Source organism: Clostridium estertheticum, assembly GCF_018861295.1.
In the GTDB taxonomy this organism is placed as follows: domain Bacteria; phylum Bacillota; class Clostridia; order Clostridiales; family Clostridiaceae; genus Clostridium_AD; species Clostridium_AD estertheticum_D.
On record NZ_JAHLDM010000037.1, the window covers coordinates 1 to 41,398 of the forward strand.

At 29.8% G+C, this 41,398-nt stretch carries 40 protein-coding genes and 1 pseudogene; 14 read left to right on the forward strand and 27 right to left on the reverse strand.

Annotation, left to right across the window (positions count from 1 at the left end):
- The 7 genes from KPL54_RS23525 to KPL54_RS23555 form a co-directional block, all read right to left on the reverse strand.
- A partial coding sequence (locus tag KPL54_RS23525; RefSeq protein ID WP_216108933.1) for a DUF11 domain-containing protein occupies window positions 1–2,133 on the reverse strand: 2,133 nt, incomplete at its 3' end.
- A 151-nt stretch (window positions 2,134–2,284) separates the two neighbouring features.
- Window positions 2,285–3,025 carry a PD-(D/E)XK nuclease family protein gene (locus tag KPL54_RS23530; RefSeq protein ID WP_216108934.1) on the reverse strand — a complete coding sequence of 247 codons (741 nt, stop codon included), beginning with the start codon at window positions 3,023–3,025 and terminating at the stop codon, window positions 2,285–2,287.
- Window positions 3,026–5,281 carry an ATP-dependent helicase gene (locus KPL54_RS23535; protein WP_216108935.1) on the reverse strand — a complete coding sequence of 752 codons (2,256 nt, stop codon included), beginning with the start codon at window positions 5,279–5,281 and terminating at the stop codon, window positions 3,026–3,028.
- Between the two features lie 25 nt (window positions 5,282–5,306).
- Window positions 5,307–7,343, reverse strand: coding sequence for a hypothetical protein (locus KPL54_RS23540; protein ID WP_216108936.1), 2,037 nt, complete (start codon window positions 7,341–7,343; stop codon window positions 5,307–5,309).
- A gap of 339 nt (window positions 7,344–7,682) precedes the next feature.
- On the reverse strand, window positions 7,683–9,386 hold the full coding sequence (locus KPL54_RS23545; protein ID WP_216108937.1) for an N-acetylmuramoyl-L-alanine amidase: 1,704 nt from the start codon (window positions 9,384–9,386) through the stop codon (window positions 7,683–7,685).
- A 402-nt stretch (window positions 9,387–9,788) separates the two neighbouring features.
- Window positions 9,789–11,741 (reverse strand): oxidoreductase, encoded by a 1,953-nt coding sequence (locus KPL54_RS23550; protein ID WP_216108938.1) that lies wholly within the window; start codon window positions 11,739–11,741, stop codon window positions 9,789–9,791.
- 61 nt (window positions 11,742–11,802) lie between these two features.
- Window positions 11,803–13,074 (reverse strand): L-lactate MFS transporter, encoded by a 1,272-nt coding sequence (locus tag KPL54_RS23555; protein WP_216108939.1) that lies wholly within the window; start codon window positions 13,072–13,074, stop codon window positions 11,803–11,805.
- Window positions 13,075–13,259: 185 nt separating this feature from the next.
- Between KPL54_RS23555 and KPL54_RS23560 the strand changes: the two genes are divergently transcribed.
- Window positions 13,260–13,808 carry a PadR family transcriptional regulator gene (locus tag KPL54_RS23560; protein WP_216108940.1) on the forward strand — a complete coding sequence of 183 codons (549 nt, stop codon included), beginning with the start codon at window positions 13,260–13,262 and terminating at the stop codon, window positions 13,806–13,808.
- A 154-nt stretch (window positions 13,809–13,962) separates the two neighbouring features.
- Here the strand turns inward: KPL54_RS23560 and KPL54_RS23565 are convergent, their stop codons facing one another.
- The 3 genes from KPL54_RS23565 to KPL54_RS23575 all read right to left on the reverse strand — a co-directional run bounded on the left by KPL54_RS23565 (window position 13,963) and on the right by KPL54_RS23575 (window position 16,230).
- Window positions 13,963–15,285 carry a S41 family peptidase gene (locus KPL54_RS23565; RefSeq protein ID WP_216108941.1) on the reverse strand — a complete coding sequence of 441 codons (1,323 nt, stop codon included), beginning with the start codon at window positions 15,283–15,285 and terminating at the stop codon, window positions 13,963–13,965.
- Between the two features lie 50 nt (window positions 15,286–15,335).
- Window positions 15,336–15,473 carry a hypothetical protein gene (locus KPL54_RS23570; protein WP_216108942.1) on the reverse strand — a complete coding sequence of 46 codons (138 nt, stop codon included), beginning with the start codon at window positions 15,471–15,473 and terminating at the stop codon, window positions 15,336–15,338.
- Between the two features lie 430 nt (window positions 15,474–15,903).
- A complete protein-coding gene (locus KPL54_RS23575) occupies window positions 15,904–16,230 on the reverse strand; it encodes a hypothetical protein (RefSeq protein ID WP_216108943.1) in 327 nt (108 codons plus the stop codon).
- Between the two features lie 354 nt (window positions 16,231–16,584).
- Here KPL54_RS23575 and KPL54_RS23580 point away from each other — a divergent pair, with 354 nt between their 5' ends.
- The 4 genes from KPL54_RS23580 (at window position 16,585) to KPL54_RS23595 (ending at window position 19,969) form a co-directional block, all read left to right on the forward strand.
- On the forward strand, window positions 16,585–17,286 hold the full coding sequence (locus tag KPL54_RS23580) for a response regulator transcription factor (RefSeq protein WP_290444465.1): 702 nt from the start codon (window positions 16,585–16,587) through the stop codon (window positions 17,284–17,286).
- The gene (locus tag KPL54_RS23585) at window positions 17,283–18,218 is read left to right on the forward strand and encodes a sensor histidine kinase (RefSeq protein ID WP_216108944.1); all 936 of its coding nucleotides are present in this window, start codon (window positions 17,283–17,285) and stop codon (window positions 18,216–18,218) included. The genes KPL54_RS23580 and KPL54_RS23585 overlap by 4 nt, the downstream gene beginning before the upstream one ends.
- A 133-nt stretch (window positions 18,219–18,351) precedes the next feature.
- Window positions 18,352–19,275 (forward strand): ABC transporter ATP-binding protein, encoded by a 924-nt coding sequence (locus tag KPL54_RS23590; protein ID WP_216108945.1) that lies wholly within the window; start codon window positions 18,352–18,354, stop codon window positions 19,273–19,275.
- The gene (locus tag KPL54_RS23595; RefSeq protein ID WP_216108946.1) at window positions 19,268–19,969 is read left to right on the forward strand and encodes an ABC transporter permease; all 702 of its coding nucleotides are present in this window, start codon (window positions 19,268–19,270) and stop codon (window positions 19,967–19,969) included. The genes KPL54_RS23590 and KPL54_RS23595 overlap by 8 nt, the downstream gene beginning before the upstream one ends.
- A 165-nt stretch (window positions 19,970–20,134) precedes the next feature.
- Here the strand turns inward: KPL54_RS23595 and KPL54_RS23600 are convergent, their stop codons facing one another.
- Window positions 20,135–20,722 carry a sugar O-acetyltransferase gene (locus KPL54_RS23600; RefSeq protein WP_216108947.1) on the reverse strand — a complete coding sequence of 196 codons (588 nt, stop codon included), beginning with the start codon at window positions 20,720–20,722 and terminating at the stop codon, window positions 20,135–20,137.
- Window positions 20,723–20,983: 261 nt separating this feature from the next.
- Between KPL54_RS23600 and KPL54_RS23605 the strand changes: the two genes are divergently transcribed.
- Window positions 20,984–21,280, forward strand: coding sequence for a hypothetical protein (locus tag KPL54_RS23605; protein WP_216108948.1), 297 nt, complete (start codon window positions 20,984–20,986; stop codon window positions 21,278–21,280).
- A 347-nt stretch (window positions 21,281–21,627) separates the two neighbouring features.
- Here KPL54_RS23605 and KPL54_RS23610 read toward each other — a convergent pair whose 3' ends face one another.
- Entirely contained in the window at window positions 21,628–22,224 is a 597-nt protein-coding gene (locus KPL54_RS23610; RefSeq protein WP_216108949.1) for a hypothetical protein, read from the reverse strand.
- 325 nt (window positions 22,225–22,549) lie between these two features.
- Here KPL54_RS23610 and KPL54_RS23615 point away from each other — a divergent pair, with 325 nt between their 5' ends.
- The 3 genes and pseudogenes from KPL54_RS23615 to KPL54_RS23625 all read left to right on the forward strand — a co-directional run.
- Window positions 22,550–23,131, forward strand: a complete 582-nt coding sequence (locus tag KPL54_RS23615; RefSeq protein WP_162523123.1) for a TetR/AcrR family transcriptional regulator — start codon at window positions 22,550–22,552, stop codon at window positions 23,129–23,131.
- 26 nt (window positions 23,132–23,157) lie between these two features.
- On the forward strand, window positions 23,158–23,919 hold the full coding sequence (locus KPL54_RS23620) for an alpha/beta fold hydrolase (RefSeq protein WP_216108950.1): 762 nt from the start codon (window positions 23,158–23,160) through the stop codon (window positions 23,917–23,919).
- Between the two features lie 117 nt (window positions 23,920–24,036).
- A pseudogene (locus tag KPL54_RS23625) lies at window positions 24,037–24,183 on the forward strand (SH3 domain-containing protein); the annotation flags it as partial.
- Window positions 24,184–24,710: 527 nt separating this feature from the next.
- Here KPL54_RS23625 and KPL54_RS23630 read toward each other — a convergent pair.
- The 6 genes from KPL54_RS23630 to KPL54_RS23655 all read right to left on the reverse strand — a co-directional run bounded on the left by KPL54_RS23630 (window position 24,711) and on the right by KPL54_RS23655 (window position 31,435).
- Window positions 24,711–26,102, reverse strand: a complete 1,392-nt coding sequence (locus tag KPL54_RS23630; protein ID WP_216108952.1) for a L,D-transpeptidase family protein — start codon at window positions 26,100–26,102, stop codon at window positions 24,711–24,713.
- A 493-nt stretch (window positions 26,103–26,595) separates the two neighbouring features.
- Entirely contained in the window at window positions 26,596–27,216 is a 621-nt protein-coding gene (locus tag KPL54_RS23635; protein ID WP_216108953.1) for a hypothetical protein, read from the reverse strand.
- A 272-nt stretch (window positions 27,217–27,488) separates the two neighbouring features.
- Complete coding sequence (locus KPL54_RS26770) at window positions 27,489–28,874, reverse strand: HAMP domain-containing sensor histidine kinase (RefSeq protein ID WP_216108954.1); 1,386 nt, start codon at window positions 28,872–28,874, stop codon at window positions 27,489–27,491.
- Window positions 28,875–28,884: 10 nt separating this feature from the next.
- The gene (locus tag KPL54_RS23645) at window positions 28,885–29,568 is read right to left on the reverse strand and encodes a response regulator transcription factor (RefSeq protein WP_216108955.1); all 684 of its coding nucleotides are present in this window, start codon (window positions 29,566–29,568) and stop codon (window positions 28,885–28,887) included.
- Window positions 29,569–29,592: 24 nt separating this feature from the next.
- A complete protein-coding gene (locus KPL54_RS23650) occupies window positions 29,593–30,777 on the reverse strand; it encodes a tetratricopeptide repeat protein (protein WP_216108956.1) in 1,185 nt (394 codons plus the stop codon).
- A gap of 424 nt (window positions 30,778–31,201) precedes the next feature.
- Window positions 31,202–31,435, reverse strand: coding sequence for a hypothetical protein (locus tag KPL54_RS23655; protein WP_216108957.1), 234 nt, complete (start codon window positions 31,433–31,435; stop codon window positions 31,202–31,204).
- A 265-nt stretch (window positions 31,436–31,700) separates the two neighbouring features.
- Here KPL54_RS23655 and KPL54_RS23660 point away from each other — a divergent pair, with 265 nt between their 5' ends.
- Entirely contained in the window at window positions 31,701–32,039 is a 339-nt protein-coding gene (locus KPL54_RS23660; RefSeq protein ID WP_216108958.1) for a hypothetical protein, read from the forward strand.
- A gap of 34 nt (window positions 32,040–32,073) precedes the next feature.
- Here the strand turns inward: KPL54_RS23660 and KPL54_RS23665 are convergent, their stop codons facing one another.
- Complete coding sequence (locus tag KPL54_RS23665; RefSeq protein ID WP_216108972.1) at window positions 32,074–32,532, reverse strand: hypothetical protein; 459 nt, start codon at window positions 32,530–32,532, stop codon at window positions 32,074–32,076.
- A gap of 374 nt (window positions 32,533–32,906) precedes the next feature.
- Between KPL54_RS23665 and KPL54_RS23670 the strand changes: the two genes are divergently transcribed.
- The 4 genes from KPL54_RS23670 to KPL54_RS23685 all read left to right on the forward strand — a co-directional run bounded on the left by KPL54_RS23670 (window position 32,907) and on the right by KPL54_RS23685 (window position 35,974).
- Window positions 32,907–33,431, forward strand: coding sequence for a PadR family transcriptional regulator (locus KPL54_RS23670; protein ID WP_216108959.1), 525 nt, complete (start codon window positions 32,907–32,909; stop codon window positions 33,429–33,431).
- 191 nt (window positions 33,432–33,622) lie between these two features.
- Window positions 33,623–34,414, forward strand: a complete 792-nt coding sequence (locus tag KPL54_RS23675; protein ID WP_216108960.1) for an EFR1 family ferrodoxin — start codon at window positions 33,623–33,625, stop codon at window positions 34,412–34,414.
- Window positions 34,415–34,747: 333 nt separating this feature from the next.
- On the forward strand, window positions 34,748–35,284 hold the full coding sequence (locus KPL54_RS23680) for a flavodoxin family protein (RefSeq protein WP_216108961.1): 537 nt from the start codon (window positions 34,748–34,750) through the stop codon (window positions 35,282–35,284).
- An 18-nt stretch (window positions 35,285–35,302) separates the two neighbouring features.
- Window positions 35,303–35,974 (forward strand): NAD(P)H-dependent oxidoreductase, encoded by a 672-nt coding sequence (locus KPL54_RS23685; protein WP_216108962.1) that lies wholly within the window; start codon window positions 35,303–35,305, stop codon window positions 35,972–35,974.
- A 167-nt stretch (window positions 35,975–36,141) separates the two neighbouring features.
- On the opposite strand, the gene KPL54_RS23690 is transcribed toward KPL54_RS23685, so the two are convergent.
- The 8 genes from KPL54_RS23690 to KPL54_RS23725 all read right to left on the reverse strand — a co-directional run bounded on the left by KPL54_RS23690 (window position 36,142) and on the right by KPL54_RS23725 (window position 41,245).
- Entirely contained in the window at window positions 36,142–36,912 is a 771-nt protein-coding gene (locus KPL54_RS23690) for a GNAT family N-acetyltransferase (protein WP_216108963.1), read from the reverse strand.
- 11 nt (window positions 36,913–36,923) lie between these two features.
- Window positions 36,924–37,445, reverse strand: coding sequence for a cysteine hydrolase family protein (locus tag KPL54_RS23695; protein ID WP_216108964.1), 522 nt, complete (start codon window positions 37,443–37,445; stop codon window positions 36,924–36,926).
- A gap of 159 nt (window positions 37,446–37,604) precedes the next feature.
- The gene (locus KPL54_RS23700) at window positions 37,605–38,369 is read right to left on the reverse strand and encodes an MBL fold metallo-hydrolase (RefSeq protein WP_216108965.1); all 765 of its coding nucleotides are present in this window, start codon (window positions 38,367–38,369) and stop codon (window positions 37,605–37,607) included.
- Between the two features lie 65 nt (window positions 38,370–38,434).
- Window positions 38,435–38,653 carry a hypothetical protein gene (locus tag KPL54_RS23705; protein WP_216108966.1) on the reverse strand — a complete coding sequence of 73 codons (219 nt, stop codon included), beginning with the start codon at window positions 38,651–38,653 and terminating at the stop codon, window positions 38,435–38,437.
- Window positions 38,654–38,773: 120 nt separating this feature from the next.
- The gene (locus KPL54_RS23710) at window positions 38,774–39,322 is read right to left on the reverse strand and encodes a GNAT family N-acetyltransferase (RefSeq protein WP_216108967.1); all 549 of its coding nucleotides are present in this window, start codon (window positions 39,320–39,322) and stop codon (window positions 38,774–38,776) included.
- A 407-nt stretch (window positions 39,323–39,729) separates the two neighbouring features.
- Window positions 39,730–39,981 (reverse strand): HAD family hydrolase, encoded by a 252-nt coding sequence (locus KPL54_RS23715; protein WP_216108968.1) that lies wholly within the window; start codon window positions 39,979–39,981, stop codon window positions 39,730–39,732.
- Between the two features lie 623 nt (window positions 39,982–40,604).
- Window positions 40,605–40,946, reverse strand: coding sequence for an ASCH domain-containing protein (locus KPL54_RS23720; protein WP_216108969.1), 342 nt, complete (start codon window positions 40,944–40,946; stop codon window positions 40,605–40,607).
- A 131-nt stretch (window positions 40,947–41,077) separates the two neighbouring features.
- Window positions 41,078–41,245 (reverse strand): hypothetical protein, encoded by a 168-nt coding sequence (locus tag KPL54_RS23725; RefSeq protein ID WP_216108970.1) that lies wholly within the window; start codon window positions 41,243–41,245, stop codon window positions 41,078–41,080.
- Window positions 41,246–41,398: the final 153 nt, after the last annotated feature.

The following is a 41,398-nucleotide window of genomic DNA, read 5'->3' on the forward strand; positions in this document are numbered from 1 at the left end:
GGTTATTACCTCCCCTATCTGACTGTAGGTTGATGGACCCGCAGTCTTAACAAGTGTAAGCTTTGGTTGCTGAGTTGATGTTACCGTTGAGGTAGCTTCATTAGATAAAATAGTGCCATTGTCTGCTGTAGCTGTAGCTGTATTGGTAACATTACCAGCATCCAAATCCAATTGTGTGATTGTATAGGTAGCAGTTGCTGTTGTAGATTCACCAGGTGTTAAATTACTATTTAGTGGCGGAGTTACAATTGCCTTGTTGTCAATTACATTGAATGGTCCATTAATTGTAACGTTGCCGGTGTTGGTTATTGTGTAAGTGTAGGTTATTACCTCCCCTATCTGACTGTAGGTTGATGAGCCTGCAATCTTCGTAAGTGTGAGTTGTGGCTGCTGAACGGATGTTACCGTTGAAGTAGCTTGGTTAGAGAAAATGGTGCCATTGTTCGCTGTAGCAGTATTAGTTACATAACCTCTGTCTATATCTGATTGGATGATTGTGTAGGTAGTAGTTCCCGTTGTAGACTGACCAGGTGTTAAAATGTTGCCAGGTGGCTGAGTAACAGTTACTGTTGCATTGCTATCTGTTACATGGAAGGGCCCAGAAAGTGTAACATTACCGGTATTGGTAATTTGATAAGTATAAGTTATTACCTCCCCTATCTGACTGTAGGTTGATGGACCTGCAATCTTTGCAAGTGATAATGCTGGCACAGCCGGAATTACACCAGTATACTCGATAGCAGTATTGTTGCTTGTATTGGGATCAGGATTCAGGGCAGTAATTGTGGCTGTATTTATGCGGTCGTGTGCGTTGGGAAGACCTGTCATAGGAAGAACATTTAATACCTGAACCTGGAAGGTTATAGTAACCACTTGCCCTGGTGACAACGCACCTAAAGGTACTGTAAGTACACCTGATGAGAAGGTTGGAGTCACCGGCCCAGATGCACCAACTACAATGACAGACCCTGGGATATAAGTCATTCCTGAACCAATAGTATCACGTGCCACAGCATTGTTGGCTACTACGCTGGTTGAATTGTTCGTTGCTGTGAGCGTATATGTGAGAATATTGGTGGCAATGATAGGATCAGGGTTGTCACTCTTTGTTATAGAGATATCAGCATCGTTAGTAAAGAATGTACCTACCTGAAGTAGTGGAACAGTTTGGTTTCCGACGCTGATCCTTGATCCGCCGCCGAGAGTTGGTCCAGTGTTTGCCCCAGCCAAACCAGTCTGGACATTTCCAGTTATCCCAGATGGAATTGAACTCTTTAACACTACCCAAATCTCAACGATAATATTGTCACCATTATCAAGACCCGAGGCTGTAATATTTCCTACAATTTGCTCATTATTTGTTCCAGGATTTGCAATGCTCCACGAGAAAGTATCTACTTTTGCATTTCCAAGGGGGTCTACAGTGCCTACGTCACCATAATCCACAAAGGCGGCGATAACTCCATAGCTTGGATCAAACCCAAAATTTCCTCCGCTAGTGGTTTTGGTAAGCCAATAAGGACTAAAGGTAATAATGCCATTCTCAGGTGCTATTGATCCAGAAATTTTGATTTCAAGTTCGAAGGGTACCACCTGTCCAAATGCCATATTCTTTGGTGAAAGAGAAGAAACTGCATCAAAGTCGGCAGGAATGAAACTTGGACCATAAGCAACTGCATCTGTCAAAGGATCATTCTGCCTACCTGAAAGTGGCCAAGTGACCATTGAAGGTGGTACTTTAGGATATGTTGGGAAATACGGTGCATTGTTGACAGCTGGATCGGCCGCGCTCCACTTTAATGTATAACTTCCACTTGAGTCGGTAAATGTTGTTGTTGCAATGTGTCCTGTGGTAAGACCAGTAGCAGTAATCCCATAATTACTAATTTGAAAACTTGGCAAATTAAATTGAAAGCGGATTGAGCCCTCATCTGTTACCTGTACCCTTGCCATATTATGATAAGTCTCATCTGTATATAAAGTATTAATAATTTCTAACTCAACCTCTGTATCTCTAATCCATCCACCACCAGTGAGTGTGACAAGGGCATCAGGTGGATAGTCTAACTGATCGCTTTTAACCCATGGGACATTAAATGAAGTTGTTGCAGAATTACTGCATTCTTCTATCATTATTTTCTCCTTTCTGTTCATTTTTGTTAATAAAATGATTTTACCTTAATTTAATACATTGCTATATATAATATGAGCTTTATTATAATTATGTGCACTTTTTCGTTACATAAAAAATACTAATCTATATGCGAAGCATCATTTTCTAAAGCTACACAAAAGCATCACATACCTGGGTATCCCCTGCGAATTCACAATACTTACACATCTTTCTATACAATTCAATATTAAAATCTAAACTAAAATCATAATTAGTAAGCCTACGTGTTATCGACCTAATTTTTTCTTCATATATTTTATGCTTACTCTTTGAATAATTAATAGTGATGATATCCTCTTTAAACTGAGGTTGCCAAAAACTCATACTTATATTTTCAAATGGTATCTCTCTATCAAATATTTCTAATGACCTTTCTCCTACTATATACATATAAGCAATAGCCTGCATTCTTTTACTTACTTCACTATAATCAAGTTTCCTATTTTCTGTCTTCCAATCCCATATTTCTATTTTATTATTTGGCTTAATAATTATTAAATCATACTTTGCTTGAATCCTAATATTGTCTTTTCTCATTTTAATTTCATACTCTGGCAAATATATATTTTCATCTATAATAGTGAATTTTTCTTGAAGCGACTTTGTAAAGTGGAGTAATTCAGTATTACTCTCATTTATAACCAAAGGAATATTTGAAAAATATCTTTGACATATGAGATGAAAATCCAGTCCCATGTTCATATTTTCATAATAATCTTCATCATCTATTGAATCTTTTTTCCATCTAATATTATCCAAATATTTTATTTTAAATTTAAGAGGACATTTATCAAAAGTATTTAAAAGATTTTGACTATAATAGACATGATTTAATTTTCTAATGTCTAACATTTATAAAACACCCCTTTGACTATTTATGTAATCTTGAAGAACATAAAAATATTTTGATGGTTTATCTTCATTCCATTTTCCTTCATTAGACTGCGTTGCCATTAAAATTAAATATTCTTTGGCTCTTGTTATCCCTACATATAAAAGCCTTATTTTTTCATTTATTATTTGTATTTTAGCTTCTTTTAATGGATCTTCACAAATATTATCACCTAAAATTTTAGCAATTTGGGCTTTGCAGAGAACTGTTGGATTTTTAAATTCATCCTTTAAATAATAGTAGTCTTTAAATTTATCAGTTGTCATATAAGGGTATTGATAAGATGTAATATTTAATATTAATACACAATCCCATTCTAGCCCTTTAGCTTTATGACAAGTTGATACTGTTACTCTATCAGGGGATGGTTCATACCCCTCTAAGTCGTATATTATACCTGAGATATGATCGAGTATACCATTCTTTCCATCTAGCAATTGCTCTGCTACAAACGCTAAGGAAAATTCACTATTATCTTTAGACGCAAATCTAACATAAGACGCAACTGCCTCTGCCATTGCTCTGTTTTCAAGCGTAAAATTTAGAACATCGCTAATATATAAAATTAATCTATCAAAATGTGTCTGAGGATATTCAAATATTGTTTTAATTAAATCCATAGAACTTATAAATTGTTTATACACCTTAGAGTTTAATATTTCTCCTGGAATGTCCAGTTCATTTATTTTGCCGCAACTTGGGTACATCAGTTTTTCAACATCATAACCACAAATAAAACTGAATAATTTTTCACTTTCTTCATTTTGTTCCTCGCAAAACACATTCTTAATTAAATCTTTAAATAAAACACTTTCTTGTGGCCTTGAAATAAATTGCAGTATATATCCTAGTGTCATCGTAACTTTAATTTTTTTATCTGATTTATTTGATAACTCATCACATTCGATATTAGAATCTCTAAGAATATCTGCTATTTCTCTAACTTGATTATTAAAAGGAACTAATATTGCACAGGTTTTCCCAGGAAATTTTTCTTTAAATTTCATAGCCACACGAACTGCCTTTTTAGTTTCTTCTTCTCTTGAATTACAAATCATAGCGCTTATACCATAGTTATCTTGGCAGGTTTCAAGCTTATCATCCAAACTTTTAATTCTTTGATCTACTAATGCATTTCTACACTTTTCTTCTCCATGCTTATTATTTGTAAACTCAACTAGTTCATTTGCTAAATTAATAATATGATTTGTACTACGCCCCGCCATAAACATTTTGAACGCATTATTTGCCTTGCCACAAAACTCCCTAAAATATTCAGGGTCAGACGCTGTAAATGTTCCTGTTATACTTTGATTAACATCCCCAACTCTTACTAAATTACCACTTTTCTCTGAAATTAAACTTAGTGTTTTTCCTTGAATTAAATTAGAGTCTTGGCATTCATCCTCAAAGACAAAGGTATATTTTTTTTGCACCTTTTCCCTAACTGTATCATCAGTTTTTAAAAGTTTATACGCAAGAATTAGCAAATCATTATAATCTATATACCCCTCACTTTTTAAAATTTTACTGTAAGTATCATAAATTTCAGATATATGTACTAAAATACTATTTTGATCTAATGATTTTATATCTTCCTTTAATTTTTCAGGAGAAATGTCATTTATCTTTAATTCACCAATAGTCGTATCAACTGTTGTAAAAAAATCATTCCACCACTTATCTTGTTTCCCCCCGTATTTATTTAAGGATTTATCCGATATCATCCTCTTAAATACAGCCTCTCCACCTTTCCTTCGCCACATTGATATGCAATTATTTAAATATAAACTTTTATTAACATCATCCAATATTTTAAATTCCTCATTAACACCCATTACATCTGGTCTATCTTTTAAGATTTTCAGTGCTAAACTGTGAATAGTCATGACTTCATAATCATTCGTTGCATTTATACCCTTATTTTGTAACACCATAGAGATTCTATGTTTAAAATTGTTAACTGCACTATTCATAAAAGTTACTATAAGTATTTTACCAGGTTTATGCACCTTATCATTTATAATTTCACATACTAGATTACATATTATGAAAGTCTTTCCCGCACCTGGAACTGCTGGCACTGCCATAGTTCCTCCTCGATACAACATTATAGGCAACTGGTCATCCCTATAAACTATTTTTTTAACTTCATTACTCATCGACTTCGTTGCTGTATTCATCGACTCCGTCGCTGTATTTATCTCCTTTATCAATGGTTTCACCTCTTTCACTCAATATTTATATAAGTATATCTGCAAATTTACTTTCTTGCTGGAATCCACTTAAAGAATATTCACTACCATATATGTATAATTCACCACTACATTTTCTTAATAAACAATTAACCACAGACATTAGAATTCCATAAACATTATTATTTTCTTCTCTTTCGGTATACATGTCATTACTATTTCGATTACTCTTTAATACATACGAATTTGATAATTCGTGGGCATTTCTAGGAGACCAGATATTACTGTTAATATCTGTCCATATCTGAACCTTACTACTTAAATTAGAGGTCAAATAAGTATAAGGAGATGTTAAAACTATACTATTATCTTGTAATAACATTTTCTGAATCTCATTCATGCAGTAAAATCCACTTCCCTCTCCCCTAATAAATTCTATAAACCTCTCCTCTGAAGATTTCCCTTTAAATTCTAATTTATCTAAAGTATTTATGAAACCTTCACAGCTTTCATATAAACCTATATAGTCCTCTATATGTTCTTTAACTTTTGGTAAGCTTATAAGAACCTCTGAAAATGCTTTTCTAAAAAATTCGCCAAGGGAACCCTTGTGATTCATTAAATTAACTTTATAATTTTCTATCCACCCTTTTAATTCATTATATTTACCTACTGCCTCGCTGCCTACTCTCTCTTCAATATCGAGACTAATATCTTGAAGTCCACTTTCAGTTACAAAAGGATATAGCAAAGACCCTCGAATAACATCTAGCCTTAGCATAAAAGAAAAAAAGTTTTTATAATCTTCCTTTGTTAAAAAGATACTTTTGTAATCATTACACAATACTGCGAGTACTATTAAAGGATGTAAATATTCATTGTCTATAAATCTATCCTTTTTAGAAGTCTCCATAACTGATATATTTAATTCCTTAGCTTTTTTCAAAAGCTCATAGGAAATAATGAAATCATTAAATGGACATATTATTGCTATATCCCTTGGTTTAAGTCCCTGATTTAAGAGCTCTTCAACTTTTAACATTATCTTTTGGACCATTTCTGATCTTAGTTGTGATGTCATATCTATAAAGGCTGGGACATCTTCATTTATTTTGTCCTCCATAAAGAGATTGTGAGCCCTGTTATCTATTATTCTAGAAAGATTAATAAAATCATCATTACAGCAAAAATGATTATCTAAAATAATCTCGTGATGTCCAATAGTTAATTTACTCTTCAAATAATCAGTATTAGCTCCATAATAACTACATAAACCCCCTTTAGGATTATAAAACAAATACGCTCTGTCCACATTATTAATGATCTTAAATATCAATTCTTGCTCTGCAGGGGATGATTCATCTATATCGTCTACTATAAGATATTTTATATTATTTATACTATTATATCTTGAATCCTGAAGTAAATAATTATTATATAAATAAAATGATAGTCCATAATCTACAACACCATTACAGAGTAATTTTGAAATATAATACATAGTTACTTCGTCTAATTGATTATATGTTTCTTTAATTAAGAAATCATTTACTTCTAATGAATTATAAAGTCTAGTTCCTATTTCATTGAAAGGGACTAATGATAGTGCAGCATTATTAATGTTCGTTATTAAATCTGATGCTATTTTTGAAGAAGTTGATGTTATATCCTGAAAGTATCCTTTAGCTTTTCTAAAATGTTCTACTAAGGCTTTCATAGCATAATTGGTAGCATCAAAAGATGCAAACTCAGGCTTTAATATGTTAATTTTTATTTCCTTGCAACCCTCTACTACATAAGGCCAATAAAGGGATAGTTCTCTCCTAATAAATCCATAATAAGAGCTTTTTCTAATCTCACCAGAAGTATTAAAAATCATCTCTTTGGTCCATGTTATATTTTGATATTTATTCATAAATAAACATAATATATTTGAACTTTTAACCTTTTCATTTTCTATCAGATTCCTGTATTTAGTAGTTGCAAGAGTTGTTTTGCCACTTGCCGAATCCCCTTTAACTAAGATACATTTATGGCTAAATTTATCATCATTCAATTTATCTTGAGCCTGTTTATAGTTCATAATATCAACTCCATGTAAGGTATTATTTTTATTTACAATCATTTTATCACAATAACTAACTTGTATATTTAGCTTTTCTATTTTGTCTTAATTATACGATAAAAAAGGATGTAATTATTAAAACACGAATTAAACTTTTCTTTTTCCTCTATTATTTTTATAAGCCTTTCTTTCTCAAGTTCTTTGTAATTCATATTCTTTAGCATTTAATATATAAAAAATGAACCACCTATATATGTATGTATATAAAGGTGATTCATAGATGTATTAAATGATTTTTATGAACGAAATAAATTTGCTAATCACTAAAGTCACAAGAGTGCATGGTAATTTTTATATTTATTTGGACATAAAGAAGGCGAAAGCATCTGTATTACCTGTTGCTACCATACTTCGTGTATGTACAGCTTGTCCTTGATTGTCTGCAACATATGCTAAAGTGTAATCTCCGTCATTAACCCATCCCATAAATACAAAAGTATGTGTAGGATATCCAGTACCATCATTTGTTGTAAAGCAAAGGCTTCCTGGTGCAAGTTTTTTAATATCCTTTGTTTTTGACCATTTATTACTATTTAAATAATTTAAATATTGATGTGTGTTGCATACCCCTATAGGTACTGGTACACTTATTCTTCGCATTGCCTCGCTTGAAAAATAAACACAGTTGTTTATTGTTACTCCATCATGCAATTTTACTGCTGCCTTTAGTGTACTAACAATATTGGCTGATGGAGTCAAATATATAAATAACTTTTCTCCTATTACCGTAGATTGCAATTCTGTAGTTGGTGTAGTTATTATAATCGGTGTAGTTGGTGTAATTGCAGCTCCTACAGTAATTATAGCTTTTACTTTTATACTAGTCCCGTTTATAGTTCCATAATAGCTGTAAGTACCTGCATCAATTATATTGAATACATTATTAGGCCATGTTACTCCAAGCGTTTTCTTAGTATTATTACTCATAGTAACATTTGTAGTTGCAGGGAGAGTATATTTATCACCTGCGTGTACATTAACAAGTATATCTGCAGCTGAACTTACTGTTGAAGTATTATCATAAGTAGTGTCAGTATTGGCAAATCCAGCATAACTCATTAACCCATTAGCAATTGCCTTTGTAGCATTATTTTGATACTGCTGACTTTCTAATAATATTTCTTCAGATGGATTAGTTATGAATCCTAACTCTGCAACTAACGCAGGACAGCTTGTCTTATTTAATATTGCAAAATTACTTGTACTATCTACTACTTGTATTCCCCTATCCTTAGCTTTTGTTGCTGTTATTAGTTCAGCTTGCAGCGAAGACGCGAGTAACTTATTCGCACTTTTGTCAGTTGTGTAATATGTTTCAATCCCATTCGCAGCAGAATCTGGCGTATACGAATTCATGTTTATGCTTAAAAACACATCAGCATTTGCATTTTTAGCAATTAGTGCTTTTGCATCATCCTCACCACTTTGAGTCCAAGATACTGCATCGCTATCTCTTGTATATACTACATTAAATCCTCTTGCTTTTAGTATTGTACCTAGTTTTAATGCTGTACTTAGATTTATATCCTTAGCTTTGACACCACTGTTACTGGTAACAGTACTATAGTATTGAGCTGGGTCAATACATACCGTAAACTCACTTGGTTTAGTAGGTAAACTTTTGGTTGTAAAATCCATTCTAACTTCACTCGGAAGAACTTTTCCGTCGCTAGACTTAACCTTGTCTGTTACTATCAACGTGTAAGTCTTTGCAGATTCATAATTTTTAACAGGTTGAGCTACTACAGTTTTATTGTTATTAGTTAGGACAACTGTAATATCTATGTTATTATTATTCTCATCAACCACCTTAATATTCGTGGTATTTACCGTTGGAAGACTTAAAGCCTTATTAAAACTCACTGCCCACGGCTTACTAGCTGCCACATCTTTTTTAGAACTCATGCTGGTAAATGTACTAGCTTGTACCATTGTTTGCATAGGTATACACACAACGAAAGCTAAAATCATAATTATAAATGCTTTAAAAATCTTTTTCATGTTACATCTCCTAGGTTTTAATATTTAACTATTTGTATAATTTTAAATAAGTATGTAAATTATTGTTCTATTTCCAAATTAATTATACTATACATTTATTTTCTTCTCAATGCTTTTATTTTTTTAATGACTTCCATATGAACATTATGAGACATGCCAAGAAAGCATATAAGACTCCCAATTCTTGTTCAAGAGCTTCACAATCTAATGCTTTTAATTTTTTATTCATGACAGGTAATGAGTAATTCGGCTTTTACAAATGATTGAATTGATCTGGCATTTTTAGCATTTCCTGACACTAAAAACCCTCAGACTGGATTTTCCTTCTTAAGAGAAATCCAGTCTGAGGGTTTAATTTTGCATTACTTAAAATATTACTTATTCATGGATTAGACCTCATACCTATATATCAAGAGCTGCATGATATCCTTGATATATTGCAGTTGTTATGGTAGATGCTTTTACACAATCACCAATTTCTCTAACAAAAGGTGCACAGTCAATTAAGTCTTCTACTACATCTCTTCTTGCTCTCTGTCCAAGTGCACAGATTACTGTAGTACCTGGAACTAGATGTTCCACGCAAGCTACATCAGTACAGACAACGCCTTCTCGTGTTACACGTAATCCCTTATATTCCATATGAACATGAATCTTATTATTTTTTTCTATTTCCGCAAGTAAAATAGGACGATGCCTAATATTTGCATCTGGAGCAAGTTCTGCTCTCATTTCTACTAGATGTACAGTCTTACCTTCTTGTGCAAGATGTATTGCTGCTTCACATCCAGCAAGACCTCCTCCAAGAACTACCACTTCACTCTTAACCTTGTCCTTCTCCAAATAATAGTCATTAACAACAACTACATTATCACCATGTAAACCTGGTATTTGCGGTACAAGTGGTTCTGAACCAACTGCTATAATTAATGCATCAACATTTTCTTTATCAACATATTCTTTTGTAACAGTTGTATTCAATCGAATTTCAACGCCAGCATCCTTTGCTAATTTTCCAAGAGTTACACCTAACTCATACATTTCGTACTTAAATGGGATTGCTTGTTCTCCCTTAAGTATTCCGCCTAACTCATCAGATTTCTCACAAAGAATTACTTTATGCCCACGTTTTGCAGCAGTAATAGCAGCTTTAAGTCCACTTGGTCCACCACCTGCTACTAGAACTTTACCTGGATGAGGAGAAGGAATAACTTCTGATCCACCTAGTTCACGTCCAATTAATGGATTAACAGTGCAACGCCTTGTAGATGTCATAGCACGTTCTGCCATACATGTAAAGCATCTTAAACATTTTACAATATCCTTCTCTTTATTTGTCACAACTTTTTTCGGAAGTTCATGGTCAGCTAAAAGTGCACGAGCCATTTCAACAACATCTGCCTTACCACTAGCTATGATTTCTTCCATCATCTCTGGGTCATTTAAACCACCAATTGTTGCAACGGGAACACTTACATGCTTTTTAATTTCTGCTGCAAGGTAAACATTAGATCCATGTGGTAAAAACATAGAAGGATGAGTTATTCCAAATCCTCTTTGGTAAGTTCCTGCTGATACATGAAGCAAATCTATTTTTGATTCTATTAATTTAGCAATTTCAACGCCGTCATTTAAATCATAACCACCTTCAAATAATTCAGAACCGCTCATTCTAAACTCGATTGGGAAGCCTGCCCCAACTGCCTTTCGGACACTGTCAATAACCTCCTGTGCAAAACGTACTCTGTTTTCTAGACAACCACCATATTTGTCTGTTCTCTTATTAAAATAAGGAGACAAGAATTGATTAATTAACCATCCATGTCCACCATGAATCATAACCATTTCAAAACCCGCTCTTTTAGCGAGTGCAGCAGTATTTCCATAAGCTGCTACTATGTCATCAATTAATTCTTGAGTAAGTTCTTTTACTGGAAGACCATCTGGACGAATCGCAGCACTTGGTCCCCATTGAGATAGTCCTTGTTTTTTATTCTTGTCAGTTAAATAAGTTCCAGCATATTGTCCTGAATGAGATAATTCTACACTAGCAATTGCCCCATGACGGCGAATAGCATCTGCAGTATATGTAAAGCTTGCAAGTGAACCTACTGTTTCCAAATCTAAATGAAACATATGGGAACCTTCTGTTTCTGGATGAACCACACATTCACTGACAGTAACCGATGCCGCGCCCCCCTTAGCTCTTAATTCATAAAAAGCTGTTGAAGCAGGTCCAATAGTGCAATCAGCTGTTATATCTGTTCCTCCCATTGGAGCTGAAAACATTCTGTTTCTGAAATTCACATTTCCAATTTTGATTGGTTTACATAGGTTTGGATATTTTCTTTCCATAATTTTATTCTCCTTTATTCATTAATTATTATTTTTTAACAAGCATATATTTGTTAAATTATTAATTTTTCGACGTTATACTATCACTAATATTAATTGCAGTTACCTTTTTATATACATAACGATAAACAAAAGTTAATGCAAAACCTATAACACAGAGAACAGCAGCTATTAAAAATGCTCTTCGATAACTATGGTCCGCAGCATATACATTTTTCATTACTGTTGGTCCAAAATAACCTGATATTGCAAAACCAATAAACATTATTCCATAATTAACACTATTGTGCTTAGTACCAAATCGATCTGCAGTAAGCCCCGGGAAAACAGCCATGAATGCGCCAAAGGATACTCCAACAATTATAATACCTATATAAAATCTTGTAACATCTCCTTGTCCTGAAAAATACAGACATATAAGTCCAATTATAGCAAGAACAAAAGCAACAGTAAGTGTATTGATTCTACCAATTTTATCAGAGGCATAACCTGCAATAACACGACCACCTGTACTAAATAATGCTAAAATAGAAACTACAGTAGTTGCAGCAGCAACTGACATTCCAATCATGCCTTGTGCTATAGGAGAAGCTAGAGCCGAACACATTAACCCATAGAATGCACCACATAACAATATCAAAGCCATTGGATAGAAAATAGGACTTTTAAGCATTCCCTTCCAATCTTTATCATTTTGATTTAACTTATTTCCTTGAGAAGCTGGTGGTGTCCATCCTTCAGGAATAAATCCTGCTGGGCATTTATCAATAAAGAATGAGCAAACACATACAATAATTAGGAATGTAGCACCTATTATCTTAAAGGCTGCTGTTACTCCTAAATTACTGATTAATATATTTGCAACTGGTGGTACTATTACTGCACTAAAACCATAACATGCAGTTGTAACACCTCCAACAAATCCACGCTTGTCTGGAAAAAGTTTAATTGAATTACTGATTGTACATCCATAAACCATTCCAATCCCAAGACCAGTTACAATACCATACGCAAATACTAAAAAGCCTAATCCGGTGGCGAAACCTGATAATATCATACCTCCACCAAAAAGCAAGCCACCAACAAAGATAACTTTTTTGGGTCCAAAGGTGTCATTAATTCTTCCACCTGTAATCATGGTAATAGGGCCTACTGAATTTGTAACTGTGAATACGATCGCAAGAGCGCCAGCAGTTAAAGTGGTACCAGTAAGTTGGCTCAAGTATTTTGCCATAGGACCTGCAAATACACTCCAAGCATACATTGAACCAATGCATAAATTAATAAAACAGCTGGCAATCAAAATACCCCATCTTTTTTTTGTTAATTCCATTGTATTTCCCCCCTTATCTCGTTTTGTTAATATTATCACAATGCACTAATCATGTCAATACAGTTATATAACATAATATATATAAGTATTTATATGTATTATGTTATATGCTCGTACTAATCAACTTAAATTGTAATTTACAAAAACCATGTTATAATAAATAGGTAAAAGGAAGAGGTGTGTTAATGAGGACCCTTAAATATGCAATTTTAGGATTAATAAATAGAAAACCTATAACTGGTTATGACATAGGAAAAGAATTTAATTTTCAATTAGCTGAGTTTTGGAGTGCAAAGCTCAGTCAGATATATCCTGAATTAAAAAAATTAGTCGACGAAAACCTTATAGTTTATGATATCGAAATTAGTGGGGACGTATTAGAAAAAAAAATTTATGATATCACGGAAAAAGGTAAAAAAGAATTTTTAAAATGGTTGAAAAAGGATGTCCCTATGGAACAAACCCCCAAAAATATTTTTAGGCTTAGAATGTATTTTTCAAGTAATTTAGATGTAAACACTAGAATCGATTTATTGGAACATCAATTACTTAAACATAATGAGAGACTTACCTTTTTATACGAGCAAAAGGAACCCTACGATAGCGTTCCACCTCTTAATAGTGATGTTTTTGGAGATTATCTGGTTCTAGACGGAGCTATTATACGAGAAGAATCTACTATTAAATGGTTGGGAAATTGTATTAATTATTGTAAAAATGGTAGTGAAATATAATGAAATTGACAATATCCTCAATGTTAATGTAACCCACTTGTTACATTCAAAATATTAACACAAGTAACCCCACATTAAATTATGTAGGGTTACTTGTTACGATAAAACCACTAATTAAAAAAACATTTATAATACTACTTTTATCTTTTTCCCTTTATTTGGTTTTATCCAAAATTGTACTTAATGCGTCTTCTGAATAATCTACATAAATATCTGGTTGCAATACTCTTTCGGCCTCTTTTGTTTTATCTGGTCTTATCCATTTCTTGAATGAAATTTGCCCTTGTAATTTTGAATTATCTAATTGAAATCCTAATACATCTCCAAATGAAGATGGCATATTACTACTTGGTTGTCCAACTATAGTACCTAGTTTTCCATCCTTAACCCATGTAGCTAACATTTGAGCTGAGCTAAACGTTTTTTCATTTGTAATAACATATAATTTTATATCTTTGTTTTTCACCACATCATTACTGCTCTTAAAAGATACATATCCGTTTTTCCTTAGAAAACCATGCCTTTCTTGTGCTAATGAAGAAAATCTTATTATAGATCCATAACATCCAGGCTTCATTTTAAGTGAATCTAATAACATATCACATGCCTTTGAATTTCCACCTGGGTTATTTCTAACATCTATTATTACATTTTTTATACCATTACCAACGGCTTGCCTTAAATCTTCTACAACATTATTTAAATCTTTATTAACTTCACAAACGCCTAGCTTTACATATATTGTTTTATCATCAATTTTTCTGCTTGAAATTTCATAATCTGTATCATTATCTTCCACTTTGTTAAATTCTACTTTAACATTTTCTTCTCCATCCTTACCTTTTTCCGTTAATAATATATCTTTTGAGCAATCAACACCCGAGTACGTTAATACCATCTTTCCCTTTGAATACTTGGCATTATTAATATTTTCAGCCACATAATTTTCTGCCGGAAAAAGATCCTTAATTGTATACATAACCTTATTTATTTGTACTCCATTAATTTTCGTTACTACTTTATCTATTTGTCTACCATCATCTGAAAACATAACCAAATTACCATTTAAATATCTCCAGTTAATATTTAAGTACTGATCCTCTTTCCAGTAAAGTTGTGTATGCCCATCTTCTATTGATACTAAATATCTACTAACAGCACGTTGGAATTCACCTACGACCATACTTTTATTTGTCTCTTTTAAAAATTTTTCTTTTGCTTCTTTATATCTTTCGGTTTGTTTTTCTAAAAAAATGGGATGTGTGTTTTCCATTATTTCTATCATCTTTTCCACATCCATTTTTACCTCTAAATTAGTCATCTTTTTATCCAATACTGCATTTCCAGCAGAATTATATGGTTTAGGGACATATGCACATATAGGATAACTATTATATACGTATATTAATACCCCACCTAGCAACGCAATTACACACCCTGATATTCTTCCAAGAACCTTAAGCTTTTTCTTCCTCATACCCCTCTCCTTTTCACCACTCTAGGCATTTCACAAGTAATAATTTCACTTTAAGCAGCTATTGATCTTTGCTTAAAAGCTATTTCATTCAATCTTATAACTGTAGATGGTAGTACTTTTACTGAGTAAGTAATAGTAGACCCCTCTTCAAAGATCACTACAATATCATCTATAGAACAAATTAACATTAATAGTTTACTCTATAGATGGAGAAGTTTTCAACAACCATTACGTAATGTAAATCCTATGAAATCGATATCCTATTGATGGATTTTTTTTATTTAGTAATCGTAGAAGTTCATAATCTATTTTCCGATTTTCTTTTATAATTTGGTCACTATATAGCACTATTTTTTTCAATTTAATACCCCTATTCTATATAAATACACTTTTCCATATTTTACTAACACACTACATTTTTGTATTTTATAATTTTTCCAATAAATTTCCTTTCAATTTAACTGTAACTATCACTCCATGCATCTTGCATTACTACTATTTGAAAATACCAATTTGTATACCTCTGACTTCTTCTTCGGTTGCAACTTCAATTAGTAACCTCAAATCTAATTATGTATGGTTACTTGTGACGACAAATATTATGACTTAATCTAACCCTCAATTATATTTATAGTCCACATACCCTTTCATTTTACTTTTTAATACTAACAAAAAATCCATTAGACTGGATACTATAGCTACCACTAAAATAAATAAACTATTAAGATTAAATATGATTATTAACATCCCAGATATAATACAGAATATAGAATTTAGTAATGAAAAATTTAATTGTACCCTCAAAAATTCACTTAATTTTATAATTTTCATTTTGTTTCTTTTACTAAATCTTCTGTTGTAATAATTAACTTTATCCCCAAACAAAACAGAATATATTAAATAAATTACTCCAATTACAACTGGCAATATACCAATCCAGTTCATTCTATTGCACCCCTTTTTTTAAATTGTCGAGTAAGTATGGAGCCTCCTCACGCCTTTACCCTCTGGTAGTGTAGCCTTTTAAAATTGTATTGTATTCCTACTATTTATTAATAGCTTACTAATAGAAACAGCATTTCTTCCATTTCAAAGAAGAAACAAGACGCTTTCGCGTGCTGCCTTGCAGCTCATATTGTATATAATTATACCATAATTACCATAATTTAAATATATTAAGCCCCATATCATTAAATATGAGGTCACTTGCTTATTTGTTATGTTTAATCTACAGTAAAATAGTATAATTATTGCATTAGTACAAAAATTTAAATATCTATGAAAAGAGGCATAATGATTATGAATAATAAAATTTTGATTGTTGAAGATGATATTTCCATTAGCGAAATGGTTAAGAATTACTTGATAAAGGATGGGTTTATCGTAACAACGGCCTTTGATGGTGAAGAAGCGATTGTTAAATATCTAAGTCATGTTTTTGATTTAATTGTTCTTGATTTAATGATGCCCAAATTAGACGGTATAGAAACTATGAAGATAATTCGAGAAAAAAGTTCAGTACCAATATTAATTATGTCTGCCAAGGATAGTGATGTAGATAAAGCAGTGGGACTCGGGTTAGGAGCGGATGATTATATTTCCAAGCCTTTTTCTATGATAGAATTCTCTGCAAGAATTAAAGCCGCTATAAGAAGAGCCACAAAGTATTCTGGTAGTGACAAAAAAGATGAATCACTGATATTTAAAGTTGGAAAACTTACTATAAATATAAAAAATTTTTCTGTTGTTAAAAATAACCAGGTTGTCTCGCTAACTTCTAAGGAATTTGATATTTTAAAATTGTTTATCCAGAATCCAAATAGAGTATTTACTAAGGCTCAAATTTACAGCTTTGTTTGGAAAGATAATTACTGTGGAGATGAAAATGTAATTAATGTTCATATGCGAAGACTAAGAGAAAAGATAGAGGATAACCCTTCAAATCCACAATACATAAAGACTTTATGGGGTATTGGTTACAAGTTGGAGGTTAATAAGTGATTACTTTATTAATAATAATTATCTTTATTCTAATTTGTATAATACTTTTTAATACTAATGTTGAAAAGAAAAAAAATAATAATTTAAGATATATTCAAAAGAAGTTAAACAAAATTATAAATGAAAATACTAATGAAAAGCTCCTAGTTGAAACTGAGGATAAAGAAATTAAAAAAATACTTGTGGAGATTAATAATCTTTTAGATTTTAATCAAAAAATATTGGCTGACTATAGAAAAAAGGAAATATCTATAAGCAAAATGTTATCAAACATTTCACATGATTTAAAAACTCCACTCACAGTAGTATTAGGTTATATCGAGACAATAAAGTTAGACAACGATATTAGTAAGGATGAAAGGGATCTATTGCTTTCTAATGTTTATACCAAAGCTCTTGAAGTAATTGGTCTTATCAATGAGTTCTTTGATTTGGCTAAGATTGAATCAGGCGATAAGGATATAACTATATCAAGGGTCAATATAAACGAAATTTGCAGAAAAAGCCTACTAGAATTTTATGAAAATTTGACTTCAAAAGGTTATGAAGTAAGTATAGATATTCCTAGTATCAATATTTATGTACTTGGTAATTTAGATGCCATTCATAGAATAATGAACAATTTAATTTCTAATGCAATTAAATATGGTAGTGATGGTAAATACTTAGGATTGAAATTAACTTATGATGATAACTGTTCCTATGTAGAAATTTGCGACAAAGGTAAAGGAATTGAAGAAATTAATGTTGACAGGGTATTTGAAAGGATGTACACCCTTGAAGATTCAAGAAATAAATTATATCAAGGAAGTGGATTAGGACTTACAATAACCAAAAGGCTTGTTGAGAAATTAGGTGGGAAGATATCACTAGAAAGCAAACCTTATGAAAAAACTAGCTTTATTTTTCAATTAAAGAGAATAACTTATTAGTTTATATTAGTAAGATGCGAAATAAAAAGTATTTTGCTTTTCAACTTAAGATTTTCGTAAGATTTGGTTAATAAAAAAGATAAGTCTATACCTTACAATAGAACTATAGTAGATAAAAAAAGGGGGATGAACCATGGATTATATATTAAGAACTATAAATTTATCGAAAAAATTTATAGACAATGAGGTTGTAACTAATGTAAATATGAAGATCAAAAAAGGAGAAATATACGGATTTTTAGGGCCCAATGGAGCTGGTAAGACTACAATTATGAAGATGATATTAAATCTTGTTAAACCAAGCATTGGGGAAATTGAAATTTTTGGTGAGAAACTAAATTTTAAAGCTTATGAAATTTTAAAACGGATAGGAAGCATCATTGAGTATCCTGTGTTTTACGATAAACTCACTGGTAGAGAGAATCTGGAGCTTCATTGTGAATATATGGGATATTACGATAAAAGTGCTATCAATAGGGCATTAGAACTAGTAAATTTAAGTGGTATAGATGATAAACCAGTTAAGAATTTTTCTCTAGGAATGAAACAAAGACTAGGAATTGCAAGGGCAATTATAACAAAACCGGAGTTTTTAATATTAGATGAGCCTATTAATGGGCTTGATCCAATAGGTATCAAACAGATTAGAAATTTATTAAAAATGTTAAGCAAAGAATATGGTATTACCATTTTAATATCTAGTCATATTTTGAGCGAAATTGAACAAATAGCAGATACTATAGGGATAATAACCAATGGCATATTAATAAAAGAGGTCTCAATGGAAAGCATCAGAACAGATCATACTGAGTATGTAGAAATTAATACTAAAGACTTTATAAAAGCTTCTTATATTTTAGAAAATGATTTAAATATTTCTAACTTTAAGATTGTAGACAATACATTTATAAGAATATATGACTTGAAGTTAGCTCAAAAAGATATTTCAAAAGCATTAATTTTAAAAGGTATTGAAATTGAATCTATAAATAAGAAAAAAAGTTCTTTAGAAGATTATTTCTTAAAACTTTTAAATGGAGGTAATATAAATGCTTAAATTAATTAAATTAGAAATCAAGAAATTTAAACTTAATAAAAATGTAAAAACAGTTATGATTATAAATTTAATTATACTAGCTGTTTTGCTTCTAGGTGTATATTCTTTAAAATTTAACACTAAGGAAAATATGTTCAGAAATTATAGTGATGTTTTTCTATATACAGGTACTATAGTAAGAGCTACTTTCTCAATTTTTGCAGCGGCTCTTATTTCTAAATTAATAATTGGTGAATACAAATGCAAAACAATAAATATTATGTTTAGCTATCCAATAAAAAGAAAAAAGATTATGGCAGCAAAGTTAGCTATTGTGGTTATATTTGCTTTTACAACTATGATTTTGTCAAATATATTCTTGATTTTCAGTATATATCTTCTAAATATATTTGCAAATTTTATTCAAATTCCTTTAACTCAAGATATTTTAGTAAAAAATTTAATTAATATTTTTGTGTATTCGGCAACATTTTCCTTTGTAAGTTTAATTCCACTATATATAGGTATGAGAAACAAATCAGGATCTGCCACAATAATAACTTCAATAATAGTGGTAAGTTTATTAAATAGTGGATCTAATGGCGATACATTAAGTTCTATAATCATAATTCCTATCATTCTTGCGATTATAGGCATTTTTGTAGCTTATTTATCCATAAAAGATATAGAAAAAGTAGATGTTACCACCCCCTAGAAGTACTCAAACACACACGCCTAAAGAGATAATACACTAGCCTATAAAGTAGACAATTTAAATTGTCTGCGTTATAGGCTATACTATTTTACTTAACTTTTATAATACATTCCAAGTAAAGAGTAACACCTTATGTTACATTAACTCTACAAAGTTGAATTTGTCTTACTCAGCGGATAAGTTAATTATGTCTTCTTTTGTAATCTCTCGCAATACTCTGCAAGGATTACCTACTGCAATTACCCCTGCTGGAATATCTTTATTTACCACACTTCCTGCTCCAATAATGCTACCTTTTCCGATAGTAACTCCACCGCATACAGTAACATTAGCACCAATCCATACATCATCTTCTATTGTAATCGGTTTTGAAGTTCCAATTCCTTCTGCTCTTTGTATTGGAAGCACAGCATGTCCTGAACACGCTAAACAAACCCCAGGAGCTATAAATGCATTTGCACCAATATGGACTGGCGATGTATCCAGTATCACACAATTATAGTTAATCACAGTAAGTCCATGGGTATGTATATTGAAACCATAATCACAACGAAATGATGGTTCAATAAATGTTAGCGGATGATAAGTTCCAAATAATCCCTTTAAAATACAACTTCTTTTTTCTCCCTCAGATGGTCCAGTCTGATTATATTTCCAACATAATTCTTTCGCCTTTTGTTGTAATTCTGACGGCATATCTGTGTTCTTTGAACAATATCCTTTATTTTGTTTCATAATTTCTTTAAAATCCATTATTTTATTCCTTTCAAATTTTACTATTTATTTAATATACTATATAATACCATAATTTTTAATATAAAGCATTTTTACAACGATTAAAAATTTAAAATCATGGAATTAATTTATATGTAATTATGTTAAATACTTGAATAATTATATTGTTATATTATATAATTGAATGAGGATACAATTATAAATTTACACAAACTAATATCAGAAAAAATTTAAATCTATCATTAATAAGTAAATTATATGAGGGGAGTACTTTTAAGTATGAAAAGAATACGACGCTATTCTTTATTAGTTACAATACTTAGTGTAATTACAATATTCGGTACTTTTACAGCCTGTAGTAAGTCACAACCACAGCCACAATCAGAAAAAACGAATCCGTATAATGGGAGGACGTTAAATATTGGAGTTATTGGTGAGCCACCTAACGTACGTGAAAAACAAGTCACTTTCGTCAAAATAAAATTTTCTGATTTAGAAAAGAAACTCTTTAGTTCACAATATGATACAATCTTCATTACTAAAAATAACTTATCAGAAGCCTCACAAGGGAAATAAGCCTCTATTTACAAAAAATCTAAAATACCATTCTTTTTTATTCAAACTGAAAAAAGTTATGCTCCATTCGTAATGGAAGACCTCACTTACGACAATGCACCTACGGTTACTGACCAAACATATGCAACAGGCATTTTGTATACTGTGGATAAATTGAATACCTAGGGATACGGTTTATACAATGATATTGAAAATCAAGCGAATATTAAAGATGTGTACTCCCGAATTTTTGAAACGATTTTAAAGAACGCAACGTCAAAGTAACTTAGTTTAGTATGTAATTACAAATTTATTTGTTTTTTTATTACCAAATAATTAAAATAACAATAAAATAGAAAGTTAATAAATTAAATTAACTTTCTATTAAATAGTAATTTAAAATACCAAAATATATACAATATAATTGTTAATAAGGCTAATAAATCTTTTATTAGAAGTGAAAATGTACTATGCTGGTAAAATAATATTATTAATAATATTAGAGAAGTATCAAAAATTCTTATTAAATTTTTATATTTTTCAATAGTAATAGCATTGTTTTTTATTACTAATAGAATTCCACCTATTAAAGAAACTATTATATAAAAACAAACAGATTGTTTAAATATAAATACACTTCGCAATGATCCAAACAGTAATATATATGCTAATAATGAAATATCCTTAAAGTTTTTAAAAGTTTTACTTTTTTTATTAAAATTAACTGTCTCACTGTGTAAACCGTTAATTTCAGCAAATCTATCGATAGCAATTTTAAAAGCCTCTTTTTCTTTATGACCATTGGAAACAAGTTCTTGTATGATAGTTATCAACTTCGCCTTATTTTTCTCCTTTAAATCCACTTTTTTATCTAATGGTAGTTCAATTTTAAGCATAATTGCATCCCAAAACTCTTCTATATTTTTACTTAACTGTTTGCTAATTTCAATATTACTATTCATCATAAATTATTACCTCCTCCAATTATCCCGTCAGTACAAGCTAAAAGTTTTGATGCTTACACAACAAAGTATATTACTTTTATAAAAAGAAACAATATAAAACACATGAAACATACAATTTCCGACACAAACAGATTTTATAAAATCATAAACAAATTTATATTTAAATTTAGGGTTCATCAAAAATATAAAAGTGATAGTTTGAAATCCATATAGTGGATTAAACTATCTTTTAATCCACAAAAACTGGTAAAAAGATAAATAAGGTGTATAATATTAAATAAATGAATAAATGAATAAAATATTCATTTTAAAAGGAGATGAGAAGATGCCAAAAATATACTCACAAGAAAAGCGCCAAGAAATAAGAGAACAAATTATGGATATGGGTTTGGAACTAATAAAGCAATATGGAATGAGAAAAATGAGCATCGAACAAATTACGAAGAAAGTAGGAATTGCACAAGGCACATTCTACAATTTTTTTGATTCGAAAGAGATGCTGGTATATGGGCTAGCTAATGCTTATCAAGAAAGAATCAATCAGAAGGTGGAAGAAATTATTCAAATAAAGGGGTATCTAGATCGGGAAGATTTGAGAAAATTATACTCTGGTATGATTTTGAAGGATGAAGATAATGTGTATCGCTTCCTGAAAAGAGAGGATATACAGACATTCCTTACTAGACTTCCCAGTGATTGTTTGAATAAAATATCAGATGCAAAAATGCAAATGGAGAAAAATTTACGCTATGTAAATGAAAAAAAAGAGAAGTATGATCTGGATGCGATTCTTAACTGGATTCAGGTTATGAATCTCGTAGTAGAAAATAAGGATATTTTAGTCGAAACAGGTATTGAGAAAATCGTTCATAGAATGATAGAAAATATGTTGGATGAAATATTTTAAAATAAATCCCGAAAGGAGCCACAATTATGAAGTTTTATGAGTATGGAGATAAAAATTTACCACACATAATGCTAATTCATGGTGCAGGTAGATCCTATTGGCTTTATTTACGAGAAGCTAGATTATTGCGAAATAAATATCATGTAATACTACCGGTGATTGATGGACATGGCGAAGAAGGAAATGTTCCTTATATTTCTACAGAAAAAATTGTAGACCAGTTAATTGAATATATTGACAATAACTGTGATGGTAAACTTTTTGCAGTCAGCGGAGTATCTCTTGGTGGTCAGATCACAATAGAACTTCTATCAAGAAGAAGGGATATTGCACAAAAGGCGATTATAGAAAGTGGACTTTGTATTCCTCAGCCATTTCTTTCGAAATTCAGTATTTTTGTAGTTAAACTATGTGGTAAATGGATGTTTTCCAAATCATTTGGTAAATGGGCACTAAAGAGACTTCCTAAACGCATGCAATACCCTAAAGAGATTACAGAGTTGTATTTGAGAGATACTACATCTATGAAAATTGAAAATCTAATTCAGATTTTAGATACCTATTATCAATACAAATTGAAAGAAAGCTTAAAAGACAGCCAGGCAGATACCATTTACTGGTATGGAAGTAAGGAAATGAAATGTATTAAACAATCAGCAAAATTATTCCAGTCTTATATGGAAAAGTGTAAAGTAGTTGAATTGAAAGGATATTATCATTCAGAAATAAGTGATTACCATCCAGAAGAATGGGTGGAGAAAGCAGAAGAATTTTTTAACCATCGCTAATTTACAAATAAAGTGTTTTAAAAACCACAGTATAGAACTACTATCCATACTGTGGCTTATAACCCCTTACTATTTATTTTTTTATTTTTTAAGATTAAGTAAAAAAGAACAAACTATGCAGTATTGGGAAGTATGAAAAGTGGGACCAAGGTTGTTATAACCGGAAAAATAAATAATTTTTATAAGATAGATTACAATGGCAAAATAGGATATGTAAGTGCATCTTATGTAGTACCCGTTGGAAGTAAGATAACGGACAGATAAAAAATTGAAATTTCTATAAAGTATTTTAGTTAAAACATAAGAGAAAAATATAATTTAATTATAGATATTAATACAATAAATGTCGTGGAAGTCTGGTTTCACATCATTTATTATTAAAACTTTAAAATATATTTCACCAATAAAGGTTTCTGATTTCTTTTATAGAAGTTTAAGTACGAAAGAAAGTGGAATTTTATGGAAAAGTCTAATATATTTAATAAGTGTAAAAAACTTGAGTGTTCATGTTGTGGCAAAGACTTATTTGAAGATTATTCTTATATTGTATACTAACTCAAAAAAACAGAAATGCCTTTTTTAAGATTGATGATAACTGTTATTTTAACCACATTAGTGTGATTCAGAGAAATGTTGGTGTAAAATATTTAAAAGGTTTCTCAGATAATTTGCCTATTCCACCTTTTCGGAGGGATGGGCAAAAATACCCATTATATAAATTGGCGAGAACCCACCATGTGGTTATATATTATTATTCCATCTCAATAAGACATTGATTAATATTTATTGAATCAGTCCTTATAACAAATTATAGGAGTTTTAGTATCTATATTATTGTATATAGTTTTTGCCAAACTAGGTGGACAATTTATGCAACCATGAGAACCATTTGTCAAATATTCATTTCCGCCAAATACCTTTCTACCTAGATCATGTATTCCAATTCCATAATTAAAAGGCATAAAAACCGCTACAGGCACAGTATAACCCGGCCCCCTTAATACGAAATTACTTAGTTTATCTTTTAAGCTATAAACCCCTGTCGGTGTTTGATGATGATTGCTAACACCACCAGTAACAACAGCTCCTTCTACAATAAGCGAACCATTCTTATAAAACCATAAATGCTGCCTTGTCAAATTAATTTCTACATAGGTATTCCCTATATCATTAACATCATGAGATACAGCGGTTTGGGTATATTGAGGCTTCTTTGTTATGGTTTGTCCAGCTTTTATAGCCACAATTAAATCAGCGATTTCCCCTGTTCGGTTAACTAACCATCCATAATCGCCATCACTGACAGTTCCTGTTGTTCCTACTGATGTAGCAAACTTTCTTTCCTTCCCAACTGTATTATAATTATCGTCAAGTTTTTTTACATAGGTATCCATTTTATTTTTATCAAATGTAATACTAAGGGTTTCATTAACTCCAAGCCAGTTATGAATTATAGAACCATCTAAAACTTCTTTACCTCCAGTAAAGGTATAAGTGATTTTTGAAGCTACATATTTATTAAGCAAAATGTTAGTGTTAATAGCTTCTTTGGACTTTGAAGTATATTTTGGATTTATATAATACTTTTTTGTCTCCAGATCTACTATTGTTTCTCCCTTCAGAATTGCATTTACTACATTTGCATACAAAGGTTTGTTTTTGACTTTATTTCCATTAACTTCATTTACAATCGTATAGCCATTATCTGAATATTTAAAACTAGCATTTTGAGGTTCAATTACACTCTTGTTATCAAAACAAGAGAGCTTATCAAAACATTCTTTTAATAGTTTTTCATCATAGGTCACTAGGCCTGATAGTTCAGAATCTTTCGAATTAAAAAGCGAAAAAATCCACATAAAAGAATTCTGACTGTCTTTTAAAGTTTGAATTTTACCATTTGCATTATATTTAAATCCAATGTCAGTAGCCTTGATTTGTTCTTTCACACCGTTTCGTTCTTTAAGTATCAGTGTATATGTTTTGGATTTTAATGACATCTCTTTGTCTACTTTTTCTACGGTTTTACCAGAAGCTTTAATGCCATTAATTACAGTCCCAAAATAAAAATGATTACTAAAATATAGTGATATACCTAAATATAGAACAAGTAAAGTAAAAATAGAAATAGGAATTATTCTAACTTTCATAGGTTTATTGTGTTTTATTGTTTGTATTTCCATGAGACACCCCTTTAACATTACATGTATATAAATAAACTTTTCAAATATTTATTACTGCAATAGATATTATCTATAATTCTTTTCCTGCTGTATGTATATAATTAAAACATGAACGATAAAAAATCCAATTAAAGTTAATATTCCTATTAAAATGTTTAATAATGGATTACTAATATTATTTGATGATTGCAGCTGAAAGAAGATTGCGAATAGTATGAGGATTATTGTTATTAATCTATATGTTTTCTTGTTTTTAAAATACTCGATAAGTATAAGGATGCCGAATAATACAAATAATATCACGCTAATAATATGATTCACTCTTATTCCTCCTTTCACCTAACTTACTTTGATCAAAAAAATGCTTTTTCTGTTTAGAACTATTTAGTATTAATTCTAAGTTGTAATATTTTAGTAATAGCTGTCTTAACGTATGTTTTGCAAGCATTACCCCTAAATATAAATACCCTTATGATAACGATATTTAATCAATCTAATTTAATCTGTCTAGTTCAAAAAAATATCCACCACTAAATAGTAAAAGTGTATTAGCATCTTTTACATAAAAATGATTGCCTATACCACTTAAGCCATCTACAACAACATGCTTAAGAGGAAAACTTGCAACATTTAATTTACTAAAGTTAACACGAAAACTGCTTTCAAACTCTGATTTAGAAATACTTGATTTTTTATAAACCGGATTTGTACATATATTAGTTCCATAACTAGCTTTTGCCTTTGAATAAGTAACTTTTTTTCCAACTATATTTTTTACATCCTCACTACTATAAGCGGTTACAGACGAACCTACTGGATTACTCTTAATTATCCACTCACCATAAAAACTTTCCTTAACTACTGTTTTGTTTTTAGATTCTTTTGAAGCTGTTGTTTTATTACTTGTTTTATTATTTGGGCTAGTTGTTACTTGTTTCTTAATTGTTGATTGTTTCTCAGTTGTTGCCTGTTTCTCAGCTATTACTTGTTTCTCAGCTGTCGCCTGTTTCTCAACCGTTGCTTGCTTATCAGCTGTTGCCTGTTTATTCGAACATCCATACATGCTAACACTTATAATTGAAATTATTATAAATAGCGTTCCTTTTTTAATCATAAATAACTCTCCTTTATATATCCGTTAGTCAATTATTAAATTACATAATCATTGATTAACTATCTTTTTAGCGGGCATACTTTTATGCTTTTTTTTTCTATATGCATATTTAGTTATTTTATACATAAAAAGCCTTCTCTACATAGGATACATTATATATATATATGTCAATGTGAAGCTAAATCTGTAAACTCTATTGTAATATTTCATAACTAATCTATCTTAATTAGTGCTAATAAAAGCACCTTTTATTTTGCTTATACAAAATCAGATTATCTGTTCTGCCTATTTCGTGGCAACTTTACTTCTACTTTAGTTCCATTTCCATAATCACTACTAACAACTAGATCTCCTTTATGCAAGTTTATTATTTCATTTGATATTGCAAGTCCCAACCCACTTCCTGATTTTTTAGAGTTTCCTTTGTAAAACTTTTTGGTAATGCTTTTTAAATCTTCTTCGCTTATACCTATGCCTTTATCAGTTATGGTTATTGTTAGACTTTCCTTTTCCTCAACCTGTCCTATATAAACTACTCCCCCTCTACTGGAAAACTTTAAAGCATTATCTAATATATTAATAAAAACTTGTTTCAGTCTGTTTTTGTCACCGTCAATAAATACAGTTTCTTCAGTATTGTAAATTAACGTAATTCCACTTTTCTGTGCTCTTGGCTGAAACTCCATAATTATATTTTTTAAAATTTGGCTTATATCAATTTTATCTATGTGAAGAGTTATTCTGCCAGCTTGAAATCTTGACAAGTCTAAAAGATCTTCTACCATCAATGATAATCTTTCGCTTTCTTCAACTATAATATTAAGTGCTTCCGTTTTTTTAACCTCATCTGTAAATTCTTTTCTTTTTAATGTTAATGCCCAGCCTTTTATAGATGTTAATGGTGTTCTAAGTTCATGTGATATTGATGATATGAATTCATTTTTCAATTTTTCATTTTTTAATATTTCCTCAGACAGATAGTTTAAGGTATCAGCCATTATACCTACTTCGTCATTATATTTTTTATCTATTCTTGTTGAAAATTTCCCTTTAGCCATTTCATTAGCTGCATTTGTTACAGTTTTTAATGGTTCTATAATCGTTTTAGACATAATTATACTTAGTTTTGCTGTGGCTAAAATAACAATAACTCCTATTAATGCGAGTACAAAATATATTCTTGTAAGAAGTTTATTTACCTTTGCCATTGATGTTATAAGCCGTATAACTCCAACCGTTCTACCATTTGATATTAAACTTTTTGAAACTACTATTATACTTTCTTTATATGTGCCTTTAAAAATTGCTATCTCTCCATTTAGTGCTTCATCAACATCTGGCGATTGTATTTTTATTCCAGATGATACGCCCTTATTATCGTTAATTACTATTCCATTTGTATTCACAATCTGAATCTGTGAGTTTGTTAAATAAGAAAAATTATCTATTATGTCATTAGATGCCTTTAAAATATTTGTATCAGCAAGGTACTTCTTGTAAAAATCACTTGATATCTCCGCTTGATTTTTTAATGTATTTTCAATAGTATTATTATAATACTTTTTTACACTAATCATAAGAATGCCCTCAAATATAAGTACAATCAAAATTATAAGTATTAAGTAACTTACTGTAAGCCTTGTCTTAATACTCCTCACACGTATCCTCTCATTTCCCAAACCTATACCCCACTCCCCAAACCGTTTTTATATAAACAGGCTTCGATGGATTATCTTCTATTTTTTCTCTTATTCTCCTTACATGGACATCAACAGTCTTTATTTCACCAAAGAAATCCTCTCCCCAAGCTAAATCTAGGAGCTTTTCCCTTGAAAGTGCTTTATTTATATTTTCCATCAATACCTCTATAAGACAAAACTCTCTGAAAGTGAATTCTATCTCCAATTCATTTCTATAAATTTTTTTTGATATTTTATCAAGTTTTAATTGGTCGTATATAAGAATATCCAGATTAATGTCATTTCTTTTTATTTTTCTTAAATTAGCATTTATCCTCGAAATAAGTTCCATAGGATTAAATGGCTTAACCATGTAATCATCCGCACCAATATCAAGCCCTGTTATTTTATCCATATCTTGTCCTTTTGCCGTTAGCATTATTATACAGCAATCATAACCCTTTTCTCTTAACCTTTTACATACCTCATAACCATCAATATTAGGTAACATTATATCAAGAATTACTACATCAGGTTTTTCAGCTTCATATTTAATTAACCCATCTTCACCTGAAGATGCTTCCATAACTTTAAACTTACTTAATGATAAATTTAAAGTTATAAAATCTCTAATATGTTTTTCATCTTCAACAACAAGAACCTTTTCATTCATTCATTTACCACCACGCCCCAATAATTATTTTATTTTCTGTAGTTGCTCTACATTGTCGTTTACAATGCTATCTTTAAAATAACCCTTCTTCTCAAGGGTTTTAATTATTGCCAAGTATTTCTGATAATATTGCATTCCTTTATCAACTTGTTTTAGGTTATAATATGACTTTGCAGTTTCTAAATAAATATCAGCTAAAACTTTTTCATCATTCATATAACTAAAATCATTTTTATCATCTTTAGCCTTCGTGTTTTTTTCTAGTTTATTGATCTGTTTTACCGCTGACTCCTCTGAAACAGTCTTTGATTCATCATATTTTTTAAGTCCATTTAAAGATTGTGCCTTTAATAAATAAAACTCTGTATCCGAAAATGCGTCAAATGTTTTATTTTTATCATTATTAACATCAATACCTTTCTGTATAGATATAAGAGCATCATTATACATATTTGCTTTCACTTGTGAATCGGCTAAAAAGTACCACTGTGATACATCTAGGCTATTTTCTTTTATTATACCTTTATAATATTTAACTACGTTTTTGAAGTATTCTTTATATAAATCTTTAGCATAGGTAACTTTTTCGCCATCAAATCTAATTAGGTCGATTACATAGGTATTATCTGGGGCATATAATTTCCATCCTGCAAATACAAATTCCTTTTTATCAGTTTCTAAGGATGTCTTTAATACCTCCATCTTATTCCATGTCCCTAAATTAACTTTTCTAATATTATCATTATCAAATGTAAATAAGTTATATGCGACTCCTGCATGAGTTGAGATTAGATTTCCAAATAATAAAGCTTTTTTACCATTAATAACTAGAAATTCACTATTTACTATTTTATTTCCTTCACTTTTATACTCATATACTTTATTCCATTTACCATTTTTTTCTTTAATTACTACAAATCCCTTTTCAAAAGATTCTGGGAGATCAAAGAATGCTATGATCTCATCTTTTTTATCATTATCAACATCCACACTAATAACAGGATTTCCAGTAGATATCTTTGATATAGCCACTAGCTTTGATTTGTCTGGTAATAACTGTTTTGCTATTGAGCTTATATCATCCTTTTTAAGCTGTGAATCTAAAAGTTTAGGCGGTTGTATTAATTCAACCGGACTTGATACAGTACAACCTCCCATAAATATTAAAGACATTACTAAAGAAACCATTAATATAGAACTTTTATTCATAACAAACACCCCTTTATATATATCGTAAACAATTGTTTTTTCCTGTCTATATTTTCATTATAACCTTTATTTGTAATTAAATAGTTACGTAGAAATAAAATAAATGGGAATGTTATATATCAATACTTCTTTATCTCCATTTTTAGCACTTTTAACAGGTATCTGCTTTTCCAAATTTCTGCCCCATTTGACAGGGAGCAGTTCATACTTATGTTACATTCAAAATATTAACACAAGTAACCCTACATCTAATTATGTAGGGTTACTTGTGACGATATATATATAATATACATTAACTCAACCACACATTTTTCGCATTTTACCCAGTCAAACAAAATTGGAATTTATGCATCTCCTTTCATTTGTTTAGGAGATACTCCATAAAAACGGCTAAATGCTTTAGTAAAAATTTCTGTATTGTATATTAACTTCTTTTTCTAGTAACAAAGCTTATTATACTTGTTAGTAGAATCGCTGTTATAAAGGCAATGATGATACTAGAGGAAAAACCACTTAAAAAATAAGCACTGAATTTTCGCCAAATTGTTACACCGGCTATCCAGTCTATTGCCACAAACATACCATTTTTAACATATCCAATAACGAAGAATGCAATGACAAATATAATTATGAAAATAACTTTTGTATTTTTTTTCATTATTCCTCCTAAATGTATACAATTTTAAAATTTAATTTTATTATCTAATGCTTTAAAATTTTTATTAAAGCATTATTTTTATGAAATGGCTACATAATATTTTGGTTAAAATCATACATTCTTCCTGTATCCAATTTACGTTAATAATGGTATAATCAAGTAAATATTTCATGTCACAACCGTAATCAAGTGCGCACTAATTGATTAGTAATAATGGTCATTCACATAAAGAAAAGAAAATAGAACATATAATAGGAGGTTTATGATGGATATAGAACAAGTAGTACTTATAGTAGTTTCAGTAGTGATACTATTGGACAGTATAAATTTATTAACAAATACATCTAAAATATTAGTTAAATCTTCAATGAAATTAAGGACAGTTTGTAATTCCCGTATAAGAGGCGCAATAACTAAGAATCCTGACAAGACAACTAAAATACTGGGAATACAAGGTATAATATGTGGAACGCTTTTTCTAATAATTTCAATTAATATTAATAATACTGAATTAAGCAGAGGTTCAACAGGATTATTTATTCTACTGGCAATATCAGTATTCAACATATTTATATTAGGAGTAATAGTCCCATCAATTAAATAGGTGTATTTTATTTGTTCTTCTTTTATTTTAAAATTTATGCAGATTCTTCTTTTTCTGTAATGTACCATTCACCTTTTATATTTTTAATAGTAAATGTAATTGGTATATTTGATGAACCCCCTAAAAGATTGTTTTGTAAATCCATTACTTTAACTGAATAAGTCATTTTCACATAAACTATACCTGCAACTCTAATTCGTGAATTTTCCTTTAAGCTAAAATCTACTTTATAAGTTTTTTTATTATTTACTGGATAAGCATTATATATATTTGTTCTTTCAAATACTTGTTGTGACATATGTTTAGGCAATTCATTAGTGTATCCCTTATTAGTCAAAAATGCTTCTTTTACTAAATTGTAAGTATCTGACTGTGAAAACCATCCAGGCATAATCTTAGTATATGCATAAGTACTCATAATGCCTAGGCATAGTATAATTCCTATACTTAGTATTATATTTTTTTTAATATATTGCTTCACTTTATTAAACATATATACACCCCTTTTTTACTCCAAAGCCTTCTTTGTAAACTTCATGATTTTCTACAATTACATTCATTTCAATTTTTCCTCCAATTTCTAACTAACACTATATATTTAACTATAACACAATTACCATAACTTAAGAATATTTTTTACCATATTTAGGGTTGAATTGACTTTTCATGTCCCCAAAATGATCATTCATGCTTTTTCTATTGTACCTTTAAAGAAGATGTGTCTTATCCTTGCAATTATATTGAAATTAGAAAAACATTTACAAAATAAGTATAAATATGTATAATGTTATTATAAGATTATATATATATCGTTACGATATATATCATTATGATATTGTGTGTAATGTATGAAAGGAGCTAACTTAAATGACTAAATTTATAATACTTGGTTTTCTTATGACGGAGAACATGACTGGTTACGATATAAAGCAGAAGATGAGCATCAGTACCTCAAATTTTATGGATGCTAGCTTTGGTAGCATTTATCCTTCTTTAAAAAGATTAGAACAAAAAAAATTAATATGTTTTGATGAAATTGTAGAAAATGGGAAATTAAAAAAAGTATATTACATAACAGAACAAGGAAAAGAAGAATTTATGACATGGCTTAGAGCTCCAATAGAGACTTCCAAAACTAGTGCTGCAAGCGCTTTATCTAAAATTTTTTTCTTCGATAACTTATCAAATGAAGAGGTTACTAATTCAATAACTACATATATAGAAGATATAACTATATTAAAAAACAATTTATTAAATATAAAGAAATTATTAAACAATCATGATAATAATTTTGAAATTTGTACGCTTAATTTTGGATTAGATTTTTATGAATTTAGCATAGACTGGTATAAAAATTATTTAGATAAACGACTAAATGTTAAGAATTCATAAGGAGAGAAAAGTCATAAAAGAAAAAATACAGTTTCGCTTAGACATGTTACTTACTGCTACCACTTGATTAGTTTCTAATTGTTTTAACTTTGTACTACGTTTCAAAATAAGCACTTAAAAAGATTAAAAGTATAATGACTTTATAAATATTATTATAAATGTTTGTAAAATCATAAAAAGGAGTACAAATTATGAAAACTACTATCTATTATTTTTCTGGAACAGGAAATTCATTAAAAGTTGCTCAAGATTTAACTAAAAAATTAGGGAATACAGAACTTATACCAATTACCAAAGTTATAAAAGAATATGGGGAAATTTTATTTTCATCAGATAGAATCGGTATAGTTTATCCTGTGTATATCTGGGGTATGCCCCCAATAGTATCTAAATTCATAAAAAAAATATCAAAAACAAATAAGGTTAAGTATTTCTTTGCTGTGGCAACTAATCATATGCAAGTAGCGGGTTCTTTGTTGATATTAGCTAATAGACTTCATTCTAGAGGATTAAAACTTTCAGCAGGATTTTCAATTATTATGCCTAATAGTTATACACTTTCGCAAAAAGAACATTCTATCGATAACCTAAAACCTCTATTTGCTGCTTCAGAAAAAAGATTATACGAAATATCATTACTTATAAAAAATGAAGATAAATGTAAAATTGAAAGAGGTCCTCTCAAACAGCGTATTATAAACACAGGATTTATTTATCACTCTGTTTCTTTAATTTTTCCATGGTTGGACATGCGTTTTTCCACTGATAATAACTGTATTTCATGTGGACTGTGTGAAAAAATATGTCCAGTACAAAATATTGTATTAAAGAATGGTAGCCCTGTTTGGCTTCATAAATGCGAACAATGTTTTAGATGTATAAATTTATGTCCAAAACAATCAATACAATATAAAAATAAAACTACTGACAAATGGAGATATAAAAACCCTTCTATAAAACTAGATGATTTGATTAATAAGTAGAATTTTATTGAAAGTTATTTATTAGATGTTAAGAAAATGCTAACTAATCATTCTAATAACTTTGTACTCTGAATTTTGGATTAGATCTTTATGATTATATTATAAATTGGTACAAAAATAATATTAATAATTTAAATAAAGAGCTCTAATATAGAAAATATATCATTTAAGGAGAACTAACCGTTATTAGGTATTGTGTAGCTTGATGGCTATGTGGTGGCACCCCCTATATATTTTATTATCATAGTAAACATATAAAGACCGGTTACAACTATTGATGTAACTAATGTTATATCCTATAGGATAAAATAATAAAAGGAGTTGATTTTAACAATGAAAGCTATACTTATTTGTGATAGTGATCTTAAAACTGAAAATAGTGAAGCTTTACAGAGATCATTGATGGAGCTATTTTTACAAAAAAATATTGAAATAAAATTGTTTGAAATTAATAGAGATAACGTAAAAAGCTGCATAGGATGTTTTGGATGCTGGATAAAAACCCCAGGAGAATGTGTTATTGATGATTCATTAAATAGCATTAATAAAGCATATGTTAATTCAGATTTAGCTATTTATCTTACTCCAGTAGTTTTTGGACAATACAGCTCTAATATAAAAAATGTTGTAGATAGATTTATCCCAACTGTTTTACCTTTCTTTGAAAAAAAGAATGGTACCACAGCTCATCCTAAAAGATATGAGAAATACCCAAAGCAAGTATTGATAGGCTATAGTGATGACTTAACAAAAGAAGAAAAAGACACATTTATTACTTTAACCAGTGGTAAGTATACTAAAAGCTTTGATAAAGTTTTACTATCCGTTTCAGATAAAGATAATGAAAATATTATTAATCAGATATTGTAGAAGGAGAGGTTTATTATTATGAAAAATATTTGTTTTATTAATGGAAGTCCCAAAGGAAAAGGATCAAATTCACTCCTTTTTCTTAACAGACTGGATGAAGATATGAATGAAAACAATTATAATAAATTTTATATTCATGTTACCTCAAGTATTCATTCTGGCAAAATTGAAGAGGATTTTAAAATAATGTCCCATGCAGATGTCATCATTTTTGCCTTCCCTCTATATGTTTTTTCTCTGCCTGGTGTATTAATGAGATTTTTAGAAGATTATTATATGTACTTCAAAAACAATAATAAACCACCTAAAAATGTACGAGTATACGCTATTGTAAATTGCGGGTTTCCCGAACCTACAATAAATGATGAAGCTATTCGAGTGATAAAAAATTTTTGTATTAGATTGAATCTAAATTGGAGATTTGCTTCTTCGATAGGTATGGGAGAGATAGTAGGCGCAACAAAAGACATAAAGTTCATGCAAAGTCTATGCTCAAAAGTATACTCTTCACTCTACGAAATTAATAAGGATATTGAAAACAACATTGAGATAGTTGTTGAAAATAAATATGCATCACCAAACTTTCCAATATTTTTATTTAGGAAAATCGGAAAATCAAATTGGATAAATACTGCAAAGAAAAATGGGTTATCTAAGAATGACTTGTATAAAAAGCCTTACCTGACTTAAATGTTTCATTAAGCATGAAGGTTAACAATTTTTGAAATATTAGAACTGTTAACCCTTTCCAACTACATAATTATAAATGATTTAGTTGCTCCTAATATAAACTAATAAAAGAAAGTAACTCCATTACACTTATAATATTCCTCTTTATTATAAGCAAATAGCTAAATTTATAACTTATTATACTCCCAGTGCCTTATTTTACAATATTCCTTAAATCCAATGCTCTTATATACACTTTTGCCCATATCCGAGGCTTGTAAAACACCATACTTGCAACCCAAGTCCTTAGCATCTCCCAATGCCGTCTTTACAATCAAAGTTCCAAAACCTTTTCCCCTAAATTCATTCGCTGTACCGACTAAATGAATCCCTGCAATTGCATCTTTAATATAAAGCATTAAAGTAGCCACAATTTTATCTTTGTAATAACATCCGTAGAATATAATATCATTTTCGCTTAGAAACATTTTATACATATTTAAGTTTCTTTTCTTTTTGAATGCTTCTTCAGTTATTAATATCCACTTTTCAAGCTCACTAGCACTTTTTATAGTTCTAATTTCACCTATGTTGTCATTGTTTTCAAATTTGAATGAAGCTAAGTCAATAGCCATCCCAGACTGTTGATAAAACATATTGAAATTAAGACTCTTTAAATAATCTTCCAAAATTATTGGGTGATTATATGAATTTATTAATAAGTGTTTTGGAGCTATTTCAAGTTCTATATTTTTACGTAATAGCATGATCACTTCTTTAATATCAGTTGATGGAATATTCATATCAAAAACTTTATTATACCCCTCAAAATATGAATTTTTAGCCCATGAATAGTAATCCTGTTTTACAACTTCTCCACACGATATATTTGCAGCTTTAATACATAAATTGCTTAGGTTCTTTTCAATAATAAGTGCGAAATCGTTAATTTTACACATAAATCTCCTTTCTACTTCATTCTTTTAAGTGTTTCATTCAGTGAAATACATTCTGCATATCTACAATTCCACATAAATTCATTATAGTATTTGTAACTTTGCTCTGAAGACATAAACTTATTATTAACTGTTGTATTTGCATACGCTGGAACTATAATATTAAATCCATGTTCAAATCCACATTTTATAGTAGCATCAATACAATAATCTGTTTGAAGCCCTACAATAATTATATCTTTTTCACCTTTACCTATTAAATATTCTAATAAACCAGTACCATTAAAAGCACTATTAACCTCTTTATCAAATATTTTTTCTTCATTGATTGGTTGAAAGTTTTCATATATTTCAAACCCATCAGTTCCTTTTGTTAATTCACTTCCTATACCGTCATCATGACGTACATATATTACTTCAATATTATTTGTCCTAGCCTCATGTATTATTTCTTTAACATTAGATATAAACATATCAAATTTATATAGTTTTTCATTTGTTATTAACTTTTGTGTATCAATGACTAATAAAACCATCTTTGTCTCCCCTTCAAATTTATTATTTGTTAAGTTGTTTTACATCTTTCATATGTCCAATTGGAATATTATCGTTCATTAATCGTAGTTTTACAATCGATGTAGCATTTATGAAGAATGTGACTTAACATAGCAATCATATTATGGTCATTTTACACATCATATATGGATACTAAAACCATTAAATTGAAATATTCCATTTTCCTGTTTTAACTTATTATTTAAGTATAATTCTGAAAATCCCTCATCTATTTTACATATAAAATCATTTGGAACGTTTAAAGAATAATGTCCAGGCAAAATCCTGTTAACGTCAAAATTTTTAATTTTTCTAATCGAGTTCATAAAATCAACTGGATTGGTGCTTGGATAAAAAGCATCTAAAGTACCCTCATAGATTAAATCACCTGAGAACAAATAGCCTCTCTCTTCTTCATACAAGCAAATATGTCCAGGTGAATGCCCCGGTGTATAAAGGATTTTAAGATTACGCCCACCAAAATTAATTACATCATTATCATTTAAAATTAATTTTGGTTTTCCTTGAAAAATCTTATAGTTATTAACATCAAATTTTTGTGGAAAATTACATGGTTCTTTTAAAAGATTAGACTTTACTACTTGTAGAGGTATTGGAAAATGACCGTCAATCCATTCTTTTTCTTTCTCATATACACAAATATCATTAAAATACTTATGGCCACCAATATGGTCCCAATGAACATGTGTTGTAATAACTTGAATAGGTTTATCTGTTATACTTGAAACCACAGTTTTTATATTTTCTATACCTAAGCCTGTATCTATTAGAATTGATTTTTGCTTTCCTAAAAGCAGGTAACAATGTGTTTGTTCCCAATGTTTATATTCGCTTATAGCATAAGTATCATCATCTATTTTTTCTATTGTAAACCAATTATACATTTAAGGTATCCTCCTATCACGTAAAATATAGATAATTTTTGCTTCGCATAATTTATACCAATCCGTCATAAAATATAAAGATTATGAAGTTTCGCTATCTCGGTTGAACCGTCTGAAAATTTAGTAACTTTATCTCGCACAGCAGACTGAATATTAATAACTGAACCATCTTTAAGTACTAAAACTAAATATGTTGGCGAACCACCTTTATCTGTAACTTTTTCATCATATGCATTTCCTTGGATTTTAGCAGAATTTAAATAGTTTATGATGTCTTTTAGCACTTTAGTATTGTCAGCAAAAAATTTATTTACAATATTTCACCATCCTTCTAAGTATTTACTTTATATAAGAATTCACAGTACTATACCATTGTGACCCGGTAAAATAATGTTGAAACATAACTATAAATGATAATAGTTACATTTTGTAAATTCGGACTTTAAAATTCCGTACTCATAGGTATCTGCCCATAAAGGTTCCCCATTTATATCTTTCTTAAAATATATATTTTTAATAAGAGTTCCTTCATGCCTCATACCAAGCCTATCTAATAGTTTCCACGAATGATCATTCAAAGGATTACACATTGCCACAATACGTCTCACCCCTAATTGTGAAAAAGCTGTATTCATCAATGCTTTTGCACTTTCTGTTGCATAACCTTTTTTCCAATAATTTATATTAAATACATAGCCTATTTCCCATGTGTCAAAATCACCTTTAGCTAAATACAAGTTTCCTATGAGTTTACCCCTTTCTTTTAAACATACAGCATAAAATAATTCACTTTCTGCTCTATCTATAGCCTCTTTCTTAGCTTCTGTTTCTGTATATACATTATATGGCTCATATTTTACTACTATCTCATTTGATAAGTATTCATATAAATCTTTCCAATCTGTTTTATTAAACTTTCTAATAATTAATCTATCTGTAACTATATTATTCACTCTACACCCCCCCTGTATTGATTTACTTTAATACTAAAACTCCTAACTTTCATGTAAGCTGTTCCTTTCCTCTAAGATATCTATATTATTTATATATTTGTTTGGTAAATATATATAATCCTTATTTAGTAATTTGAATAGCTTTGGATTGAGATGTTGAGCCGATAAAAACATCACCATAAATATATGCCTAAATGATGATAGCCATTAGAATTGCTTTAACATTAATATTCATAACTATAATTTCCACGAATGTATCTATAATCCTTTTAAATTCTAATTGTTCTCTAAAAATAGGCGTATTTTGCCCTTACCGCAAAAAACAAATATTTATGTCTACTCCTATGGGCTTAAAAAGATACTCTGATACACTTAATTTCTTTCCCATGATATAATAATGTAGATATTCACGTGTTTCTTTTTCTCTTAACTTCTGCTAGCACACCTTCATTATTGTCACTTTTACAAATATATGTGCATGCATTTTTAACATCGTCAACTGCGTTGCCTGCTGCTACACTTAACCCAGCCATAGCTAACATAGGCATGTCATTATAACTATCTCCAATAGCAATGGTTTCTTCTTGTTTAACACCTAAAATTCCAGCTAAATCTAGCATAGCCTCACCTTTGTTTATCCCATGTTTATTAAACTCCATACATCAATTTGCTGAATAACTTACACTAATTGAGTCTTTAGTAATTAACTTGATTTCATTTTTAGTAGAATCATATGCTCTTTATTTGTTTGAATTATCTCTATAGCTGATATTTATCGACTATTAATGGTTTTAGTATATTTGCATTATTATATAATTATAAATTCCTATAACTGTGACAATCACAACTAAATGAACTATTTTGCTAATAGGAAAAAATAAGAAGAAAATAAATGTATAAATGGAGGGAGTGATAGATATGATAGAGTGTAAAATTTGTTGTATTGAACCAAATAGTAATACTTGTTTATCGTGCGTTAAAGAGGCATACAATATAATAAGCTGTCATCTTGAATGAAAAAAAACCTAAGCTATAGATTCACTTAATTTAACTCGAATCAAGTTGTTGCAATTAAAACGGCTTTCCTATGTCAAAGTACTGAGGCAAACTACTTGAGATAAAATTATCCGAATTTGTGCAATCTATAAACACATCACAATCCTTAGGTTCATTAATATTATCTATAATAAAAATATTTCTTGGCTGTCCTTAAATATTGATTCTAAATAATCTCACTCAGCATTTTTATACAGTTGCGACACAATATATGGAATTTATATAGTTATATCAAACTAATTTTAATTCCTAAAGCACCATACCTTTTTTCTTGTTCTTTTGTATAAATGTCATATGTTTCAGCAATCATACGTTCAATTTCATATCCTTGACAACCAAACAACGAAAAATCAAATTCAATATATAATTTTTCAAAACTTTCAAATGTATATTTTTCTAAAACTTTAACAGTTATTCTTTCTGTTTTTTCGGTAAGTTTATAAAAAGTAATTAAATCTCCAACCATAATATTTCGTCTTTTCTCATCATTTAATCTCACTTCTATAATTTTTTGTTTGTTCTTAATCTTGTTGAAGGATTCCTCAAACAAAGTCATTTTATGTTCCATATTTATTTCCCTCCTTCTTTAATGTTCTTCAAATTTTCTTACCATAGTGACGTAATTAAATACCAATCCGTCATAAAATATAAAGATTGTGAATAAAACTATTAGATTTATCAATCTAAAATAATATTCGTTTAAAAAATATTTTTGTACCCACTATCAATTAATTTTTTTATTTCTGGAGATAGTATTCTAATTGATTTTTCATTAGAATTTATTATGTTTATTGTTACCTCACTTGGAATAGGAAGTTTCGCTATCTCAGTTGAACCGTCTGGAAATTTAGTAACTTTATCTCGCACAGCAGACTGAATATTAATAACTGAACCATCTTTAAGAACTAAAATTAAATATATTGGCGAACTAATCTGTACCCTTTGTCAAGGACAATTAGAAAAAAACTATGCTAAATTACTAAGATGGTTTCTGTATTGAACAGGAGTCATCTTTTTCAA

Coding starts and splice junctions, on each gene's coding strand:
- KPL54_RS23530 (WP_216108934.1), bottom strand. CDS start 3,025: ATGTTAGACATTAGAAAATTAAATCATGTCTATTATAGTCAAAATCTT.
- KPL54_RS23540 (WP_216108936.1), bottom strand. CDS start 7,343: ATGAACTATAAACAGGCTCAAGATAAATTGAATGATGATAAATTTAGC.
- KPL54_RS23545 (WP_216108937.1), bottom strand. CDS start 9,386: ATGAAAAAGATTTTTAAAGCATTTATAATTATGATTTTAGCTTTCGTT.
- KPL54_RS23550 (WP_216108938.1), bottom strand. CDS start 11,741: ATGGAAAGAAAATATCCAAACCTATGTAAACCAATCAAAATTGGAAAT.
- KPL54_RS23555 (WP_216108939.1), bottom strand. CDS start 13,074: ATGGAATTAACAAAAAAAAGATGGGGTATTTTGATTGCCAGCTGTTTT.
- KPL54_RS23560 (WP_216108940.1), top strand. CDS start 13,260: ATGAGGACCCTTAAATATGCAATTTTAGGATTAATAAATAGAAAACCT.
- KPL54_RS23565 (WP_216108941.1), bottom strand. CDS start 15,285: ATGAGGAAGAAAAAGCTTAAGGTTCTTGGAAGAATATCAGGGTGTGTA.
- KPL54_RS23570 (WP_216108942.1), bottom strand. CDS start 15,473: ATGTTAATTTGTTCTATAGATGATATTGTAGTGATCTTTGAAGAGGGG.
- KPL54_RS23575 (WP_216108943.1), bottom strand. CDS start 16,230: ATGAACTGGATTGGTATATTGCCAGTTGTAATTGGAGTAATTTATTTA.
- KPL54_RS23580 (WP_290444465.1), top strand. CDS start 16,585: ATGAATAATAAAATTTTGATTGTTGAAGATGATATTTCCATTAGCGAA.
- KPL54_RS23590 (WP_216108945.1), top strand. CDS start 18,352: ATGGATTATATATTAAGAACTATAAATTTATCGAAAAAATTTATAGAC.
- KPL54_RS23595 (WP_216108946.1), top strand. CDS start 19,268: ATGCTTAAATTAATTAAATTAGAAATCAAGAAATTTAAACTTAATAAA.
- KPL54_RS23600 (WP_216108947.1), bottom strand. CDS start 20,722: ATGGATTTTAAAGAAATTATGAAACAAAATAAAGGATATTGTTCAAAG.
- KPL54_RS23605 (WP_216108948.1), top strand. CDS start 20,984: ATGAAAAGAATACGACGCTATTCTTTATTAGTTACAATACTTAGTGTA.
- KPL54_RS23610 (WP_216108949.1), bottom strand. CDS start 22,224: ATGATGAATAGTAATATTGAAATTAGCAAACAGTTAAGTAAAAATATA.
- KPL54_RS23615 (WP_162523123.1), top strand. CDS start 22,550: ATGCCAAAAATATACTCACAAGAAAAGCGCCAAGAAATAAGAGAACAA.
- KPL54_RS23620 (WP_216108950.1), top strand. CDS start 23,158: ATGAAGTTTTATGAGTATGGAGATAAAAATTTACCACACATAATGCTA.
- KPL54_RS23630 (WP_216108952.1), bottom strand. CDS start 26,102: ATGGAAATACAAACAATAAAACACAATAAACCTATGAAAGTTAGAATA.
- KPL54_RS23635 (WP_216108953.1), bottom strand. CDS start 27,216: ATGATTAAAAAAGGAACGCTATTTATAATAATTTCAATTATAAGTGTT.
- KPL54_RS23645 (WP_216108955.1), bottom strand. CDS start 29,568: ATGAATGAAAAGGTTCTTGTTGTTGAAGATGAAAAACATATTAGAGAT.
- KPL54_RS23650 (WP_216108956.1), bottom strand. CDS start 30,777: ATGAATAAAAGTTCTATATTAATGGTTTCTTTAGTAATGTCTTTAATA.
- KPL54_RS23655 (WP_216108957.1), bottom strand. CDS start 31,435: ATGAAAAAAAATACAAAAGTTATTTTCATAATTATATTTGTCATTGCA.
- KPL54_RS23660 (WP_216108958.1), top strand. CDS start 31,701: ATGGATATAGAACAAGTAGTACTTATAGTAGTTTCAGTAGTGATACTA.
- KPL54_RS23665 (WP_216108972.1), bottom strand. CDS start 32,532: ATGTTTAATAAAGTGAAGCAATATATTAAAAAAAATATAATACTAAGT.
- KPL54_RS23670 (WP_216108959.1), top strand. CDS start 32,907: ATGACTAAATTTATAATACTTGGTTTTCTTATGACGGAGAACATGACT.
- KPL54_RS23675 (WP_216108960.1), top strand. CDS start 33,623: ATGAAAACTACTATCTATTATTTTTCTGGAACAGGAAATTCATTAAAA.
- KPL54_RS23680 (WP_216108961.1), top strand. CDS start 34,748: ATGAAAGCTATACTTATTTGTGATAGTGATCTTAAAACTGAAAATAGT.
- KPL54_RS23685 (WP_216108962.1), top strand. CDS start 35,303: ATGAAAAATATTTGTTTTATTAATGGAAGTCCCAAAGGAAAAGGATCA.
- KPL54_RS23690 (WP_216108963.1), bottom strand. CDS start 36,912: ATGTGTAAAATTAACGATTTCGCACTTATTATTGAAAAGAACCTAAGC.
- KPL54_RS23695 (WP_216108964.1), bottom strand. CDS start 37,445: ATGGTTTTATTAGTCATTGATACACAAAAGTTAATAACAAATGAAAAA.
- KPL54_RS23700 (WP_216108965.1), bottom strand. CDS start 38,369: ATGTATAATTGGTTTACAATAGAAAAAATAGATGATGATACTTATGCT.
- KPL54_RS23715 (WP_216108968.1), bottom strand. CDS start 39,981: ATGGAGTTTAATAAACATGGGATAAACAAAGGTGAGGCTATGCTAGAT.
- KPL54_RS23720 (WP_216108969.1), bottom strand. CDS start 40,946: ATGGAACATAAAATGACTTTGTTTGAGGAATCCTTCAACAAGATTAAG.